This is a genomic window from Achromobacter sp. D7-1 (assembly GCF_059760445.1).
This window is the reverse complement of record NZ_JCBAMT010000044.1, coordinates 1-54,103: the sequence shown is the minus strand read 5'-3', so window position 1 is coordinate 54,103 and position 54,103 is coordinate 1. Positions and strand designations below refer to the sequence as shown.

At 67.1% G+C, this 54,103-nt stretch carries 54 protein-coding genes and 1 tRNA gene; 20 read left to right on the top strand and 35 right to left on the bottom strand.

All coding sequences use genetic code 11. From position 1 onward, the window contains the following. Nucleotides 1-129 precede the first annotated feature (129 nt). On the bottom strand, nucleotides 130-1,053 hold the full coding sequence (locus tag AC6LKD_RS19060) for a LysR family transcriptional regulator (protein ID WP_013391109.1): 924 nt from the start codon (nucleotides 1,051-1,053) through the stop codon (nucleotides 130-132). Between the two features lie 100 nt (nucleotides 1,054-1,153). Between AC6LKD_RS19060 and pcaD the strand changes: the two genes are divergently transcribed. Continuing rightward, on the top strand, nucleotides 1,154-1,951 hold the full coding sequence (gene pcaD, locus AC6LKD_RS19055; protein ID WP_013391108.1) for a 3-oxoadipate enol-lactonase: 798 nt from the start codon (nucleotides 1,154-1,156) through the stop codon (nucleotides 1,949-1,951). A 10-nt stretch (nucleotides 1,952-1,961) separates the two neighbouring features. On the opposite strand, the gene AC6LKD_RS19050 is transcribed toward pcaD, so the two are convergent. Continuing rightward, a complete protein-coding gene (locus AC6LKD_RS19050; RefSeq protein WP_492275860.1) occupies nucleotides 1,962-2,864 on the bottom strand; it encodes an NAD(P)/FAD-dependent oxidoreductase in 903 nt (300 codons plus the stop codon). Between the two features lie 124 nt (nucleotides 2,865-2,988). Here AC6LKD_RS19050 and folB point away from each other — a divergent pair, with 124 nt between their 5' ends. Together folB and ttcA are read left to right on the top strand one after the other, a co-directional pair. Then, a complete protein-coding gene (folB, locus tag AC6LKD_RS19045) occupies nucleotides 2,989-3,348 on the top strand; it encodes a dihydroneopterin aldolase (protein WP_013391106.1) in 360 nt (119 codons plus the stop codon). 2 nt (nucleotides 3,349-3,350) lie between these two features. Further along, nucleotides 3,351-4,319 (top strand): tRNA 2-thiocytidine(32) synthetase TtcA, encoded by a 969-nt coding sequence (gene ttcA, locus AC6LKD_RS19040; protein WP_498117099.1) that lies wholly within the window; start codon nucleotides 3,351-3,353, stop codon nucleotides 4,317-4,319. 63 nt (nucleotides 4,320-4,382) lie between these two features. On the opposite strand, the gene AC6LKD_RS19035 is transcribed toward ttcA, so the two are convergent. The 5 genes from AC6LKD_RS19035 to apaG all read right to left on the bottom strand — a co-directional run bounded on the left by AC6LKD_RS19035 (nucleotide 4,383) and on the right by apaG (nucleotide 9,225). Then, nucleotides 4,383-5,339 carry a D-2-hydroxyacid dehydrogenase family protein gene (locus AC6LKD_RS19035; protein WP_498117098.1) on the bottom strand — a complete coding sequence of 319 codons (957 nt, stop codon included), beginning with the start codon at nucleotides 5,337-5,339 and terminating at the stop codon, nucleotides 4,383-4,385. 61 nt (nucleotides 5,340-5,400) lie between these two features. Further along, nucleotides 5,401-6,198, bottom strand: a complete 798-nt coding sequence (locus AC6LKD_RS19030; protein WP_492275857.1) for a DsbC family protein — start codon at nucleotides 6,196-6,198, stop codon at nucleotides 5,401-5,403. 146 nt (nucleotides 6,199-6,344) lie between these two features. Continuing rightward, a complete protein-coding gene (locus tag AC6LKD_RS19025; protein ID WP_492275856.1) occupies nucleotides 6,345-7,514 on the bottom strand; it encodes a UbiH/UbiF family hydroxylase in 1,170 nt (389 codons plus the stop codon). Further along, the gene (mltA, locus tag AC6LKD_RS19020; protein ID WP_492275855.1) at nucleotides 7,511-8,812 is read right to left on the bottom strand and encodes a murein transglycosylase A; all 1,302 of its coding nucleotides are present in this window, start codon (nucleotides 8,810-8,812) and stop codon (nucleotides 7,511-7,513) included. Before mltA ends, AC6LKD_RS19025 begins: the two co-directional genes overlap by 4 nt. A 38-nt stretch (nucleotides 8,813-8,850) precedes the next feature. Continuing rightward, nucleotides 8,851-9,225, bottom strand: a complete 375-nt coding sequence (gene apaG, locus AC6LKD_RS19015) for a Co2+/Mg2+ efflux facilitator ApaG/CorD (RefSeq protein ID WP_207469053.1) — start codon at nucleotides 9,223-9,225, stop codon at nucleotides 8,851-8,853. Between the two features lie 129 nt (nucleotides 9,226-9,354). Here apaG and rpe point away from each other — a divergent pair, with 129 nt between their 5' ends. The 6 genes from rpe to trpC all read left to right on the top strand — a co-directional run bounded on the left by rpe (nucleotide 9,355) and on the right by trpC (nucleotide 15,040). Next, complete coding sequence (rpe, locus tag AC6LKD_RS19010) at nucleotides 9,355-10,083, top strand: ribulose-phosphate 3-epimerase (protein ID WP_013391099.1); 729 nt, start codon at nucleotides 9,355-9,357, stop codon at nucleotides 10,081-10,083. A 15-nt stretch (nucleotides 10,084-10,098) separates the two neighbouring features. Beyond that, on the top strand, nucleotides 10,099-10,806 hold the full coding sequence (locus AC6LKD_RS19005) for a phosphoglycolate phosphatase (RefSeq protein ID WP_492275853.1): 708 nt from the start codon (nucleotides 10,099-10,101) through the stop codon (nucleotides 10,804-10,806). A 260-nt stretch (nucleotides 10,807-11,066) separates the two neighbouring features. Next, nucleotides 11,067-12,587, top strand: a complete 1,521-nt coding sequence (trpE, locus tag AC6LKD_RS19000; RefSeq protein ID WP_498117096.1) for an anthranilate synthase component I — start codon at nucleotides 11,067-11,069, stop codon at nucleotides 12,585-12,587. A gap of 57 nt (nucleotides 12,588-12,644) precedes the next feature. Further along, complete coding sequence (locus AC6LKD_RS18995) at nucleotides 12,645-13,211, top strand: aminodeoxychorismate/anthranilate synthase component II (RefSeq protein WP_013391096.1); 567 nt, start codon at nucleotides 12,645-12,647, stop codon at nucleotides 13,209-13,211. Nucleotides 13,212-13,223: 12 nt separating this feature from the next. Then, complete coding sequence (trpD, locus tag AC6LKD_RS18990; RefSeq protein ID WP_013391095.1) at nucleotides 13,224-14,255, top strand: anthranilate phosphoribosyltransferase; 1,032 nt, start codon at nucleotides 13,224-13,226, stop codon at nucleotides 14,253-14,255. Further along, the gene (trpC, locus tag AC6LKD_RS18985) at nucleotides 14,252-15,040 is read left to right on the top strand and encodes an indole-3-glycerol phosphate synthase TrpC (RefSeq protein WP_498117095.1); all 789 of its coding nucleotides are present in this window, start codon (nucleotides 14,252-14,254) and stop codon (nucleotides 15,038-15,040) included. The genes trpD and trpC overlap by 4 nt, the downstream gene beginning before the upstream one ends. 9 nt (nucleotides 15,041-15,049) lie before the next feature. Here the strand turns inward: trpC and AC6LKD_RS18980 are convergent, their stop codons facing one another. Further along, complete coding sequence (locus tag AC6LKD_RS18980) at nucleotides 15,050-16,930, bottom strand: sigma-54-dependent Fis family transcriptional regulator (protein ID WP_498117094.1); 1,881 nt, start codon at nucleotides 16,928-16,930, stop codon at nucleotides 15,050-15,052. A 304-nt stretch (nucleotides 16,931-17,234) separates the two neighbouring features. On the opposite strand from AC6LKD_RS18980, the gene adh reads away from it, so the two are divergent. Then, nucleotides 17,235-18,764: an aldehyde dehydrogenase gene (adh, locus tag AC6LKD_RS18975; RefSeq protein WP_332014785.1), complete on the top strand. Its 1,530-nt coding sequence runs from the start codon at nucleotides 17,235-17,237 to the stop codon at nucleotides 18,762-18,764. Between the two features lie 57 nt (nucleotides 18,765-18,821). Beyond that, a complete protein-coding gene (locus AC6LKD_RS18970) occupies nucleotides 18,822-19,199 on the top strand; it encodes a DUF779 domain-containing protein (protein WP_042795603.1) in 378 nt (125 codons plus the stop codon). A gap of 32 nt (nucleotides 19,200-19,231) precedes the next feature. On the opposite strand, the gene AC6LKD_RS18965 is transcribed toward AC6LKD_RS18970, so the two are convergent. The 3 genes from AC6LKD_RS18965 to AC6LKD_RS18955 are packed head-to-tail and all read right to left on the bottom strand — an operon-like array spanning nucleotide 19,232 to nucleotide 20,459. Then, nucleotides 19,232-19,399: a hypothetical protein gene (locus AC6LKD_RS18965; protein ID WP_013391090.1), complete on the bottom strand. Its 168-nt coding sequence runs from the start codon at nucleotides 19,397-19,399 to the stop codon at nucleotides 19,232-19,234. A gap of 42 nt (nucleotides 19,400-19,441) precedes the next feature. Next, nucleotides 19,442-20,095 (bottom strand): 2-hydroxychromene-2-carboxylate isomerase, encoded by a 654-nt coding sequence (locus tag AC6LKD_RS18960; protein WP_498117093.1) that lies wholly within the window; start codon nucleotides 20,093-20,095, stop codon nucleotides 19,442-19,444. Between the two features lie 16 nt (nucleotides 20,096-20,111). Next, nucleotides 20,112-20,459: a DUF2917 domain-containing protein gene (locus AC6LKD_RS18955; RefSeq protein WP_498117092.1), complete on the bottom strand. Its 348-nt coding sequence runs from the start codon at nucleotides 20,457-20,459 to the stop codon at nucleotides 20,112-20,114. Nucleotides 20,460-20,494: 35 nt separating this feature from the next. Here AC6LKD_RS18955 and AC6LKD_RS18950 point away from each other — a divergent pair, with 35 nt between their 5' ends. Further along, on the top strand, nucleotides 20,495-21,412 hold the full coding sequence (locus AC6LKD_RS18950; RefSeq protein ID WP_498117091.1) for a LysR substrate-binding domain-containing protein: 918 nt from the start codon (nucleotides 20,495-20,497) through the stop codon (nucleotides 21,410-21,412). Nucleotides 21,413-21,525: 113 nt separating this feature from the next. After that, nucleotides 21,526-23,586, top strand: a complete 2,061-nt coding sequence (locus AC6LKD_RS18945; protein ID WP_498117089.1) for an LTA synthase family protein — start codon at nucleotides 21,526-21,528, stop codon at nucleotides 23,584-23,586. A gap of 19 nt (nucleotides 23,587-23,605) precedes the next feature. On the opposite strand, the gene selD is transcribed toward AC6LKD_RS18945, so the two are convergent. Further along, nucleotides 23,606-24,670, bottom strand: a complete 1,065-nt coding sequence (selD, locus tag AC6LKD_RS18940; protein ID WP_498117088.1) for a selenide, water dikinase SelD — start codon at nucleotides 24,668-24,670, stop codon at nucleotides 23,606-23,608. Between the two features lie 139 nt (nucleotides 24,671-24,809). On the opposite strand from selD, the gene AC6LKD_RS18935 reads away from it, so the two are divergent. Then, the gene (locus AC6LKD_RS18935; protein ID WP_498117087.1) at nucleotides 24,810-25,910 is read left to right on the top strand and encodes a transglutaminase-like domain-containing protein; all 1,101 of its coding nucleotides are present in this window, start codon (nucleotides 24,810-24,812) and stop codon (nucleotides 25,908-25,910) included. 19 nt (nucleotides 25,911-25,929) lie between these two features. Further along, complete coding sequence (locus AC6LKD_RS18930) at nucleotides 25,930-26,469, top strand: TlpA disulfide reductase family protein (RefSeq protein ID WP_498117086.1); 540 nt, start codon at nucleotides 25,930-25,932, stop codon at nucleotides 26,467-26,469. 22 nt (nucleotides 26,470-26,491) lie between these two features. Here AC6LKD_RS18930 and AC6LKD_RS18925 read toward each other — a convergent pair. The 7 genes from AC6LKD_RS18925 to fdnG all read right to left on the bottom strand — a co-directional run bounded on the left by AC6LKD_RS18925 (nucleotide 26,492) and on the right by fdnG (nucleotide 35,670). Continuing rightward, nucleotides 26,492-26,587, bottom strand: a tRNA-Sec gene (locus tag AC6LKD_RS18925). 23 nt (nucleotides 26,588-26,610) lie between these two features. Next, complete coding sequence (selB, locus tag AC6LKD_RS18920) at nucleotides 26,611-28,545, bottom strand: selenocysteine-specific translation elongation factor (RefSeq protein WP_498117085.1); 1,935 nt, start codon at nucleotides 28,543-28,545, stop codon at nucleotides 26,611-26,613. Then, a complete protein-coding gene (gene selA, locus AC6LKD_RS18915; protein WP_498117084.1) occupies nucleotides 28,542-29,978 on the bottom strand; it encodes an L-seryl-tRNA(Sec) selenium transferase in 1,437 nt (478 codons plus the stop codon). Before selA ends, selB begins: the two co-directional genes overlap by 4 nt. Nucleotide 29,979: 1 nt before the next feature. After that, nucleotides 29,980-30,912: a formate dehydrogenase accessory protein FdhE gene (gene fdhE / locus AC6LKD_RS18910; protein WP_498117083.1), complete on the bottom strand. Its 933-nt coding sequence runs from the start codon at nucleotides 30,910-30,912 to the stop codon at nucleotides 29,980-29,982. Between the two features lie 154 nt (nucleotides 30,913-31,066). Beyond that, nucleotides 31,067-31,699 carry a formate dehydrogenase subunit gamma gene (locus AC6LKD_RS18905; protein WP_498117082.1) on the bottom strand — a complete coding sequence of 211 codons (633 nt, stop codon included), beginning with the start codon at nucleotides 31,697-31,699 and terminating at the stop codon, nucleotides 31,067-31,069. Then, nucleotides 31,692-32,591, bottom strand: a complete 900-nt coding sequence (gene fdxH, locus AC6LKD_RS18900; RefSeq protein ID WP_013391078.1) for a formate dehydrogenase subunit beta — start codon at nucleotides 32,589-32,591, stop codon at nucleotides 31,692-31,694. Before fdxH ends, AC6LKD_RS18905 begins: the two co-directional genes overlap by 8 nt. Nucleotides 32,592-32,601: 10 nt before the next feature. Further along, a complete protein-coding gene (gene fdnG, locus AC6LKD_RS18895) occupies nucleotides 32,602-35,670 on the bottom strand; it encodes a formate dehydrogenase-N subunit alpha (RefSeq protein ID WP_498117081.1) in 3,069 nt (1,022 codons plus the stop codon). Between the two features lie 307 nt (nucleotides 35,671-35,977). On the opposite strand from fdnG, the gene AC6LKD_RS18890 reads away from it, so the two are divergent. Together AC6LKD_RS18890 and AC6LKD_RS18885 are read left to right on the top strand one after the other, a co-directional pair. Further along, a complete protein-coding gene (locus AC6LKD_RS18890; RefSeq protein ID WP_498117080.1) occupies nucleotides 35,978-37,450 on the top strand; it encodes a DUF1254 domain-containing protein in 1,473 nt (490 codons plus the stop codon). Between the two features lie 50 nt (nucleotides 37,451-37,500). Then, on the top strand, nucleotides 37,501-38,004 hold the full coding sequence (locus AC6LKD_RS18885) for an acyl-CoA thioesterase (RefSeq protein WP_013391074.1): 504 nt from the start codon (nucleotides 37,501-37,503) through the stop codon (nucleotides 38,002-38,004). A 97-nt stretch (nucleotides 38,005-38,101) separates the two neighbouring features. On the opposite strand, the gene AC6LKD_RS18880 is transcribed toward AC6LKD_RS18885, so the two are convergent. The 9 genes from AC6LKD_RS18880 to ssuE all read right to left on the bottom strand — a co-directional run bounded on the left by AC6LKD_RS18880 (nucleotide 38,102) and on the right by ssuE (nucleotide 45,824). After that, nucleotides 38,102-39,109 (bottom strand): sterol desaturase family protein, encoded by a 1,008-nt coding sequence (locus AC6LKD_RS18880; protein WP_498117079.1) that lies wholly within the window; start codon nucleotides 39,107-39,109, stop codon nucleotides 38,102-38,104. Nucleotides 39,110-39,111: 2 nt separating this feature from the next. Beyond that, on the bottom strand, nucleotides 39,112-39,870 hold the full coding sequence (locus tag AC6LKD_RS18875; RefSeq protein ID WP_498117101.1) for a polysaccharide deacetylase family protein: 759 nt from the start codon (nucleotides 39,868-39,870) through the stop codon (nucleotides 39,112-39,114). A gap of 88 nt (nucleotides 39,871-39,958) precedes the next feature. Beyond that, nucleotides 39,959-40,939, bottom strand: coding sequence for a YVTN family beta-propeller repeat protein (locus AC6LKD_RS18870; protein ID WP_498117078.1), 981 nt, complete (start codon nucleotides 40,937-40,939; stop codon nucleotides 39,959-39,961). 173 nt (nucleotides 40,940-41,112) lie between these two features. Continuing rightward, a complete protein-coding gene (locus AC6LKD_RS18865) occupies nucleotides 41,113-41,961 on the bottom strand; it encodes a DUF2950 family protein (RefSeq protein WP_498117077.1) in 849 nt (282 codons plus the stop codon). 23 nt (nucleotides 41,962-41,984) lie between these two features. Beyond that, nucleotides 41,985-43,412, bottom strand: coding sequence for a DUF3300 domain-containing protein (locus tag AC6LKD_RS18860; RefSeq protein ID WP_498117076.1), 1,428 nt, complete (start codon nucleotides 43,410-43,412; stop codon nucleotides 41,985-41,987). A gap of 123 nt (nucleotides 43,413-43,535) precedes the next feature. Then, the gene (locus AC6LKD_RS18855) at nucleotides 43,536-43,751 is read right to left on the bottom strand and encodes a TOBE domain-containing protein (RefSeq protein ID WP_006227327.1); all 216 of its coding nucleotides are present in this window, start codon (nucleotides 43,749-43,751) and stop codon (nucleotides 43,536-43,538) included. A 64-nt stretch (nucleotides 43,752-43,815) separates the two neighbouring features. After that, nucleotides 43,816-44,712, bottom strand: a complete 897-nt coding sequence (locus tag AC6LKD_RS18850) for an ATP-binding cassette domain-containing protein (protein ID WP_498117075.1) — start codon at nucleotides 44,710-44,712, stop codon at nucleotides 43,816-43,818. Beyond that, nucleotides 44,709-45,200 (bottom strand): ABC transporter permease, encoded by a 492-nt coding sequence (locus AC6LKD_RS18845; RefSeq protein ID WP_498117074.1) that lies wholly within the window; start codon nucleotides 45,198-45,200, stop codon nucleotides 44,709-44,711. Before AC6LKD_RS18845 ends, AC6LKD_RS18850 begins: the two co-directional genes overlap by 4 nt. Before the next feature lie 3 nt (nucleotides 45,201-45,203). Continuing rightward, entirely contained in the window at nucleotides 45,204-45,824 is a 621-nt protein-coding gene (gene ssuE / locus AC6LKD_RS18840) for an NADPH-dependent FMN reductase (protein WP_492275835.1), read from the bottom strand. 241 nt (nucleotides 45,825-46,065) lie between these two features. Between ssuE and AC6LKD_RS18835 the strand changes: the two genes are divergently transcribed. Continuing rightward, on the top strand, nucleotides 46,066-46,503 hold the full coding sequence (locus AC6LKD_RS18835) for a universal stress protein (RefSeq protein WP_013391065.1): 438 nt from the start codon (nucleotides 46,066-46,068) through the stop codon (nucleotides 46,501-46,503). A gap of 18 nt (nucleotides 46,504-46,521) precedes the next feature. On the opposite strand, the gene AC6LKD_RS18830 is transcribed toward AC6LKD_RS18835, so the two are convergent. From AC6LKD_RS18830 to AC6LKD_RS18815, 4 genes are all read right to left on the bottom strand, one after another. Then, nucleotides 46,522-47,529, bottom strand: a complete 1,008-nt coding sequence (locus AC6LKD_RS18830; protein ID WP_498117073.1) for a 2Fe-2S iron-sulfur cluster-binding protein — start codon at nucleotides 47,527-47,529, stop codon at nucleotides 46,522-46,524. A gap of 12 nt (nucleotides 47,530-47,541) precedes the next feature. Then, nucleotides 47,542-48,021: a GlcG/HbpS family heme-binding protein gene (locus AC6LKD_RS18825; RefSeq protein WP_013391063.1), complete on the bottom strand. Its 480-nt coding sequence runs from the start codon at nucleotides 48,019-48,021 to the stop codon at nucleotides 47,542-47,544. Nucleotides 48,022-48,060: 39 nt separating this feature from the next. Beyond that, nucleotides 48,061-49,470: an aldehyde dehydrogenase family protein gene (locus AC6LKD_RS18820; RefSeq protein ID WP_498117100.1), complete on the bottom strand. Its 1,410-nt coding sequence runs from the start codon at nucleotides 49,468-49,470 to the stop codon at nucleotides 48,061-48,063. 233 nt (nucleotides 49,471-49,703) lie between these two features. Beyond that, a complete protein-coding gene (locus AC6LKD_RS18815) occupies nucleotides 49,704-51,236 on the bottom strand; it encodes a hypothetical protein (protein ID WP_013391061.1) in 1,533 nt (510 codons plus the stop codon). A 229-nt stretch (nucleotides 51,237-51,465) separates the two neighbouring features. On the opposite strand from AC6LKD_RS18815, the gene AC6LKD_RS18810 reads away from it, so the two are divergent. Continuing rightward, nucleotides 51,466-52,209, top strand: coding sequence for a sulfite exporter TauE/SafE family protein (locus AC6LKD_RS18810; protein ID WP_173144501.1), 744 nt, complete (start codon nucleotides 51,466-51,468; stop codon nucleotides 52,207-52,209). Nucleotides 52,210-52,288: 79 nt separating this feature from the next. Continuing rightward, nucleotides 52,289-53,008, top strand: a complete 720-nt coding sequence (locus AC6LKD_RS18805) for a GntR family transcriptional regulator (RefSeq protein ID WP_013391059.1) — start codon at nucleotides 52,289-52,291, stop codon at nucleotides 53,006-53,008. Nucleotides 53,009-53,063: 55 nt separating this feature from the next. Here the strand turns inward: AC6LKD_RS18805 and AC6LKD_RS18800 are convergent, their stop codons facing one another. From AC6LKD_RS18800 to AC6LKD_RS18790, 3 genes are read right to left on the bottom strand one after another with little or no spacing between them, the layout of a single operon-like run. Then, nucleotides 53,064-53,414, bottom strand: coding sequence for a 2Fe-2S iron-sulfur cluster-binding protein (locus tag AC6LKD_RS18800; protein WP_332011821.1), 351 nt, complete (start codon nucleotides 53,412-53,414; stop codon nucleotides 53,064-53,066). After that, a complete protein-coding gene (locus AC6LKD_RS18795; RefSeq protein WP_013391057.1) occupies nucleotides 53,411-53,740 on the bottom strand; it encodes a hypothetical protein in 330 nt (109 codons plus the stop codon). The genes AC6LKD_RS18800 and AC6LKD_RS18795 overlap by 4 nt, the downstream gene beginning before the upstream one ends. Before the next feature lie 5 nt (nucleotides 53,741-53,745). Then, on the bottom strand, nucleotides 53,746-54,045 hold the full coding sequence (locus AC6LKD_RS18790) for a 2Fe-2S iron-sulfur cluster-binding protein (RefSeq protein WP_013391056.1): 300 nt from the start codon (nucleotides 54,043-54,045) through the stop codon (nucleotides 53,746-53,748). Nucleotides 54,046-54,103 lie beyond the last annotated feature (58 nt).

The following is a 54,103-nucleotide window of genomic DNA, read 5'->3' as shown; positions in this document are numbered from 1 at the left end:
ATTCCGGCTCGGGCCTTTTTGCCCTACGCCTGACTGGCAACACTGGCAGTCGGCGAAAATTTGAAGACGAACTTGCGTCTGGAAGGCATTCTGAAGAAGCGTGTGGCGCTATGCCATGCGTATTTTCCCTTAGCGGCCGCGACGCGATGCCAAGGCGCGGCGCAAGGCTGGCGCGGCAGCCTGCAGGTACTGCCACAAGCGGTTCGACACCGGGCCTTGCGCCCGGTCCGTGCGCCGCGCCGCCACCAGTTCTTCGACGCTGCCGGGCAGATGGCGGTTGGCAATGGAAAGCAGACTGCCGTCACGCAGTTCATCGTCGATGAGAAAGCGCGGCATATGGCCCCAGCCCATGCCTTGCAGGATGATTTCCTTCTTCATCAACTGGTCAGCCACCGTGCACTGGCGCGCGCCTTCGACGGTGAAATAGTCTTGCGATGGCGAGTGCGTGGCGGTATCGCGCATGACGCATTGCGTGTAGTCGCGCAGCAGCGCGGGCTTGATCGCGCGCGGCACGGGCTCACGCAGAAAGCCCGGCGCCACGACGGGCACGAAAGGCACTTTGACCAAATCGACCCATTCGATGCGGGCGTCGTTCTTGTCGACGCGATGCAGGATGAGGTCGGCCTCGCCATCGTAAAGGCGTTCCAGCGGCCCGGACACGGCTTCGAAGTGCAGGTCCAGGCGCGTGGCCGGACAGTCCGCGAAGAAACGGCTCAACAAGCCCAGCACGTAGGGCCGCGGGCAGAAATCGCCGATCACGATCCGCAGTTCGGTTTCCTCGCCCATCGCCAGTTGTTCGGCGTGCGCACGCAAGGCGGTCAGCTCGCGCAGCAGCGATTGCGCACGGGCGTGGAAGGACTGCCCCGCGGCTGTCAGGCTCACGCGGTAGCCGCTGCGGTCCAGCAGGGCCAGGCCCAGCTGCCGTTCCAGCTTGGCCACGGCGGCGAACACCGCCGGGTGCGAACGGTGCAGCGTTACCGCGGCCGCCTGGAAGCCGCCGGCGCGCGCCACCGCGTCGAAGCACTGGAGATCGTGCAGCGTGAATTCGCTCATGTCTGTTTTTCCGACAATGATTGTGAGAACTTTGTAATTTTTTCTTGAACGGTGCGCAACTACGATTTGCCTCACACCCATCACCGAGAGGCGAACCATCATGCAAGATATCTCCCACTACACCGCCGGCGACGGCGCCCGCATCGCCTACCGTTACGATGGCCACGCGGACCTGCCCACGCTGGTGCTGGCGAACTCCATCGGCACCACGCTGCACATGTGGGACGCGCAGATTCCCGCGCTGACCCGCCACTTCCGCGTGCTGCGCTATGACTACCGCGGCCATGGCGCGTCCAGCGTGCCGCAAGGCCCCTATTCGCTGGACCGCCTGGGCCGCGATGTGCTGGAACTGCTGGATGGGCTGGGCATCGAGCGCGCGCATTTCCTGGGACTGTCGCTGGGCGGCATCGTCGGCCAGTGGCTGGGGGTGCATGCTCCCGAGCGCGTCGGCCGCCTGATCCTGAGCAACACTTCGGCCTATCTGGGACCGGCGCCGCAATGGGACGAACGCATCGCCGCCACGCTGCGGGCGGAAGACATGTCGGAAACAGCCGAAACGTTCCTGAAGAACTGGTTTCCCGCGTCCTGGTTACGAGATGGCAACCCTGCCGTCGAACCGTTCCGCGCCATGCTGCTGAGCACCGACAAGCACGGCCTGGCGGGCGCATTTGCGGCCGTGCGGGACTTCGACCTGCGCCGGACCATCGCCCTGGTCCCCAATCCGACACTGGTCATCGCCGGCCAGCACGACACCGTCACTGCGGCCAGCCATGGCGAGCAGATCGCCGCGACCATTCCCGGCGCCAGGCTGCTGACGCTGCCGGCCGTGCACTTGGCCAACATCGAATTGCCCGAGGCGTTCGAAGCCGCGGTGATGGAATTCCTGCTCGCGGCCTGAGCCAGCCGCCTTATTCCGCGCCGCGCTCCCAGCGGCGCTGGATGGCCTTGGCTGCGACCACGCCGTCGGCCATGGAGGTGACCACGCAGGGATGCATCCGGTGCGCCACCTCGCCCACGGCATAGATGTCCGGCACGCTGGTTTCGGCGGTGGCGAAGTCCGTGCGGATGTAGCCGCGCTCGTCGCGGGCCAGATGCAGGCTGTCGGCAAAGCCGGCCTGGGGCTCCCAGCCGTAGAAGACCAGGATCAGGTCGTATTGCCTGCCGTCCACGCTGCGGCTGGCGGGGTCCACCTTGTACGGGCCGATGTGCACGCCTTCGCGGCCGGCGCGCGTCACCCATTGCTGCTGGGCGCGGACGCTGCGGGCATAGAGATGCACGCTGCGGGCGCCGCGGTTGCGCACGTAGACATAGTTTTCGAAAGCGTTGTCGCCCCCGCCCAGCACCGCCACCGACAAGCCCGAGTAGTCCTGCGCCACGATGGGCGAGCCAGGACCGATCAGCACGCCCGGCCAGGATGCATTCGGAGGATGGTCCGGCAGGCCCTTGGCGCGCACGCCGGAGGCGATCACCAGGGTGCGCCCGCGCACCAGGGATTCGGCGCCGTCCGGGCCGGACAGCGTGGCCTCGATGCCGCCCTTGCAGGGGCGCACCCCGGCGACGCGCGTTTCCAGCCGCAGCGGCACGCCGGCCGCGCGCACGCTGGCGTCGATATTGGCGGCCACCTGCTGCCCGGTGACGCCCGGCAGCACGGCGATCCAGTCGTCGGCGAAAGGGTTGTCATTGCCCAGCCCGCCCAGCCGGGCGCCGGCCTCGACCAATAGCGGGGACAGGCCCAGCCGCGCCAACCACAGGGCGCAGGAGGCGCCGGCCGGGCCGCCGCCTACAATGACCGAATCGTGCATCTGTTGCATTTCACCCCTTATTGACTGCGCCGGCGCCTCGCGGACGCCCGGACATGGCCGGATTGTAGCCAGCGCGCCGCCCTCGTTCCGCTGTCGCCTTACAATTCCGGGCTACCCCACCCAGGTTTTCATCATGCCTACACGCCGTATCATTCTTTCCGGGCTCGCGCTCGATGCCCGCATCGGCATCCTCGAGCACGAGCGCCGCGCCACCCAGCCCCTGCATGTCGACGCCGAATTCGACGTGGACATCCAGCGCTCGGTCGACGACCACGATATCCACAGCGTGCTGGACTACCGCCGGCTGCGCGAAGCCATCGTGGAAGAATGCACGCAGGCGCACGTGAACCTGATCGAAACCCTGTCGGAACAGGTCGCGGCGCGCCTGCTGGCCGACTTCCAGGAAATCCGCGCCCTGCGCCTGCGCATCAGCAAACCCATGGCCTTTTCCGACTGCGCGGCGGTAGGCGTGGAAATCCAGATCACGCGTTGACCATGAACGATATCGCTACCCCCGAGGTGCGCTTTCGCACCGAGGCCGAAGAAAAGGCCCGCCACGAAGGCAACAAGCTGACCAAGCGCCTGGCGCGCGAAACCACCCGCGCCCTGTCCGACTACAACATGATCGGGGAAGGCGACCGCGTGATGGTCTGTCTGTCCGGCGGCAAGGATTCCTATGCGATGCTGGACATCCTGCTGCAGTTGCAGAAGCGCGCGCCCTTCAAGTTCGAGCTGATCGCGGTCAACCTGGACCAGAAGCAGCCCGGCTTTCCCGACCATATCCTGCCCGAGTATCTGAAGACGCTGGGCGTGCCCTTCCACATCGAGACGCAGGACACCTATTCCATCGTCACGCGCGTGCTGGAAGAGGGCAAGACCATGTGCTCGCTCTGTTCGCGCTTGCGCCGCGGCATCCTGTACCGCGTCGCCTCCGAGCTGGGCGCCACCAAGATCGCGCTGGGCCATCACCGCGACGACATCCTGGGCACGTTCTTCCTGAACCTGTTCTACGGCGGCAAGGCCAAGGGCATGCCGCCCAAGCTGGTGTCGGACGACGGCCGCCACACGGTGATCCGCCCCCTGGCCTATGTGCCGGAGACCGACCTGATCGCCTATGCGGAACTCAAACAGTTCCCCATCATTCCCTGCAATCTCTGCGGCTCGCAAGAGAACCTGAAGCGCAAGGAAGTAGGCCGCATGATCAAGGAATGGGACAAGCAGCATCCGGGCCGCTCGTGGAACGTGTTCAACGCGCTGTCGCGCGTGGTGCCCTCGCACTTGATGGACCGTGACCTGTTCGACTTCGTGGGCCTGAAGCCCACCGGCGTGCCGGACGCCAACGGCGACACGGCGTTCGACGCCGAGGATCCGCAAGAGGATGCCGGCGAAGCCTGTGGCGATGCGCCGCAGACGCAGGAGCCGGGCGCCATCGTCGAGAAGAAGGTGACGTTCACGCGCGGCTGACAACTGCGCGGAAGTAAAAAAGGCTGCCCTGGGCAGCCTTTTTACTTTTTACAGTCGCAACGCCTACGCGTTCAGCACGCGGATGGGCTTGCCGGCCTTCCACGCCTTCACCGCTTCCAGGGCGTTCTGGTAGAAGGCTTCGAAGTTCTCGCGGCTGACGTAGCCCAGGTGCGGCGTCAGGATCACGTTGTCCAGGTCGCGCACGGTGTCCGTGGGCGACAACGGTTCCTCGGGATAGACATCCAGGCCGGCGCCCGCGATGCGGAACTTCACCAGCGCGTCCATCAGGGCTTCCTGGTCCACCAGGCCGGCGCGCGAGGTGTTGACCAGGTAGGCGGTCGGCTTCATCGCGGCCAGCGCGGCGGCGTCGACCACGTGGCGGCTGCGCTCGGACAGGATCAGGTGCAGGCTGATGACGTCCGACGTGGCGAAGAGCTCGTGTTTGTCCACCCGCTTCACGCCGGCGGCCTCGGCGCGCTCGTCGGTCAGGTTGGGGCTCCAGGCCACCACCTCCATGCCGAATGCCAGGCCCACCTTGGCCACCGCCGCGCCCAGCTTGCCCAGGCCCAGCACGCCCAGGCGCTTGCCCGCCAGCGGCTCAGGCATGGCCGTCTGCCACATGCCGCGGCGCATGGCCGCGTCTTCAGCGGGCAGGTGCTTGAACAGGCCCAGGATATGCGCCCAGGCGAGTTCGGCCGTGGCGGTGTTGGCGTCGGCGCTGCCGGGCGCGCCGCAGACGATGATGCCCTGCTCGGCGCAGGCCTGCATGTCGATGGCGTTGTTGCGCATGCCGGTGGTGACCAGTAGGCGCAGATTTGGGAGGGCGCGGATTCGTTCGGCAGGGAACGGCGTGCGCTCGCGCATGGCGACGATCACGTCGAAGGACTCGAGCGATGGCTCGACCTGCCCTTCCGGGATGAAATTGTTGAAGATCCGCACCTCGGCGTCACCGCCCAGCGAGGTCCAATCCGCATAGCGCTTCGCTACGTCGTGGTAATCGTCGAGTATTGCGATTTTCAAGAGCTGTCTCCGGGGGCTAGGCGCCTGTGGCGCCAGCCTCCCGGCCGGCGCCGCGCGCCGGTCAGTTCAAGCGGGCTTTGAATTGCTCCAGCGGCAAGGCGCCGCTGACGCGCGAGCCGTCTGCAAAGAAGGTGGTCGGCGTGCCGCGCACCATCAGCTTCTGGCCCAGCGCCAGCAGCTTGTCCTCGGGCACGTCGCAATTCGCGGTGGCGGGCTTTTTGCCGCGCAGCATCCAGTCGTCCCAGGTGGCGCCCGGGTCCTTGGAGCACCACACGTCGCGCACCTTGTCCTTGGAATCCGGCGACAGGATGGGATAGAGGAAGGTGTAGACGGTGATGTTGTCGACGTTTTCCAGCGTCTTGCGCAATTGCTTGCAGTAGCCGCAATTGGGGTCTTCGAAGATCGCGACCTTGCGCGAGCCGTCGCCCTTGACCTGCTTGATGGCCAGGTCCAGCGGCAACTGGTCGAACGATACGGCGCTCAGGCGCTCCTGCGTTTCGCGGGTGACGTCGCGGCGCGTCATGGCGTCGATCAACGGACCTTCCATGACCCAGGTCACCTTTTCATCCGTGTAGATCAGGTCCATGCCCAGCTGCACTTCGAACAGGCCGTAAGGCGTGCGGCGCACGGCCGTCACGTCCATGCCGTCGAAACGCTGGCGAAAGCGGTCCTTGACCGCGTCCGCCACGGGATCGGCCGGCGCCACCTGGGTGGTGGAATAGCTCTTGTCGCCCTTGCCAGGCTGCCCCACCGACTGGGTCGAGACAGACTTGTCGCCCTGGGCCGCCGCGCCGGCGGACAAGCCCAGGCCCGCGGCCAGGAAACAAGCCGCCAGAGTGGCGGATATGCGGAAATTCATCGGTACTCCTGTACTTGTCTATCGTGTTCTTGTGCGGAAAGGGTAACCGATCCGCGCCTGGGCGAATCCGGCCCGCACGGGCAGGCGCCCCCTATGGGTCAGACAGTTCGCCCGCAGGCTAGGTTCCGCCGGCGGGGCGGAACCGGTTAGTTGGCCGAAGCGCCGGTAATCAGGCGGCGCTTGATCAGCGGCGCCCTTTCCACCCAGTGCATGCCGGCGTTGCGCAGCCAGACCAGCGGCGTCGCCCGCGAGGCGAACAGCTTGTGCAGGCCGTCGGTGGCCAGGCGCATGGCCAGCACCGGCTCGGCGCGCGCGCGCTGGTAGCGGTGCAGCACGCGCAGGTCGCCCGCCGCGCGGTAGGCTTCGCGGCCGGCGACGACGCGGGCCAGGGCCTCGACATCGCCCAGGCCCAGGTTCAGCCCCTGGCCCGCCAGCGGGTGCAGGCGGTGCGCCGCGTCGCCCGCCAGCGCGATGCCGGGCGCGACCATCTGGGCGCGTTCCAGCGTCAAGGGGAAGCCATGCAGCTTGCTGCGGACCTTCAGCGCGCCCAAACGGCCCTCGGCGGCCTCGGCCAGCAGGGCCTCGAGCCGGGTGGCCTGCTCCTCGGGCGGCAAGGCCAGCAGCGCCTGGGCCAGCTCGGTGCGCATGGACCAGACCATGGAAACCTGCGGACCGGCCGAGGTGTCGGGCAGCGGCAGCAGGGCCAACACGCCGTCGTCGCGGAACCATTGGAAAGCGGCGCCCTGGTGCGGGCGCTCCGCGTCCAGGTGCACTACCAGGCCCGTGTCGTCGTAGGACACGGCCTCATGCTTCAGCCCGGCAGCCTCGCGCAGCGGCGATGCGGCGCCATCGGCGCCTACGAACAGCTCGGCCTCGATGCGCGCGCCGCTTTCGGTGTCGATCGCACCGTCGCGGTAACCCGTGCAGCGGTCCTCCAGCCAGGGAATGCCGAACATGCGGACCGCCTGGATCAGCACGCGCTCGATTTCGCCGGACTCGACGATCCAGGCCAATTGCGGCAGCGCCGCCTGCCAGGCGCTCAGGTTGACCTGACCGTCGGCGTCGCCGTGGATTTCCATGGCGTTGACCGGCGTCAGCCGGGACGCGGGCATGGCGTCCCACACGCCCAGTTCGGCCAGAAAGCGCTGGCTGGCGGGCGAAATGGCGTAGACGCGCGGGTGATAGCGGTCGGGATCGGCCGGCGGCACGCTGGCGCGCGGCGCCAGCACGGCCACGCGCTGGCCGCGGCGGGCCAGCGCCAGGGCGGTGGACAGGCCGACGATGCCGGCCCCGCAAACGACGATCTGATGGCTCATCTTGCGCTCGGCTCCCCGGCCTGTTTCGGCCACAGCACCCACATCTGGCCGCGCTGCTTCATGCGGCCGGCCTGCTGGCCGGCTTCGTCGCCGTAGCCCCAATAGAAGTCGGCGCGCGCGCCGCCTCGGATGGCCGTGCCCGTATCCTGCGCCAGCACCAGGCGCTGCAGCGGCCGGTCGGATGCAGGATAGGTCGTGGCCAGAAACACGGGCGTACCCAGCGGCACGAAGCCCGCGTCGACCGCGATCGAGCGCATCGGGGCCAGCGGCACGGCATAGGCGCCCTTGGGGCCTTGTTCCGGATCAACCACCATTTCTTCGCGGAAGAACACCACCGCCGGGTTGGCGTTGAGCATTTCCGGCACGCGCTTGGGGTTGCGCTGGGCCCAGGCGCGGATGTTCTGCATGGAGGCCTGGTCGGCGGACAGCTCGCCGCGGTCGATCAGCCAGCGGCCGATGGACGCATAGGGCTGGCCGTTGTGGTCGGCATAGGCCACGCGAATGGTCTTGCCCGAATCGGGGCCGTCGGTCAGCTGCACCCGGCCCGAGCCCTGCACCTGCAAGAAGAAGTTGTCGACGGGGTCGTCCACCCACACCAGCACGGGCGGGCGGCGGCCCGAGGACTCGATGGCGGCGCGCGAGTCATAGGGCACCACGCGCTTGCCGTCCAGCTTGCCGCGCACGCGCTTGCCCGCCAGTTCCGGATAGATCGAGCCCAGGTCGATGGTCAGCAGGTCCGCGGGCACGGTGTACAGCGGCCATTGGTGGCTGCCACCCTGGCGGCGCGAGCCGCGCACCAGAGGCTCGTAATAGCCCGTCACGGTATTGGTGGCCGGCTTGCCGTCGGCGGCGTTCAGGCGCCAGGGCTGCAGGTAGGTCTGGAGGAAGCGGCGCACGCCCTCGCCATCACCGGCAGCGGGCGCGCGGGCCGGATCCACCGCGGCGGCGCAGACCGGCTGCCAGGCCCGCGGCGTGGCGCGCGCGGGCGCGGCCAGGTTGCCGCTGGTCGGCCGCATCAGGCCGCGGCAGTTGCGCAGAAACAGGGGCCAGAAGCGCGACAGGTCATCGTTGCTCCAGCCGGGCATCTCGGACCAGTTGGCCGCCTTGTACTTGCCGGCCAGCGCGCGCGGTGGCGTGTCCGGCAAGGATGCCAGCGACGGCACCACCAGAGGGCCGTCGGCCGCAGGCGCGGACGGGCCGGGGATGCTGGACGAGCCCGAGTCGGGCGGGATATCGGAGGGGGTGGAACATGCCGCCAGCAATACGGACAGCACGGACAGACTGAGAATGCGCTTCATGAGCAAATGAAAAAACGTGCGACGGGTGGCCGGGCCATTCAATGCAGGGTACGCGGCATGGCCAGGACGAATTCGGCGATCGGCACTTCGAACGGAATGCCGTTCTCGCCGACGCAGTGATAGGTGCCCCGCATCGTGCCCACCGGGGTAGGCAGGGGACAGCCGCTGGTGTATTCGAAGGTTTCGCCGGGCGCCAGCAAGGGCTGCTGCCCGACGATGCCCAGGCCGCGCACTTCCTGCACGCGCTGGTTGCCGTCGGTGATGATCCAGTGGCGGCTGATCACCTGGGCGGGATGCTCGCCGGTATTGGTGATGCGGACGGTATAGGCGAACACGAACTGCTGTTCGGCAGGGTCGGACTGTTCGGGCACGAAGCGCGGAGAGACAGAGACGCTCAGGTCGTAAGGTTTCACAGTCCTTCCCTGTGTGATGCTGGCAGGCCACCGTGGTACGGCGCCGGACGCAGGAAAAGACGCGGTTCCCGGACCCGCCGGGCCGGGCCATTCCCGGTACCGCGCCTCAAACTGCAATAATGGCACATTATGCCCTCCCCGATCCCGAACATCATGTCTACCCAACAGGCTTCCACCCGCATCACCCCCAGCATCCTGTCGGCCGACTTCGCCCGCCTGGGCGAGGAAGTCCGCAACGTCGTCGCCGCCGGCGCCGACTGGATCCACGTGGACGTGATGGACAACCACTATGTCCCCAATCTGACCATCGGCCCGATGGTGTGCGCGGCGATCCGCCCCCACGTCCAGGTGCCGATCGACGTGCATCTGATGGTGGAACCGGTGGACGACCTGGTGCCGATGTTCGCCAAGGCCGGCGCCGACTACATCAGCTTCCACCCGGACGCCAGCCGCCACGTGGACCGCACCCTGTCGCTGATCCGCGAAAACGGCTGTAAGGCCGGCCTGGTGTTCAACCCCGCCACCCCGCTGTCCTACCTGGACTATGTGATGGACAAGATCGACCTGATCCTGATCATGTCGGTCAATCCGGGCTTTGGCGGCCAGAGCTTCATCCCCGGCGCGCTGACCAAGCTGCGCGAGGCGCGCGCCCGGATCGACGCCTGGATGCAGGCCGGCGGCCAGGAAATCGTGCTGCAAGTGGACGGCGGCGTGAAGATCGACAACATCGCCGAAATCCGCCGCGCCGGCGCCGACACCTTCGTGGCCGGCTCCGCCATTTTCGGCAAGCCGGACTACGCCGGCATCATCAAGTCCATGCGCGACCAGATCGCCATCGGCGAAACCACCGCCATCTAAGCCTCGGGAACCGACATGACCGTTTTTCGCGCCGCGCTGCTGGACCTGGACGGCACCCTGCTGGATTCGATTCCCGACCTGGCCTTCGCGGCCAACGCCATGCGCGTGGAGCTGGGCATGTCGCCGCTGCGCGAAGACGTGGTGGCCACCTTCGTCGGCAAGGGCGTGGACAACCTGGTGCGCCGCAGCCTGGCCGGCAGCCTGGACGCCGCCGACCCCACTGCCGCCGAGTTCGATGTCGCCCGCGCCGCCTTCTATCGCCACTACCACCTGTCCAACGGTGAGAAAGCGCAGATCTACCCCGGCGTCATCGAAGGCTTGAAGCTCATGCGCGAGCAGGGCCTGAAGCTGGCGGTGGTGACCAACAAGCCCACCGAATTCACCCTGCCGCTGCTGCAGCGCACGGGCCTGGCGGGCTTTTTCGACGCCGTGGTCTGCGGCGACACCTGCGAGCGCCGCAAGCCGGATCCCGACCAGGTGTTGCATGCCTGCGACTTGCTCGGCGTCGCCGCGGAGGAAGCCGTGACCATCGGCGATTCGGTCAATGACGCCCAGGCGGGCCGCAGCGCGGGCACCCAGGTCCTGGTGGTGCCTTATGGCTACAACGAAGGCCGCGACGTGCGCGAGCTGGATGTCGATGGTATAGTGGACACGCTAGTCGCTGCCGCCGAGTGGGTCGTGATCTGGAATCAAAACCGGAACGCGGCAAAAACAGGCTCCTGAATACTTGGCGGCTCACCGCGAATTCAATACTGAACAAAGCTCAATGAACGTTTCCATCCAGAACCAAATGCTCGGCGCCTCGTGGCGCTGGTGGCGTTTGTCTTCCGGGTGGCGATGATCCCTCCCGGCCCTGGACGCGTATGCCGCCTAGTGCCGTAGCTGTGTAAAACACAGAGCCAAGCCCGGAACCAGTAACCTGGACCGGGCTTTTTTGTTGTGCGCCTGGTCCGAAAGCAGATAAATCGCTCACGAGACCCGACATGACCGAAATCGAATTCAAGGCCCTCGCCGCACAAGGCTACAACCGCATCCCGCTGGTCGCCGAAACCTATGCCGACCTGGACACCCCGCTGGGCATCTACCTGAAGCTGGCGCATGCCGGCCCCCAGGGCGGGCGCATGACCTGCCTGATGGAATCGGTGGTGGGCGGCGAGCGCTTCGGCCGCTATTCCTTCATCGGCCTGCCGGCCCGCACGGTGATCCGCGCCAGCGGCACCCGCACCGAAGTGCTGCATGACGGCAAGGTCGCCGAGACCCACGACGGCGATCCGCTGGCCTTCATCGAGCAGTACCAGAGCCGCTTCAAGGTCGCCCTGCGCCCGGGCATGCCGCGCTTCTGCGGCGGCCTGGCGGGCTATTTCGGCTACGACACGGTGCGCCACATCGAGCCCTGCCTGGGCCCCGCGGTCAAGCCGTTTCCCGCCGGCATGGAAGGCGGTACGCCCGACCTGATGCTGATGCACGTGGACGAGCTGGTCATCGTCGACAACCTGGCCGGCCGCATCTACCTGATGGTCTACGCCGACCCGAGCCAGCCCGAGTCTTACAGCCGCGCCCAGCAGCGCCTGCACGACCTGCGCACCCGCCTGCGACGCCCCGTGGAAATTCCCTACAGCCACTCCAGCATGCAGACCGAAGAGCGACGCGACTTCAAGAAGGAAGACTATCTGGCGGCCGTGCACCGCGCCAAGGAACACATCGCCGCCGGCGACCTGATGCAAGTGCAGATCGGCCAGGTCATCGCCAAGCCCTTCCGCGATTCCCCCCTCTCCCTCTACCGCGCCCTGCGGTCGCTCAATCCCTCCCCCTACATGTACTTCTGGAACTTCGGCGACTTCCAGGTGGTCGGCGCGTCGCCGGAGATCCTGGTGCGCCAGGAGCGCGTGGTGGAAGACGGCGAACCCAAGTCGCAGATCACCATCCGTCCCCTGGCTGGCACCCGCAAGCGCGGTGGTACCCCCGAGGAAGACGCCGCCCTTGCCGCCGAACTGAAGGCCGACCCCAAGGAAGTGGCCGAACACGTGATGCTGATCGACCTGGCGCGCAACGACGTGGGCCGCGTGGCCCAGGTGGGCTCGGTCAAGGTCAGCGACACCATGGTGATCGAGCGCTATTCGCACGTAATGCATCTGGTATCCAACGTCACCGGCACGCTGAACCCGGGCATGAGCAGCATGGACGTGCTGCGCGCCTCCTTCCCCGCCGGCACCTTGACCGGCGCGCCCAAGGTCGAGGCCATGAAGATCATCGACGAACTCGAGCCCGTGCGCCGCGGCATCTACGGCGGCGCGGCCGGCTACCTGAGCTACGGCGGCGAAATGGACGTGGCCATCGCCATCCGCACCGGCGTCATCAAGGACGGCACGCTGTATGTGCAGGCCGCCGCCGGCATCGTGGCCGACTCCAACCCCGAAGCCGAATGGGCCGAAACCGAAGCCAAGGCCCGCGCCGTGCTGCGCGCGGCGGAGCAGGTGCAGCACGGCCTGGACGAGCCCATCTGAGGCCCCGCCCCCAACCGGACATATCCGGGCCGCCGGGCGGCCCTAGAGGAGAATTAAATGCTGTTGATGATCGACAACTACGACTCTTTCACCTACAACCTGGTTCAGTACTTCGGTGAACTGGGCGAGGACGTGCGCGTGGCGCGCAACGACCAGATCACGCTGGAAGAGATCGCCGCCATGAATCCGGACCGCATCTGCGTGTCGCCCGGCCCCTGCTCCCCCGCCGAGGCGGGCATCTCGGTGCCCGTTATCCAGGCCTTCGCCGGCAAGAAACCCATCCTGGGCGTGTGCCTGGGCCACCAGGCCATCGGCGCGGCCTACGGCGGCGACATCGTGCGCGCGCAGCAGATCATGCACGGCAAGACCGTGCGGATCTCGCATACGGGCACGGACATCTTCACCGATCTGCCCACCCCCTACACCGTGATCCGTTACAACTCGCTGACCATCGATCCCGCCACCCTGCCCGACTGCCTGGCCGTGACCGCGACCGCGCCGGACGGCGACATCATGGGCGTGCGCCACAAGACCCTGCCGCTATACGGAGTACAGTTCCATCCCGAGTCGGTGCTCAGCGAGCACGGCCATGCCCTGCTCCGCAATTTCCTGAACCTCGCCTAAGAAGGACGCATCGTGACGATTTCCCCCGCCGAAGCGCTGACGCGCTGCATTGAACACCGCGAAATTTTCCACGACGAAATGCTGCATCTCATGCGCATGCTGATGCGCGGCGAAATGTCGCCGCAGATCGCAAGCGCCCTGCTGATGGGCCTGCGCGTGAAGAAAGAGACCATAGGCGAGATCACCGCGGCCGCGCAGGTCATGCGCGAATTCGCCACGCCCGTGGTCACGCCCAACCCCGCCGACCTGCTCGACATGTGCGGTACCGGCGGCGACGGCAGCCATACCTTCAACATTTCCACCACAGCAATGTTTGTGGCAGCCGCCGCCGGCGTGCCGATCGCCAAGCACGGCAACCGCAGCGCCTCGTCCTCCAGCGGCAGCGCCGACGTGCTGGAAGCGCTGGGCGCCAACCTGGTGTTGACGCCCGAGCAGGTGGCCGAGTGCATCCAGGCCACCGGCATCGGTTTCATGTTCGCGCCCGCCCACCATGGCGCCATGAAGAACGTGGCCGCCGTGCGCAAGGAGCTGGGCGTGCGGACGATCTTCAACATCCTGGGCCCGCTGACCAATCCGGCCGGCGCCGCCAACCAGCTGATGGGCGTGTTCCATCCGGACCTGGTCGGCATCCAGGTGCGCGTGCTGGAACGCCTGGGTTCGCGCCACGTGCTGGTGGTGCACGGCAAGGACGGCATGGACGAGGCCTCGCTGGGCGGCGCCACCCTGGTCGGGGAACTCAAGGACGGAAAAATCCTCGAATATGAGATCCATCCCGAGGACTACGGGCTATCCATGATGTCCAACCGGAGCATCAAGGTGTCCAATCGCGAACAATCGCGCGAGCTTGTCATAGAGGCGCTCGAAAATGTCGAGGGCACCGCCCGCGACATCGTCGCGCTCAATGCGGGACTCGCCATCTATGCTGGCAATAAAGCCGATTCCATTCCCGAAGCCTTAGCACTAGCATTCGAATTGATCTCCACCGGCGCGGCGCGAGCCAAGCTGGAAGAATTCTGCGCATATACCCGGAAATTCCTGAAATGAACGATATTCTCGCGAAGATCCTCGCCGTCAAGGCCGAGGAAGTCGCCGCCGCTCGCCAGATGCGCAGCGAAGCCGAAGTCCTGCGCGAAGCGCAGGCGCGGCAGGACGTGCGTGGCTTTGCCCAAGCCATCGAAGACAAGATCTCGCAAGGCAAGGCCGGCGTCATCGCTGAAATCAAGAAAGCCTCGCCCTCCAAGGGCGTGCTGCGCGACCCCTTCAATCCCCCGGAAATCGCCTCCACCTATGCGGTGCATGGCGCAGCCTGCCTCTCGGTGCTGACCGACGTGCAGTTCTTCCAGGGTTCCCACGACCACCTGCGCCAGGCGCGCGCGGCTTGCTCGCTGCCGGTGCTGCGCAAGGACTTCGTGATCGACCCGTACCAGATCATCGCCGCGCGCGCCATGGGCGCGGACTGCGTGCTGTTGATCGTGGCCGCGCTCAGCCCCGCGCAATTGCGCGACTATGAAACGCTGGCGATGGAACTGGGCATGGACGTGCTGGTGGAAGTGCACGACGCCAAGGAACTCGACATCGCGCTGACCATGAAGACGCCACTGCTCGGCATCAACAACCGCAACCTGCGCACCTTCGAGACCAGCCTGTCGAACACGCTGGACCTGCTGCCCCGGATCCCCGCGGGCAAGCGCGTCGTGACCGAAAGCGGCATCCTCAAGCCCGAAGACGTGCAGCTGATGCGCCAGCACAAGGTCGATGCCTTCCTGGTGGGCGAAGCCTTCATGCGCGCCAAGGATCCGGGCGCGGAACTTGCGCGCCTGGTGGGCTAGGCAAAAAAACTATCTTGCGCGCGGCGAGGCCAGCGCCGCAGCGCGCCGGTACAGCGTGCTGCGGTGCACGCCCAATGCGCGCGCCGCGCGGCTGACGTTGCCGCCGTGAGCGGCCAGGGCCTCGCGAATCGCAGCGTCCGTCATGGCTTGCAGATTTGCCGGATCGCCGTCGCCGCCTGTGGCTTGCGGCGCTGCCGCCGCGCCGCGGATGTCGGCGGGTAGCATGTCGGCGTCGACCATGCCGGCAGGCCCTGCCAGCACGTGCAGCGTGCGCAATACCGCCACCAGTTGCCGATAGTTTCCTGGCCACGCGTACGCCACCAGGATCGCTTCGATATCGGGCGGCAGGACCGGCCCCGCACCCTGCGCCGCCCACAGGCCGCGCAGCAACTCCAGGCGGTCGGCGCGCGCACGCAGCGGCTCCAGCGTGACGGTGTATTCGGCGATGCGGAAATACAGGTCCGGGCGCACCGGCGCGTCGGGCCCTTCGTGGGCCAGCGGCCGGTGGGTCGCGCACACCAGCGCGAAGTCCACGGACACCGGCCGCGCCGCGCCCAGCGGCGAGACTTCGCGCGTCTGCAACACGCGCAACAGGCGCGATTGCAGCACCAGCGGCATATCGCCGATCTCGTCCAGGAACAGCACGCCGCCATGCGCCTGGCGCAGCAACCCCTTGCTGCCCTGGCGGCGCGCGCCGGTGAAGGCGCCGTCTTCGTAGCCGAATAGTTCGGACTCGATCAGGCTTTCAGGCAGCGCCGCGCAATTCACCGCCACGAACGGCCCGGAGGCCCGCTTGCTGCGCGCATGCAACTGGCGCGCGAACACTTCCTTGCCCACACCGGTTTCGCCCTGCAGCAGGATGGATACGCCCGCGTCCGACAGGTGCACGGCGCGCGCCAGCGCACCCAGGGTCGCGGCATCGAAATTCGGCGCGGCAGGGCGCGAGCCCGCGGTGGGCGGCAGCAGCGGCCGTGCCGGCGCCTGCGGCGCGCGCGAGCGCGGCCAACGCAGACGCGCGTGGTACACGGCGCCCGATCGCGTCAGCACCCTGCCGGCCGCGTCGGGGCAGCGCTCCATCTCGCCGTCGAACACGTCGGCGTAGCGGTACACGCCCAGGGCGGTGGGCGCCAGGCCCAGCGCCTGTAAGGCGCGGCGGTTGGCTCCGATCAACAGGTCGCCCTGGAAGGCGAGCAGGCCTTCGCCCGGCGCGCCCAGTCCGGAATGGTCCACGTGCAGCCGCAGCACGGCGTGCTGCTCATAGGCTTGTTCAAATAAACGGTGCTCGATCAGGTCCACGGCGGCGCGCACCAGTTCCAGCACGTCGGGGCGGAGATCGCGGGCCGGGCTGGACAGGTCCAGCACGCCCAGCGTGCGGCCTTCGCTGTCGGTAATGGGGACGGCGGCGCAGGTCAGGATGCGGTTGGGTTCGAAATAGTGTTCCGCGCCATGCACGGCGATGGGCCGGCCTTCCACCAGCGCGGTGCCGATGGCGTTGGTGCCTGCGGCCGCTTCGTCCCACGGCGCGCCGGGCATCAGCGCCACGCGCGACGCGCGCTGGGCGAAACCGGTGTCGCCGTCGGAGTCCAGCACCAGGCCTTGCGCGTCGGACAGGATCACCAGGCCATCGCTGCCGCCGGCCTCGCGGCGCAGCATGGACATGGCGGGTTCGGACAGCCGGCGCAGCGCCTCATTGCGCTGCTGGGCCTCGCGCAGTTCGCCCTGGGTCATGAGCTCGGCGCGGCGCACCCCGCGCATGTCGAATCCCAGGTCGGCGCAGCGCCGCCACGATCGCAGGATGGGCTCGGCGACCATGCCGCCGGGCACCGCGCCTTGCTGGTTGAACAGCAGGCGCGCTTGCGTCAGCGCGTGCTGACGGGAATGAGTGGCCATGCATGTCTCCTGGGACAGGCGTTCTGCGACACCTGTTCCGCGACGATGTCGCAAAAAGCGACAGGGAAGGCTCCCACGCCGCACCCGCTGCGCGGGCTTGCTGCCCCCCAGGGGGCTGGCCCGCCTTGGGACGGCCCGGCGGCGGGCCGGCCCTCGAGGGGCTCTGCTGCCTATTGCCCGTTCTGAAACCTACTTTCGCATGCAAGCCGCGGGCTGTCCAGCGGGGAAGCCCCGACTGGCACGCTCCTTGCTTGATACAGGACAGGCAGCCGACTGCCGCTATCCCACAATACCGGAGACAAGCATGGACATCGCGACCCGCATCACCCCCGACTCCTACGGCACGCGCCTGGACCTGAAGACCCAGTACGACAACTTCATCGACGGCAAGTGGCAGAAGCCCGCCGACGGCGAATACTTCGACAACGTCACGCCGGTCACGGGCCAGGTGCTGACGCGCAATGCGCGCTCGAAGGAACGCGACATCGAACTGGCGCTGGACGCCGCGCACCGCGCCGCGCCTAAATGGGGTGCAACCCCGGCCGCGCAGCGCGCCCACATGCTGATGCAGATCGCCGATGTGATGGAGGCGAACCTGGAGCGCCTGGCCACGGCCGAAACCTGGGACAACGGCAAACCCATCCGCGAAGCGCGCGCCGCCGACATTCCGCTGGCGATCGACCACTTCCGCTATTTCGCTTCTTGCATCCGCAGCCAGGAAGGCGGGCTGTCCGAGATCGACAGCGACACGGTGGCCTACCACTTCAATGAACCGCTGGGCGTGGTCGGCCAGATCATTCCGTGGAACTTCCCCATCCTGATGGCGGCATGGAAGCTGGCGCCGGCCCTGGCCGCGGGCAACTGCGTGGTGCTCAAGCCCGCCGAGCAGACGCCGCTGGGCATCCTGCTGCTGATGGAACTGATCGGCGACATCCTGCCCCCGGGCGTGATCAACGTGGTCACGGGCTTCGGCCTGGAAGCCGGCAAGCCGCTGGCCTCGAACAAGCGCATCGCCAAGATCGCCTTCACCGGCGAGACCACCACCGGCCGCCTCATCATGCAGTACGCCTCGCAGAACATCATTCCGGTGACGCTGGAGCTGGGCGGCAAGTCGCCCAACATCTTCTTCGCCGACGTCGCCGCACAGGACGATGATTTCCTCGACAAGGCGGTCGAAGGCTTCGTCATGTTCGCGCTGAACCAGGGCGAGGTCTGCACCTGCCCCAGCCGCGCGCTGATCCAGGAGTCCCTGTACGACAAGTTCATGGAGCGCGCCCTGAAGCGCGTGGCCGAGATCAAGCAGGGCAATCCGCTGGACGCGGACACCATGCTGGGCGCACAGGCTTCCACCGAACAGCTGGAGAAAATCCTGTCGTACCTGGACATCGGCAAGCAGGAAGGCGCCGACGTGCTGGCCGGCGGCTCGCGCGCGCAGATGCAGGGCGCGCTGGAGGGCGGCTATTACGTGCAGCCCACGGTGTTCAAGGGCCACAACAAGATGCGCGTTTTCCAGGAGGAAATCTTCGGGCCGGTGGTGGCCGTGACGACCTTCAAGGACGCCGACGACGCGCTGGCCCTGGCCAACGACACGCTCTACGGCCTGGGCGCGGGCGTGTGGTCGCGCGACGCCAACACCTGCTACCGCATGGGACGCGCGATCAAGGCGGGCCGCGTATGGACCAACTGCTATCACGCCTATCCGGCGCATGCGGCATTCGGCGGCTACAAGCAATCCGGCATCGGGCGCGAGAACCACAAGATGATGCTCAACCACTATCAGCAGACCAAGAACCTGCTGGTGAGCTACTCGCCGAAGAAGCTGGGTTTCTTCTGACCTGCTTGTGTTCCGGCGCCGGGCCGCGAGGCCCGGCGCGCCTCAAAGGAGCCTGACATGGCAGAGCAAACGCCGCGCGTGGTCGCCACCGACGAGGCGCGCAGCCTGATCGAGACCCTGCGCGCCAAGCATGGCCCGCTGATGTTCCACCAATCCGGCGGCTGCTGCGACGGCAGTTCGCCCATGTGCTACGCGCAGGGCGAATTCATGGTGGGCGGTTCGGACGTGCTGCTGGGCGAATTGGAGGGCTGCCCGTTCTACATGGGCGAGGACCAGTTCGCCTATTGGGAGCACACCCAGCTCATCATCGACGCCGTGCCCGGCCGGGGTGGCGCCTTCTCGCTGGACAGCGCGGAAGGCAAACGCTTCCTGCTGCGTTCGCGGCTGTACTCGGACGAGGAATGGGCGCGGGTGGCGCCCGTCAGCAGGGGCTAGCTGCACCCCCTGAGCAGATTGCGCGCGAGGCCCTAGCGGCCCCGCGAGCCTCTATGCGGACTGCCCTTGTCCGGCGTGCCGGCATCGACAGCCTGTTTCCACTGGAACGACACGCGCCGGATGCGCGCGGCGCGGAATTGCGTGAACGAACGGCCGCCCGGCATGGGCGCGCCGCGATAGGCACTGCTGGCGTTTTTCATTGCTGAAAGAGGTGTGAGGAAAAAACTTGCGCGGGCAGCGGCTCAGGGGCGCGCGGCGGACGAGGTCCAGGCGCTGGCGGGCGCCGCGCGGCGGGTCCATTCCAGCGCATCTTCTAGGCGGTCGTTGCCCCAGAACATCTCGCCATCCACGAAAAAAGTCGGCGCGCCGAACAGGCCCAGGTTGCGCGCCTGGTCGACCTGGCCGCGCAGCGCTTCCTTGGCGGCTTCGGACTTGCCGCGGGCGATCAGGGCATCGGCGTCCAGGCCCAGGTCCGTCAGCAGTCCGTGCACCACGTCCTCGGACTGGATGTCCAGGTCGCGCTGGAAGTTGGCCCGAAACACCGCCACGCAGAAATCGCGGCCCCAGGGCTCGTCCTGGCCCAGCAGCGCAATGCGCGCGGGCAGCACGCTCATGCGCGGAAACAGGCGCGGACGGTTGTAGACCAGGCCGTACTTTTCGGCCAGGCGGGCGATATCGCGCATCATGTAGGCACCCTTGCCCGGGAACAGCCGGAACGGCGTGTCGTTCCAGCCCTGCGCCTGGAAGATCGGGCCCAGCAGAAAGGGCCGCAGATCGACCCGGACCGCGGCCTCCTGCGCCAGGGCGTCGATGCGCTCTATCGCCAGATAGCTATACGGGCTGGCGAAATCGAACCACATCTCGATGCGGGGCGTATCGGGCAGAGGCGCGGTCATGACTAGGGCTCCGAGGCTACTGGGAAATTAGCGCGACCTGCGCATCCGGCAGGCCGCTGAGAACGACATCGCGATCGCTGCCGACGGTGATGGAATCACCGGCTTGAAGCACGCTGTCATCGAAGCGCTGGTATTCGGACAGCCACAAGGTGCCAGCGTGACACACGATGCGGACGCCCGAAGCGTGTTTGAGCAGCATAGTCGAGCCGCCGGCCAGACGGAATGACATTCCCGCAGTGCAACATACCTGGATCATGGCGTACCCCTGGGCCGCGGCGGCGGCGATCGCGGCGGATTGCGGGGCTCTGCGCCCCTTACCCGTCGTCTGAGTCTTATTGGACGCCCTGGAGGTACTATTGCTCAAGCGACATTTCCGTCCGATACGCATGAGTTTTATGAATGCCATATCCGCTGGCCAAACTCCCGCCGCTTGATCTGGTCCGAGGCTTCGTGGCCGTGGGCCGCCGCATGAGCATCACGCTGGCCGCGCAGGACCTGCATGTGACGCAGTCGGCCGTGAGCCGCCAGATCCGGGCGCTGGAGGCTCATCTGGGCGTGCCGCTGCTGGTGCGCGGATTCCGCAGCGTGTCGTTCACCTCCGAAGGCGCGCAGCTGTTCCGCATGGCCGACGTCTGGCTGAGCCAGCTGGGCGACCTGACCGAGCAGCTGCGCGCGCCCGAACGCCGCACGCCCGTCACCGTCACCACCACCATAGGCGTGGCCTCGCTGTGGCTGTTGCCGCGGCTGGGGGACTTCCAGGCGGCGTATCCGCACATCGACGTGCGCGTGGCGGCCGACAACCGGCTGATCGACATCGACCGCGAAAGCGTGGACATCGCCATCCGCTACAGCCTGCGCGATGGCGTGCCGGACAACGCGGCCTGGCTGTTCGGCGAGGCGGTGGTGCCGGTAGCCCACCCCTCGCTCAAGGCCCGCCTGCTGGATGCCGAGGAACTGCAGCGCCACGTGCTGCTGGAATTCGACGACCCGACGCGCCCCTGGCTGCAATGGTCGGAATGGCTGAACGCGCGCGGGCTGGGCCGGGCACCCGCCCGGGGCATGCTGCGCTTCAACCAGTACGACCAGATCGTGCACGCGGCACTGGCGGGCCACGGCATCGCGCTGGGACGGCTGGCGCTGATCGCGCCGATGCTGGCGGACCAGCGCCTGGAGGCCGTCGGCGGCCAGGCCGCCAGCGCCACCGAGCACGCCTACTGGCTGGTGCGCAATACGCGCCGCGCCACGCCCGACGCCGACGTCGTCACGCGCTGGCTGATGGAACAGGCGCAAGCCACCGCGCGCGACCTGACCGCGTAGGCGCCCCCGCCCCCCGGACGCCGCGCTACAAAATCCATACAGATCTTCATAACTTGGGACTGCTGTTCCAGTAGATTGCGGCGCGTGTCCGTAACCCTGCTCCCAAGATGTTGATGAGGCTTTTCCGTCCGGCGTCGGGGTGGCAAGACTGGCTCGCCAACTTTCAGCGTTCCTGCCTGGTCCTGCTGGCCCCCTGGCTGATCAGCGTGCTCGCGCAAAGCGCCGGGCGCGGCTACCTGCTGCTGCGCCATGCGGCGCCGGGGACCTATGACGCGCTGCCCCAGGACGTGCGGCGCAGCCTGACGACCGGGCTGCTGTTCGACATCAAGGTCGCCAGCATCGCCTGTGCGGCACTGCTGCTGCTGTCCATGGCGGCGGCCGCCAAACCCGGTTTGCAACAGCGCTGGCAACGCTGTCTGCCGGGGCTGGGCGCGATCATGGCGATGCTGTTCACGGCCATCACGATCGTCAGCGTCTTCTACTTCGCCACATTCTCGCGCTCGATCGACATTTTCGTGTTCGGTTTGGTCGACGACGACACCCACGCCATCCTGATGACCCTGTGGCACGGCTATCCGCTGACGCAGGCCGGCCTGCTGCTGGCGGCGGTGCTGGCCGGCACCTGGTGGCTCGGCCGCCGCTGGCGCCGCCGGGTGCAGCGCATGCGGTTCAAGCGTCGCCCATTCGCGCCCAGCCTGGTCCGGTTCGTACTGATCATCGCCGCCACCGTGCTGGCCTGTAGAGGCTCGCTGGGCAGGTTTCCGCTCAACAAGGACGACACCAGCATTTCGTCGCTGCGCCTGCTCAACGACATTGCGCCCAACGGCATATCGGCCTTTTCCTGGGCCCTGTCGGATCGCGGCAACGACAAGCGCTTCGAACCCGTCACCGCGCGCGAAGGACGCCTGCTCTACGAGCGCTTCCTGGGCTGGCCGGGCGACGGCCTGCGGCCCTTCATGGCCGCAACCGGCCCCAATCCGGCGGCGGCGGCGCGGCCGCCCCACGTGGTGCTGCAGGTCATGGAGAGCATGGGCGCGCATCTGAACGCTTATGACCGTCCCGGCCGCGACCTGCTCGGCGCGCTGCGGCCGCACTGGCGCCAGGACTGGATATTCGAGCGCTTCGTGGCCGAAGGCAACGGCACCATCGAATCGTTGAGCCTGCTGCTGGTGCGCAGCCCGATTGCCGCCGTCGGCCAATCGTCGGCGGCGGATACGCCCTTCGCCAGCAATGCCTTCACGCCTTTTCTGCAACGCGGCTACCGGGTCGTCTTCGTCACGTCCGGCGCGGCCACCTGGCGCAACCTTGGCACCTTTGCCACCAAGCTGGGCGCGCACGAATTCGTGGACCAGCAAACCCTCAGGGCACGCTATCCCCAAGCACGGGCCGGAACCTGGGGCGTGCCCGACGAGTACATGTTCCGCTACATCGAGGAGCGGCTGGCGCAAGGCACCGAGGATGGCCTGCCGCTATTCATCGTGGCCTTGTCCACCACCCACCATCCCCCGTTCATCGTGCCGGAAGGCGGCCAGCGGGGTGGTCTGCCCCTGGATGACGTGGCCAGCCTGCCGTATTTCAAAAGCTGGGATACGCTGGCCGCCGCTTTCGACACGCTGCGCTACGCCAACGACCAGTTGGGCGGCTTCCTGACGCGCCTGAAAGGCTCGGCCAACGCGTCACGCACCATCGTCGCGGTAACCGGCGACCACAACATCCTGGGCATCGACTATCAGGACCCGAAGGACGCGGCGCTGGCGCGCGCCGTGCCGTTCTATCTGTACGTGCCGCCGGCCTATCAAGCGCAGGCGCGTTACGACCCGGCGCGCGTGGGCAGCCACAAGGACATCCTGCCCACGCTGTACCACCTGAGCCTGCCGCAAACCCCCTACTTCCGCAGCGGTTGCAACCTGCTGGCCGCGCGGCCCGACCCGGCCTGGTGCTTCGGCTTCAACAACGGGCACGTGATGCTGACGGATGAAGGGGCGTTCCGGCCGGACAAGCCCGGCCGCATCTTGCCCTGGGCAGGTCCGTCGGGACTGGCGCTGGAGGCAGAACAGGACGCTACGGCCGAGCAATGGGCGGAGCAGGTACGGCTGAACGCCTATCCGCGGCTGCTGCACTGGCAGATCAACTACCAGGTGCAGGAGCTGGGCCGCACAGGCCAGGCGCGCTAGCCCATGGGAAGCCAAGGCTTCAATCGACGCGCACTTCCGGTTCGCCCGCGCGCATGTCGCCGATGACGGCCGCCTGTTCAAAACCGTGCTGGCGGAACAGGTCCAGCACCGCCTGCGCGGCATCCGGCGTACACGCCACCAGCAGGCCGCCCGCGGTTTGCGGGTCGGTCAGCAAGGCGCGCTCGGTGTCGCTCACGCCCTCGCCCAGACGCACGGACGCGCCATAGGAGGCCCAGTTGCGGCCGGACGCGCCGGTGATCACGCCGTCCGCGGCAAACGCCTGCACGCCGGGCAGCCAGGGCAGCGCATCGCGCCGCACATGCGCGGTCAGTTGCGCGCCGCGCGCCATCTCCAGCGTGTGTCCCAGCAGGCCGAAACCGGTCACATCGGTGATGGCGTGCACGCCTTCCATGGCGGCCAGCGCCGGACCCGGCCGGTTCAGGCGCGTGGTCTCGGTGATCATGGCGTGGTAGCCGGCGTCGTCCAGGCGGTTCTTCTTCAGCGCGGCCGACAGGATGCCCACGCCCAGCGCCTTGCCCAGGATCAGCACGTCGCCGGCGCGCGCATCGGCATTGCGCTTGATGCGGCCGGGATGCACCAGGCCCATCGCCGCCAGCCCGTAGATGGGTTCGACGGAATCGATGCTATGGCCGCCGGCCACGGGTATGCCAGCGTCCTTGCAGACCGCTTCGCCGCCGCGCAGGATGTCGGCGATGACGCTGTGCGGCAGCACGTTGATCGGCATGCCCACGATGGCCAACGCCATGATGGGCGTGCCGCCCATCGCATAGACGTCCGACAGCGCGTTGGTCGCGGCGATGCGGCCGAAATCGTAGGGATCATCGACGATGGGCATGAAGAAGTCGGTGGTGGCGATCAGCGCCTGCTCGTCGTTCAGCCGGTAGACCGCCGCGTCGTCGGCGGTCTCGGTGCCCACCAGCAGATCGGGATAGCTGACCGCCGGGCCGAAGCGCTTGAGCAGCTCGGACAGCACGCCGGGCGCGATCTTGCAGCCGCAGCCGCCCCCGTGCGAAAGCGAAGTCAATCGCGGCACTGCCGCGCTGGCAACATCCTGGGTGGTCATCTGAATCTCCATTGGTCAGTGGAAAAGGATAGCACCGCCCCCGGGATTGGCCCTATGATGATCCGGCAGCACGCAGCAACGGACGGCCGCCCGGCCCCGGGCGCACCGACAGCCAATCTTCACCGTGAGTGAGGGCTACATGGATCGCCGACATTTTCTCCGTTTCTCGGGCGCCCTGTGCGCCGCCAGCGCGGCACTGCCCAGGGCGGCGCGCGCGGATCTCGCCCCCGTCAGCGCCGACTGGCGCGCCTTCGAACTGACCACCGACATTACCGTGCAGGACCCGGGCGCGCATGCGCGCATCTGGATTCCGGTTCCCTACGCCACGGACACCGCCTACCAGCGCGGCGCGCAAAGCAGCTGGCAGGTCAGCGGCGGCGGCAGTGCGCAGCTGACGCAGGCGCCCGGCTATGGCGTGCAGATGCTGGCCGTGCAATGGCCGGATGCGCAAGCGCCACGCAGGGTCACCGTCACCAGCCGCTTCCAGACCCGCAACCGGCGGGTGGACCTGAGCCAGCCTCCCGCTGCCGGCATCCCGCAGGAAAGCGCGGCGGCGCTGCGCGAATTCCTGCAGCCCACCGCGTTGCTGCCCACCGACGGCATCGTCAAGAACACTGCCGACCAGATCACCCGCGGCCATCGCGGCGATCTGGCGCAGGCCCGCGCCATCTACGAATGGGTCGTCGAGAAGACCTGCAGGACCGCGTCCACCCGGGGCTGCGGCGTGGGCGACGTGCGCTACATGCTCACGGCCAACGATCTGAACGGCAAATGCGCCGACATCAACTCCCTGTTCGTCGCGCTGGCCCGCGCCGCCGGCATACCCGCCCGCGACGCCTACGGCCTGCGCGTGGCGGACTCCGAGTTCGGCTACAAAAGCCTGGGCAAGGCGGGCGACGTCACCAAGGCGCAGCACTGCCGCGCCGAGTTCTATGCCGCCGGCTACGGCTGGGTGCCCGTGGACCCGGCCGACGTGCGCAAGGTCATGCTGGAAGAGCCTCCCGGCGAGCTGCCGCTGACCAACGCCAAGGTGCGCGCCGCGCGCGTCATGCTGTTCGGCGCCTGGGAGATGAACTGGGTGGCCTACAACCATGGCCACGACGTGGTCCTGCCCGGCGCCGCCCATGGCCCCGTGCCTTTCCTGATGTATCCCAACGGGGAAACCGCGGCCGGCCGGTTGGACAGCCTGGATCCCGACAGCTTCAGCTACAAGCTCAGCGCCAAGCCGATTGCCATCTGAGTCCAGCCAGGGGACCGCCATGATCAGCCGCCGCCTACTCCTGCAGTCCGGCCTGTCGCTGGCGGCCCTGCCCTGGTTTGTCCGGGCCGCCAGCGACGATGCGCTCAAGAAGGCCACCGGTCCGGACTGGGCTCCCTGGACCACGGCCACGCCGCCCCTGGCCTTGCCCGACCTCTCCGGCCGCGAGAAAAAGCTCTCCTCCTGGCGCGGCAATGTGCTCATCGTCAGTTTCTGGGCCACCTCTTGCGAGCCCTGCCGCGACGAAATCCCCATCATGTCCGCCATGGCCAAGCGCCATCGCGAGGAAGGCTTGCGCCTGGTGGCGGTGAACGTCGGCGATTCGGCGGCCAAGATCAGCACTTTCCTGGCGAAGTGGCCGGTCGCCGGCACCGTGCTGCATGACAGGAACAGCACGGTGTCGAAACAATGGGACGCGGTCGGGCTGCCCGCGAACTATCTGGTGGATCGCGGCGGATCGGTCCGCTATTGGCACCTGGGGCAACTGGACTGGAAATCGGACCGCGTGGGCGGCGTGGTGACGGGGCTGCTGCGGGCCTAGCGCGCGGGCGCCGCGCGAAGGATGGCGGAAGGCAGCAGGAGTCGAACCTACCTGGGAACGTCTGACGTCCCCAACTGGGTTTGAAGCCCAGCCGTGCCACCGGGCACGAATGCCTTCCATGGTGGCCGCTCATGATACCGGTTACTGCGTCAGGCGCGTGCTGCCGTAGGCGCTTTCCTGGCGCAGCACGTGCGCATCGCGCACCCGCCGGGTGTAGCCCACGCGGTCGAAGAACTCCAGGATCTGGATCGCGCGTTTCCTGCCCAGGCCGGTGGCGTCACGGAACGCTGCGGCGTTCAAGCCTGCCGGCTGCGCCGTCAGGCCCTGCGCCAGCGCCGCCAGCCCGGCCACCTGATCGCGGTGATAGAACAAGTCCTTCACCACCTGGGCCACTTCGCCGCGCCGCAAGAGCTTGCGCAGCAGCTGCCGCACGCGGTCCTCGGGCTCGCCCAGCGTACGGGCCAGGTCGCGCACCCAGGGCGGGTCGAAGGCGCCGGCCGCCAGCAGGGGCAGCAGGCGCTCAGCCAGCGCCGACTCGTCGGGCGCCAGGGTCGCGGTATGGCCGGGCAGATGCAGCCAGGGGCCGTTGCGCACGATGCGGCCGTCGCGCTGCAGATCGTCCAGCACCGCCAGCCACAGCGCATCCGGGCCGACGGGCATGGCCATGCGGCGCAGGCGGGGGCCGTCCGGCCCTGGCTCGTCGGACGCGCCTTGGTGGAACGCCACCAGCGCCTGCTCCACGCGGACGCGCATTGCGTCCCAATGGGCCGCAAGAATCAGGGTACGCGGCGCCTGCGGCGTGCGCGCCTCCAGCCATAGCGCGCCATGCGGCGCGGGGATTTCAGCCACGGGCCGGCCGGTCAGTCGCTGCAAGGCGTCTTCGTCCAGGCCCAGCGCGGCATGCTCCAGCACCGGATGCAGGCCGGCGCCGTCCAGCATGGACGACAGAGCCTGCAACCACTGCATGCGCGCGGCGGAACGGCGCTTGCGGTCTGGCGCGTTCGGATCCAGTACCCGGCCGCCGCCCACCGTGCGCGTGGCCTGCGCGTTGCGCACGATATAACGGTCGCCCGGCATGACGCAGACCGGTTCGTCGAACACCAGCTGCACCCAGCCGGACTGCCCCGGCGCCAACGACTCCGCGCTCAGCGGCACCACATGCGCGACGTGGCGCGCCGCGCCGATGTGCACATGCAGCGGCGCCCAGGCGCGCACCGGCGCATCGGCAGATGCCAGCAGCGTCAGCGCCACATCGACATGGCGCGACGGCAGGAAGCAGCGCGCGTCTGCGATCCAGTCGCCGCGAGCTATGGCGTTCTTGTCCATGCCGGCAAGATTCAAGGCGCAGCGCTGGCCGGCCGCGCCGGTCTCGCTGGGCTGGTTCTGGGCGTGGATGCTGCGCACCCGCACGCGCGTGCCGGCAGGCATCAGCCGCAGATCGGCCGCTTCGTCGCCGGCGCGGGCCAGCCCGGCATGGGCTGTGCCCGTCACCACCGTGCCGTGGCCGGCCAGGGTGAAAACCCGGTCGACGGCCAGTCGGAACAGGCCGGCGTCATCACGGCGGCGCATGGTCTGCGCCTGGGCGTCCAGGTGCGCTTTCAGTCCAGCCACGCCCGCATCGCCAGATTGCGATGCGCACACGGCGTACAACGGCGCGTCCTGCAGAAAGGTGCCAGCGGCAAGCTCCGCGATCTCGGCGCGTACCGCCTGCAGCCGCGCGGCGTCGGCTCGGTCGGTCTTGGTCAGCGCCACCGCGCCGCGCGCCACGCCCAGCAAGGCCAGGATGGCCAGGTGCTCGCGCGTCTGCGGCATGACGCCGTCGTCCGCCGCCACCACCAGCAGGCCGAAATCGATGCCGCTGGCGCCGGCCGCCATGGTGTGCACCAGCTTCTCGTGGCCAGGCACATCGATGAAGCCCAGCACGTCGCCGTTGGGCAAGGGCGTGTAGGCGTAGCCCAGCTCGATCGAAATCCCGCGCGCTTTCTCTTCCTTGAGCCTGTCGGTGTCGACGCCGGTCAGCGCCCGCACCAGCGTGGTCTTGCCATGGTCGATATGGCCGGCGGTGCCGATGATCATGCCTGCTCCGCCAGATGCGCCAGCTGCGCGGCAAAGTCCGCTTCGTCGCGCACTTCCAGGCAGCGCAGGTCCAGCCACAAGGCGTCGTCGGCAATGCGGCCGATCACGGGCACGGGCAGGCGGCGCAGCCGCGTCTCCAGCTTGTCCAGATGGCGTCCCGCGCGGCCGCTGCCGGTGTAGCGCACGGCCAGGCCGTAGCTGGGCAGCTGGTCCACCGGCAAGGCGCCGCTGCCGATCTGGCTGAACATGGGTACGGCTTCGACCGCGTACGGCTCGCCCGCCGCGTGCGCCAGAGGGCCGCGCAGACGTTCGGCCTGCGGCTGGATGTCGCGCTGCGGGCGGGTCAGCAGGCGCAGCGTGGTCAGTCGCTGGGCCAGGAATTCTGGCGCGCGATACAGGCCCAGCACCGGCTCCAGCGCCGCCAGGGTCAGCTTGCTGACGCGCAAGGCGCGCTTCAGCGGGTTCTTCTTGATCTTGCGGATCAGATCCTTGCTGCCCACCAGCAAGCCAGCCTGCGGACCGCCCAGCAGTTTGTCGCCGCTGAAGGTGACCAGGTCGGCGCCGGCCGCGATGGTCTCGCGCACGGTGTCTTCCTTGGGCAGACCGAATTGCGTCAGGTCAACCAGCGTGCCGCTGCCCAGGTCCACGGTGGCCGGCAGGCCGCGCGCATGCGCCAGGGCCGCCACTTCGGCCACGCTCACGCTTTTGGTGAAACCGGTGACCGCATAGTTGCTGCAATGCACCTTCATCAGCATCGCCGTGCGCGGGCCGATGGCGTTTTCGTAGTCGGCGGCGTGCGTGCGGTTGGTGGTGCCGACTTCGACCAGCTTGGCGCCGGCGCGCTTCATGATGTCGGGGATGCGGAACGCGCCGCCGATCTCGACCAGTTCGCCGCGCGACACCACCACTTCGCGCCGGTCGGCCAGCGCGTTCAACATCAGCAGCACGGCCGCGGCGTTGTTGTTGACGACGGTGGCGGCCTCGGCCCCCGTCAGTTCGCATAGCAGGTCGTCGATCAGGTCGTCGCGGTCGCCGCGTCCGCCGGTGTCCAGATCGAATTCCAGATTGGCGGGAGTCGTGAGCGCGCGCAGCACCGAGGCCACCGCCTCGTCGGGCAGCAGCGCCCGGCCCAGATTGGTGTGCAGCACGGTGCCGGTCAGGTTGTACACCGCACGCAACTTCGGCTCGGCGGCGCGGGCCAAGGCTGCGGCCACGCGCGACGCCACGGCATCGGCATCGAGTTCCTGGCGCGGCAGCCCGCCGGCCAGCGCGCGTTCGCGCATCGCGTCCAGGTCGCGGCGCAGGGCCGCCACCACCTGGGTCCTGCCATGCTGGTCCAGCGCGGCTTGCATGCCCGGCGCGTTCAGCAGCCGGTCCAGGGAAGGAATGTCGGAGACCGCGGCCGCGCCGCCATCGGGCGTATGCGCAGCCATGCTATTCCTCCGATCCGTGCCACAGCAGCGGATTGCCGCTGGCCCGCGAATAGCCGGCCTCGCCGACCAGCACGTCCAGCATCAGGCTGGCCAGGTCGTCGGCCACGGGCTCCACCTGCAGGTCCTTGTCCTGGTAGAAGATCTTGCGGTAGGTATGGCAGTGGTCGCAGGTTTCGGCCTTGATGGCGGGCGTGCGGCCTTCGATGGCCTGGTAGGCCACCGACTCCACGTCTTCGCAGTGCGAGCACTTCACCCGCACCATGTGCCATTGGGTCGCGCACAGGCTGCAGCACAGGTAGCGGTAGCCTTCGAACTGCCCGCCCACGCGCACCACGCTGGCCACCGGCAAGCTGGCGCACACCGGACAGACGCCGAAGGGACTGGCCACCGGCAGTTGCTTTTCATCGAAACGGCTGGCCAGGTCGGTCCAATAGACCTGCAAGGCCGCCATCACGAAGGGTGCCACGGCGCCGTCGACGCCCTGGTCCTGTTCGGACAGCACGGCTTCGGCCAGGTCCTCCAGCGACTCCGGGTTCTCGGCCAGCGCGCGGCGCAAGGTGGCGCAGACCTCGACGGCCTCGGCCGGCACGTCCTTGACACCGGCCACGTGGTCTATCAGTTGGCCCAGTATGCCGCGCCACAGGGGATCGCGCGGCCAGCCCACCGCCTGCAGGGGCGGCATGCCATGCGCCTGCGCCAGCGAAATGCGTTCTTCGGACGCTTCGGGCGCCGCGCAATCCTGCAAGGCGCGGTGCTGGGCGTCGACCAGATGCGCCATCAGCAGCAGGTAGTCGGCTACCGGGCTGTCCGTCGCCAGCTGCCGCAGCCGGGCCGCGCGCGTGGCGAACACCGACCCGCGTTCCGGCAGGCTGACACGGGGGATGCGGTTGTGGTCTAGCGCTTCGATCTCGCCGCGCGGAAGAATTCGCTGCACTTGCGTCTCCAGATAAAAAAACACGGCTGCCAGCCTTCAAGGAGAAGGATAGCAGCCGTTGGGCGGGTATGTGAGGGCCGGGAGAAGGCCCCATTTGCCGCAGAGCAAGCGGCACGCACGCAGTGCGCGCGCCGTGGGGGCCCTTCTTCCCTTTCTATTTTCGGATTTGTTCGCGGAACCAGGCGCGGTGATGCTTCCAGGCCCAACCCGCCGTCACGTACCCGCGCAGCATCGCGGTCAAGGAGCCCTTGACCCAGATGGCTGCGTAGATGTGCACGATGATGGCGCAGATCAGCACCAGCGCGCTGACGGCATGCAGCACCGAGGCGGCGCGGATGACCCAGATCGGGAAATAGAACGCGAAGTACTCGCGCCAGATCACGATGCCGCTGACGAACAGGCCCAGCATGCACAGGATCAGCATATAGAACAGCAGCTTCTGGCCGGCGTTGTACTTGCCGACTTCGGGCAGCTTTTCCTCGCGGTTCTCGACCACATCGTTCAGTTGCCGCATCCACTGGCGGTCGGCCTTCGTCATGAGGTTGTGCCGCCACATGTGGCCGGCGAACACGACGAAGCAGGCGAACATCACCACCCCGATGAAGGGATGCAGGATGCGCGTCCAGGGGCCGCCTCCGAACAGGTTGCTCAGCCAGTACATGGACGGGTGGAACAGCGCCAGCCCGGACAGCGCCAACAGGATGAACGTGAAGGCGATGATCCAGTGGTTGGTGCGTTCGCCCGGCGTATAGCGCTTGATGCGGCGGTAGTGGCGGTCTTCACTCATGGCGCACCTCCTCTTCGGCACGGCGTTCGTCTTCCTCGGACACCTCGTTGCGGCCAACGCGGGCGTAATGGAAGAAGCCCGCCAACGCGGTCAGGGCCATCACGGCCACGCCCACGGGTTTGGACAGGCCCTTCCATAGCGAAACCATGGGACTGATCTGCGGGTCCTTGGGCAGCCCGTGATACAGCCCGGGCTGGTCGGCATGATGCAGCACATACATGACATGGGTGCCGCCCACGCCCTGCGGGTCGTACAGGCCTGCCTTGTCGAAGCCGCGCGACTTGAGGTCGACGATCCGTTCCTCGGCGTGCTGCGTCATGTCTTCCTTGGTGCCGAAGACGATGGCGCCGGTGGGACAGGCCTTGACGCAGGCCGGTTCCTGGCCGACGGCCACGCGGTCGGAACACAGGGTGCACTTGTACGCCTTGTGGTCCTTCTTGGAGATGCGCGGCACGTTGAACGGACAGCCGGTGATGCAGTAGCCGCAGCCGATGCAGTTCTCTTCGTGGAAATCCACGATGCCGTTGGTGTACTGGATGATGGCGCCCGGCGAGGGACAGGCCTTCAGGCAGCCTGGGTCCTCGCAGTGCATGCAGCCGTCCTTGCGGATCAGCCATTCCAGGTCGCCCTGCGGATTCTCGTATTCGGAGAAGCGCATGACCGTCCAGGAATGCTCGGTCAGGTCGGCCGGATTGTCGTAGACGCCGACGTTGGTGCCGATCTCGTCGCGCAGATCGTTCCATTCCATACAGGCGCTTTGGCAGGCTTTGCAGCCGATGCACTTGGAGACGTCGATCAGCTTGGCCACCGAGCCCGTGATGGGCTCGCGGATGCCGGGCGGCGGCGTGGTGGTGGCGGAGCGCCGCTTGATGTCTAGGGATTGCATGGACATGACGGTCTCCTTAAGCCTTCTCGACCTGCACCAGGAACGACTTGAATTCCGGCGTCTGGGAATTCCCGTCGCCCACGAACGGCGTCAGGGTGTTGGTGAGGAAGCCGGGTTTGGCCAGGCCCACGAAGCCCCAGTGGATGGGGATGCCCACGTGATGCACCGTCTTGCCCTCGACGGTCAGCGCGCGCAGGCGCTTGGTGACCAGCGCGACCGCCTTGATGTAGCCGCGGTTGGACGACACCTTCACGCGCGAACCGTTGGCGATGCCCAATTCCTTGGCCAGCGCCTCGCCGATCTCCACGAACTGCTCCGGCTGGAGGATCGCGTTGATGCGCACGTGCTTGGTCCAGTAGTGGAAGTGCTCCGTCAGGCGGTAGGTCGTGGCCACATAGGGGAACTTGTCCACCGTGCCCATCGCGGCCAGGTCGTCCTTGAAGACCCGCGCGGCCGGATTGCTGGTGACCCCCTTGGCCTTCGGATACAGCGGGTTGTAGCCCAGCGGCGTCTCGAAGGGTTCGTAGTGCTCGGGGAACGGCCCTTCGGCCATGCCCGCCCGCGCGAAGAAGCGCGCCACGCCCTCGGGATTCATGATGAACGGACCCATGCCGCCGTCGGGGTTCTCGTCGCCCTTGAAGTCGGGGATGTCGGCGCCGGTCCAGAACTTGCCGTTCCACGAAACAAGGCTGCGGCGCGGGTCGAACGGCTTGCCCGTCAGGTCACAGGACGCGCGGTTGTACAGGACGCGGCGATTGGCCGGCCAGGCCCAGGCCCAGTTCAGGGTCTGGCCTATGCCGGTCGGATCGCTGTTGTCGCGCCGCGCCATCAGGTTGCCGCCGGGGCCCCAGGCGCCGGCGAAGATCCAACAGCCGCTGATGGTGGAACCATCGTCGCGCAGTTCCGCGAAGCCGGCCAGTTGCTCGCCAGCCTTGCGCGTCACCTTGGACGGGTCCTTGGGATCCGTCAGTTCCACTAGCGCCTTGCCCGTGTATTCCTTGGCCAACTCTTCCGCAGTGGGATTCTGCGGATTGGAGTACGGCCAGGACAGGTTGACGATGGGGTCGGGGTACTTGCCGCCCTCGTCCTGGTACATCTTGCGCAGGCGCGTGAACAGCAGCGCCATGATCTCGATGTCGCTCTTGGCCTCGCCCGGAGGTTCGGCGCCCTTCCAGTGCCATTGCAGCCAGCGGCCGGAGTTCACCAGCGTGCCGTCTTCCTCGGCAAAACAGGTGGTCGGCAGGCGGAAGACCTCGGTCTGGATCTTGGACGGATCCACATCGTTGGCTTCGCCCGCGTTGCGCCAGAACTCGGAGGTCTCGGTGACCAGCGGGTCCATGATGACCAGGAACTTCAGCTTGGCGAAGCCGGCATTCAGCTTGGCCTTGTTGGGCGCGGCGGCCAGGGGATTGAAGCCCTGGGCAAGGTAGCCGTTCATCTTGCCCTGGAACATGAGCTCGTAGACCTGCAGCATGTCGTAGAGCTTGTCCAGCTTGGGCAGGTAATCGAACGCCCAGTTGTTTTCGGCCGTGGCGGACTTGCCCCACCAGGCCTTCATCAGGCTCACGTGGAACTTGCTGTAGTTCTGCCAGTAGCTCAGCTGGTTGGGCCGCAGGGGCTTCTGCGTGCGCGACTCGATGTACTTGCCGTAGTCCTGTTCGGGCTCGTTGGGCAAGGTCATGTAGCCGGGCAGCAGGTTCGACATCAGGCCCAGGTCGGTCAGACCCTGGATGTTCGAGTGCCCGCGCAGCGCATTCATGCCGCCGCCGGCGATGCCGATGTTGCCCAGCAGCAGCTGCACCATCGCGCCGGTACGGATGATCTGCGAACCGATGGAATGCTGCGTCCAGCCCAGCGCGTAGAGAATAGTTGCGGCGCGGTTGGTGGTGGCGGTGGAAGCCAGCATCTCGCACACCTTCAGGAACTTGTCCTTGGGCGTGCCGCAGACGCGCTCGACCATGTCCTCGGTGTAGCGCGAATAGTGCTTCTTCAGCAGCTGGTAGACGCTGCGCGGGTGCGCCAGCGTCGGATCGGTCTTGACGTAGCCGTCGTCGCCGCGCTCGTAGTCCCAGCTGGCCTTGTTGTAGGTGCGCTTTTCGGCGTCGTAGCCGGAATACAGGCCTGCGTCGAACGCGAAGTCTTCGCGCACGATGAAGGAAAAGTCCGTGTAGTTGCGCACGTACTCGTGCTGGATCTTGTCCTTATCCAGCAGATACTTGATGACGCCGCCCAGGAAAATGATGTCGGTGCCGGTGCGTATGGGCGCGTAGAAGTCCGCCACGGATGCCGAGCGCGTGAAGCGCGGATCCACGACGATCAGCTTCGCCTTGTTATGGGCTTTTGCTTCCGTGACCCATTTGAACCCGCAAGGGTGGGCCTCGGCGGCATTGCCGCCCATGATCAGTACTACGTCCGCGTTCTTGATGTCGACCCAATGGTTCGTCATCGCTCCACGGCCAAACGTCGGGGCAAGACCTGCCACCGTCGGGCCATGTCAGACACGGGCTTGGTTGTCGAATGCCAGTATCCCCATGCTGCGCACGGTCTTGTGCGTGATGTAGCCGACCTCGTTGCTGCTTGCCGAGGCCGCCAGCATGCCGGTGGTCAGCCACCGGTTGACGGTTTTGCCATCCGCGGTCTTCTCGACGAAGTTCGCGTCGCGGTCGGCCTTCATGAGCTTGGTGATGCGAGTCAGGGCGTCGTCCCACGACATCCGTACCCACTTGTCCGAACCTGGCGCCCGGTATTCCGGGTACTTCAGGCGGTTGGGGCTGTGGATGAAGTCGATCAGGGCAGCGCCCTTCGGACAGAGCGTGCCGCGGTTGACGGGGTGGTCCGGGTCGCCTTCGATGTGCATGATGCTGGCACGGGCGTTCTTGGAGCCGTCGCCCAAGCCGTACATCAGCAGTCCACAGGCGACCGAACAGTAGGGACAGGTGTTGCGCGTTTCAGTCATGCGCGCAAGCTTGTACTGGCGGACTTCGGCCATGGCCGTGCCGGGGGCAGCCCCCAGCAAAGCCAGGCTGGAGCCTGCCAGCGTCGCACCGGTCACCTTGAAGAACTGGCGGCGATTCATGTTGACCATGAAACACTCCTCTCCTGGTGAATGAAGAAAGCCTTAAGGCCGCCGAAGCGAAAAGGCCCTACGACTTCCAAGGACATTTTCCCGAGTATAGGCCTTGCGCGACGGCCGCGCCATGAGATCAGTCCTAAGACTGGCCCGTCCTTATGTCTGAGATTTGGATGCCAAATCCGGTTTTTTCGCAGATTTTGGATGATCCCGCGGCTGCTACCATTCCCGGCTGCCTGGACTGGCCGGCAAGCTTCCCGCTGCGGGGACGCCGCGCCGGCCCGCTCTCCCTCTTTTCCCCCGCATGTCCGTAGGAGCGCCGATGCGCCGCCTTGTTGCCCTGGCCCTGTCTTTCGCCGCCGTCGCCGCGCTGGCGCCAGCCGCGCCCGTCCTGGCGGCGCCAGCCGCCCCAACCCCGGCAGCCGCCGCCACCGAAGCAGCCCACCAGGCGGCGATGGAAGGCTATCTCTACTTCTATCCGCTGGTCACGATGGACCTGACCCGCCGCCAGTTCACCCATCCGTCGCGCGGCGCCGAAGGCGCCCCGGCCAATACCTTCCTGCACGGGCGCGCGCTGCCGCAGCCCGGCGCCGCAACGCCCTGGGCCAATCCCGACATGCTGCGCAGCGCCGCCTGGCTGGACCTGACTTCCGGGCCGGTGGTGCTGTCAGTGCCGGATACCCAGGGCCGGCTCTACACGCTGACGCTGCTGGACATGTGGACCGACGTGTTCGCCATGCTGGGCAAGCGCAGCACCGGCACGGCCAAGGGCAATACCGTGATCGTGCCGCCGGGCTGGAACGGCGTGCTGCCCTCTGGCATGGCGCGCATCGACGCGCCTACCGCCCATATCTGGGCCAAGAACCTGATCCAGACGGGCGGGCCATCGGACTACCCCGCAGTCCACGGCTTGCAGGACGGCTTCGTGCTGACGCCGCTGGCGCAATGGAATTTGCCCGCGCAGGCGCAGCGGGTGAAATCCGATCCTTCCCTGAATCTGCGGATCCCCGTGCGCGAGCAGGTTGAATCCATGCCGACCGACGCCTACTTCGAGTACGCGGCCGAGCTGCTGCGCAAGAATCCGCCGCATCCCACCGACCAGCCAATGCTGGCCAAGCTGCGCGGTGCGGGTCTCATCGCCGGCCGGCCGTTCGACTTCGCTCAACTCGGCCACCCCGCCAAACAAGGCATGCGCCGCGGCCTGCGAACGGCGCGCGAGCGGATGACGGCCGCTGCCGGCGGCACGGTGCGCAGCGTGAACGGCTGGCACCAGGAAACCGCCAACCTCGGCGTCTACGGCAATTCCTATCTGCGGCGCGCCCTGACGGCGCAAGCGCAGCCGGGCGCGGGCCTGCCCGAAGACCTGAGCGTGCTGCTGCTGGCCGCCGACAGCCAGGGCGCGCCGCTGGATGGCGCGCACGGCTACACGCTGCATTTCGAGAGCGGCCAGTTGCCGCCCGCCGCGGCGCTCTGGTCACTGGCGGCCTACGATGCGCAAGGCATGCCGTTTGCCAATCCGCTGAGCCGCTACGCGCTGGGCGACCGCGATCCCCTGCGCTACAACGCCGACGGTTCGCTGGACCTGCGCATCAGCCACGCGCCCCCCGCGCCCGAGGAGCAATCCAACTGGCTGCCCCTGCCCGCCGCCGGGCCGGCAAGCCTGCTGCTGCGCGTCTATGCGCCCGAGCCGGCGCTGCTGGATGGATTGTGGACGCCGCCCGCCCTGCTGCGCGACGCCCCGCCCGAAGAATCGGTGGAAGCGCCTGCGGAAAACACTGAAAAGACCCAGCCATGACCGTCGCCTGCCGCTACCATAGGTGTTTTATTCAAGATTGAACGACCGCCATGGACGAAGCCTTTAGCCACCAACTGTCGATGACCATCCTGATGACGCCGGACATGGCGAATTTCTCGGGAAATGTGCACGGCGGAACCATCCTCAAGTACCTGGACCAGGTGGCCTACGCCTGTGCCAGCCGGTACGCAGGCCAATATGTGGTGACCCTGTCCGTGGACCAGGTAGTGTTCCGCGAACCCATCCACGTGGGCGAACTGGTGACCTTCCTGGCAGCCGTGAACTACACCGGCCGCACCTCGATGGAAATCGGCATCAAGGTCGTCACCGAGGACATCCGCAAGAAGCTGGTGCGCCACACCAACAGCTGTTACTTCACGATGGTGGCTGTGGATGAGCAGGGCGCGCCGACCGCGGTGCCGCCCCTGGAACCGCGCAACCTGGAAGAAAAGCAACGCATGGAAGCCGCGCGCCTGCGCCGCGAACTGCGCCAGGAAATGGAACGCCGGCACGGCGAGATCAAGCGGGAGACCACGCACGACGGTCAGCCCTGAAACGGGCTTCCAGACCGATCCTCCCAAATAAAAACGAGCCCTACCGGGCTCGTTTTTATTTGCGCGTTTCCAACCGGGAAAGCGCGTGGGGCAGTTCTCAGGCGCGTTCCGCGGAAGCCGGCGGCGCCGGTGGCGCGGCGGCAGGCTCGCGGTCGCGGCCGACCATGCGCTTCAAGCCCAGCCACTGCTGCGACCAGAAGCTGCGGCCGTAATCGCGCCCGCCCAGTTCCGCCTGCTGGTCATGGATGCCGGTAGGGCCGTAGCCCACGCCGAAGCGGGCGGTGCGGAACAGCACGTCCCAGATGGGGAACAGCGCGCCGAAGTTGTAGCCGCCCACCGGCCCTGGCGAAGACGCGTCGTAGGCGATGGAGTGGTGATGGCGGTGAAAGCGCGGGCTGACCAGCAGGCGCTCGCCGATGGCGCCGAAATGCATGCGCAGGTTGGCGTGCGAGAAGCTCTGCGCCAGCTGGGTGATGGCCACCACCATGACGAACTGCGCGGGCGGCACGCCCACCAGCTGCGACACGAATACCACCAGCACGTCGCGCAGCATGTCGTCCAGCAGATGGTTGCGGTCGTCGCTCCAGATCGTCATCTGGCGCTGGCTATGGTGCACCGCATGCAATGCCCAGAGCCAACCGAAACGATGCTGGGCGCGATGGTAGAAGTAGTCCACCGCGTCGAACAGCAGCAGGTAGATGATCAGGCTGATCCAGGCCTTGTCCGTGACGCCGGGCCAGTACTGGTCCAGCTGGAAGGCCGCGAAGCCCCAGACGTGCAGTTGCCCGAACACGCTGTCCCACAGCGGGTCCACGGTAAAGAACAGCAACAGGCGGAACGCGCCCAGGCGGTGGATCAGCGTGTACAGCACGTCGATGCCGATCTGGCGGCGGTCGGTCACGGCCTCCACGGGGCGCAGGCGCTGCAAGGGGCCGAATATCAGCACCAGCACCGCGATCTGCAGCAGGCCGACCAGCAGCCACATGGTGGCGTCGTAGCCGTCTTCGATGAAGTTGCTCATGCCCAGGTGGAACAGCGCGGGCTGAATCGCCGTTTCGAAGAGCCATTGCTGGCACTCTCCGAACAATTGACTAAGCGTATCCATGATCAATGATGAGTAGCGATCCAGTCGCGGTAGGACGGGTGCGTGTCCAAAGTAGCAAAACAATAGCCCTTGCGCTGCAAACCGACAATCAGCGGCTCCAGCACGGCCGGCGCCCAGGGGTCCTGGCGCGACCAGATGCCCAGGTGGGCCAGCAGGATGTCGCCGGGCTTGATGGTGCGCAGCGCCTGGTCCAGCAGGCGGACGTTGGGGTATTTGTCGCTGGGCAGTTCATCGCCCAGGAAGCCGGCGGGCGCCCAGCCCACGTGCTCGAAGCCGCAGGCCTTGGCCGCCTTCAGCAGCGCGGGCGAGGTCTTGCCGCCGGGCGCGCGGTAGATCGGCAGCATGTTCTTGCCCGTCATCTGGTGGAAACGGGTGACGGACCGCTTGATCTCGGCGCAATACTGCTCGGGCGTCCATTCGGCGCGCTTGCCCGCGTCCGGACCGGCGCTGGGCTTGACGCGGAACTTGCCGCCGGGCAGGTCGGCCTGCCAATAGACGTGATCGTAGGTGTGCGAACCGAAGACATGGCCTTCGGCCGCGCGCGCCTTCCACCACGGCGCCCACACGTCATCCAGGCTGGAGCCGTCGGTCAGCGTGCGCTCGTTGGCCAGGAAGAAGGTGACCTTGACGTTGTGGCGGGCCAGCACGTCGGCGATCAGCGGGGCCACGCCCATGTGGCCGGTATCGAAAGTCAGGTAGACCGGCTTGTCGCAGGTGGCAGGCGCGGCCGTTCCCAGGGCGGGAAAGGCCAGCGCGAGCATCACGGCCACAGCCACATGCCGTTTTGCCGGCAAGCGCTGCCCCTTGGGGGGCAGCAAGCCCGCGCAAGCGGGCGCGGCGTGGGGGCTCTTACCTCGTCGGAGCATGGTTCAAGGTCCAGACGCCGTGAGGCGACTTGCCCACCGGCACCTGATTGACGACCGTCTTCTGCTCAAGGTCCACCACCGTGAGCTTGCGTGCCCAGCGCGAGGTGACCAGCAGGGTCTTGCCGTCGGCCAGCACGTCCATGCAGTCCGGGCCGCCCGGCACCGGGAAGGTGTCGGTGACGGCCAACGTCTGCAGGTCGATGCGGCTGATGGAATTGGCGGTACGGTTGCTGACGAACAGATGGCGGTGGTCGCCCTGCGCGCGGAAGGCGTGGGCGCCCGCGGCGGTCTTGATGCGCGTCACCAGCTTGGCCGGGCCGTTGCTGACGTCGTAGGCCTCGACGTAGGAGTCGCCGGTCAGCGCCACCAGCAGGGTCTTCTGATCAGGCGTCAGGAACACGTCGGCCGGCGTCTTGCCCACCGACACCGTCCACTTCGGCGTCTGCGTGGCCAGATCGATGGCGATGAGCTGATCGCTGTCCTGCAGCGTCACGTAGGCCGTGGTGCTGTTCTTGTCGATCATGATGTGGCTGGGCGTCTTGCCGGCCTGGATACGCTTGACCAGCTTGAGGTCGAAGCCCTTTTCCAGCGGATGCCAGGAATAGATGTCGATGTGGTCCAGGCGGTTGGCGGCGGTCACGAACCACTTCATGTCCGGCGAAAACTGCAGCTGGTAGGGATCGACGATGCCGGTCAGCGTGCGCTGCACTTCACCGGTCTTGGGATCCATCAGCGTGATCGAATCGCTGGTGGCGTTGGCCACCATGAGCGACTTTTCGTCGGGGGTCAGGTACAGGTGATGCGGCTCTTTGCCCGTGGGCACGCGCCGCAATTCCTTGTAGGTGGCCGGATCAACGATGCTGACGTTGGCGTCCAGGGAGTTCAGGACGAAAATCGGGGCCGAGGCCGCCGCGGCGCTCAGCGCCATCCCTACGCCGAACAGGGCGTAGCGGACAAAATGCATGGGATTCAATTTCTAGGTCCGGCAAAGGGGTATCGGGCAGGGTCCCGGTGCTCGCCATTTTAGGCACAGCGCGCTGACAAAAGGGCGTCGCGCCACGCGATGCGGACAAACGGACACGCCTGTTGCGACCCAGCAACAGGCGTGCGCGGATTACTCCCCGAAAGCCGGAAAAATCATTTGGTGCCAACGGGTTGCGCGTCGGCGTCGGTCCAGGTTCCGGCACTGATATCGCGTTCCCGCAAGGCGGCGGCGCGCGCCGCGGACGCGGGTCCCAGGTCGGACTCCAGTACGCGCCCGTCGGGACCGATGACAAAGGTGTCGATGCCGGTCTGCCCGTAGCGGGCCGGCCAGGCGACGATGCGGTACGAACTGCCGTCGGCGCCCGGCATCACCTTGTACCGATAGCCGTAATAGGCGTCGTCCAGCGGCACCTCCGGCCCCATGCTGAGCGCGTCCAAGCCGTAGGCCTGCTGAGGCGCGCCAGGCACTTCGGGCCAGTACAGGCCGTCGCGTTGTCCCGGACGGCTGACCAGGCGGCTCGCATAGCGCCCTTGGCCCACGCTGTCCTTGTAACGGCCCTGGGCCGCCTGCAACTCCCGCAGCGTCGCGATGGCGGTCAGTTCGTTGCGACCGATGGCGCGGCGGCGGATTTCCGCCGTGCCGGCTGCCGGGTCGAAACGCCAGCCCTGCCCGGCACGCACAATGGGTACGGGCAGAGTCCAGCCCGAATCCCCGACCGCCAGCCAGGAACGGCCGCCGGCGGCCACGATTTCGTGCTTGCGCGACCAGGCCGCCAGGAAACGGTAGATATCGTCCTGCGCCACGCCACCCGGCACGATCTTCCGGTGATTCGGCCCCAGTACCTTGGCCAGTCCGTCCAGGTCGCCAGTGGCCATGGCGTCGACGAAGGCGTCGGCGGCGGCCTGCGGGCTCGGATACAGGCTTTGCGCGGCGACGGGGGCCGCGAGGCCCAGCGCCAGCAGCGACGCGGCGCCCAGCGCGCGCAAACGAGCAATGGTCATGAGAGTTCCCTTGTCCATGGTGCTTATCTCCGGCCGCCGAAATGTCCGCCGCCGCCACCGCCGCGTCCGCCGCCGGCGTGGCCGCCCCCGCGCGCGCCGCCTCCGCCGCCGCGGTTCATCTCGCTGCGGCTGTGCTGCTGCCGCATCTGATCGCCGTTGCCGGCGCCGCTCAGCGCATTGGCGCTATTGGAAGCACGGCCCCTGTCGCGCGCGGCCGCTTCGTCCGCGCGCTGGCGCTGGGACGCGGCCTGGCGGTCCTGCGTCGACACGCTGGAGGAAGGCCGGTTGTGCTGCGCTTGTCCGCCGCCCTGGGTCCGGTCGCGGGCGCCCTGCCCGCCCTGTCCGCCTTGCTCGGCTCGCTGGCCTTGCCCTTGTCCTTGCCCGCGGCCGGCTGCGGCATCGCCCCTGCCGGCGGCGCCTTGGCCACGTCCCGCGGACGGTCCGGAATGGCCGGCAATGGATTGCCCGGTGCGACCCTCGAACGACTGCGCCGCGCGGTCACGGGCGGCATCGCGGGAACTGGCGGCCGGCGCCGCGCCCGGCGTACGGCCGCCCTGGCCCTGCGCCCGGCTCTGCACACCGGCCTGGCGCTGGCTGTCGAAACGCTGCCGGCTGGCCTGGTCCGCATACGGGGTATTGCCGCGGTTGGCGGGATTGTGCTGCCAGTTGGTCCTGTTGTTGTTGATGTTGGTCCGGTCGATGCGCTGGTTGACGTTGATGTTGTTGTAGCGGTTGACGTCGATATCGACGTCGTTGTGCCCCCAGTCGAACCCGCCCCACATGGAGTTGACCGCGGCCACGCCCAGGCCGAAGCCTATGCCGGCCACCAGCGAGGTGGCGAACACCGAGCCCGGAGGCGGCGGATAGTAGTAAGGCGGATAGGAAGGATAGGCCCAGGCGCCGTAGACCACCGTCGGGTTGTAGCTGGGCACATACACCACCTGCGGATCGGCCGGCTCGATCACCACCACCGTCTTGTCGTTGGTGGTGTTGGAGGTGACCTTCTGCTGCGGCGTGCTCTTCAGGTTGCCGGCTTTCTGCGCCTGGACTCGCAGCCGCTGGACCGAGTCCATGACAGCGTCGGGTTGCGCCAGGAAGGCGTCGCCCACGGACTTCACCCAGTCCGGCTGGCGGCCCATCATGTCCATGACCGAAGGAAATGCCACCAGGGATTTGACGCTGGGATCCCAGGCCTCGCCTTCGACAGCCTTGACGGCCTTGTCGCCGGATTCCGAGGTGTGCGCGGCCGACCACTTGGCGGCCGCCGCGACATCGTCGGGGTAGGTCGCCCCCATGAGGATTTGCGAGAGCAGCGAATCCGGATACAGCGCCACGGGCGCCATCAGCTGATCCAGTTGCGCGTTGTCCAGCTTGGTCTGCGCCGTGGCGGGGAAGCAGGCAACCAACCCCAGGCATAACCAGCCGATGAACCATTGTTGCAGTCGACGCATTTTCCGTTCTCCGTGAATCGCAAAACATGCTGCCACAAGCCAGGAGGAAATTGCCGGATATCGCGCAGACAATATATGCCTAACGCCGGCGCAGGGGAAGCGCCGGCGCGGATCTGTTTCGGTTCACAGTTTGGCGACGGAAACCTCGGTCGCCTTGACGAAGGCCAGCACCTCGGTGCCGACCTGCAAGTCCAGTTCCTTGACCGACCGGGTAGTGATCACCGAGGTCACGATGCCGGCCGGCGTATCCACGTCCACCTCGGACACCACCGGGCCCAGGATGATTTCCTTGATCTTGCCGCGGAACTGGTTGCGGGCGTTGATGGATTGAATGCTCATGGGTCTTGCTCCTGGTGTGTGGGGCGGCGCCATGCCGCCCCTGCGTGAATCACGGGGTGCGGCCTCAGACCGCGAGCCGCAGATGCCGGATCTGGATGACGGGCGCCAGCGGCCGATCGGCGTCTGGCGTGTCTTGCTGGCGCAGCGCGGCGCGCAGCACGCGAGCCTCCAGCGCGGCGAACGCGGCCGAGCCGCGCACGCGTGGATGCGCGAGGCCGACACGCTCGTCCAGCACCACGCCGCCTTCGTCCAGCACCAGGATGCGATCCGCCAGCGCCACGGCCTCGGCCACGTCGTGGGTCGCCAGCACGGCGGTAAAGCCCTGCTGGCGCCAGAGGTCTGCCAGCAGCCGCTGCGCCTCGATGCGGCTCAGCGCGTCCAGCCCCTCGAAAGGCTCGTCCAGCAACAGCAGGCCGGGGCGGCGCGCCAAGGCCCGGGCCAGCGCCACGCGCTGACGCTGCGCCTCGGACAGCTGCGCGGGCCAGTCGCCGCCGTGGCCGTCCAGGCCCACCTGCCGCAACGCATCTGCCGCCTGCGCCGTGCCGGGCAGGCCCAGGGCCACGTTGTGCAGCACGGTCTTCCAGGGCAGCAGGCGCGCGTCCGGCAGCAAGAGGCGCACACGGCTGTCGGGCGCCCAGTTGGGAAAGTTGTCGAACAGCAGCGGCGAGCGGCTCGGCTCTCCGCCCTGCTCGCCGCTGGGCGCAAGCTGGCCGGCCAGCAACTGCAGCAAGGTGCTTTTACCGCTGCCGGCGCGCCCGACCACCGCCACGAACTCGCCGGCCGCGATCTCCAGGTCCAGCGCCTGCAATGCAATGCGGTCGCCATAACGCTTGGCAAGCTTGCGCAAGGTCACGCGCAGCGCAGCTTGCGGTGCAGGCTCGGACGCTTCGTCCGGCTCCGTCCGCGCGCGCGCGTCCAGGTGCTGCAACAGTTCAAACTCATTGGGATTGATAAACATCATCGCGGCCTCCAGCGCAGCAGCCAGCGCTCGAGCACGCCTACCAGCGCCCCCGATCCCAGGCTGAGGCCCGCGTACAGCGCGATCCCCAGCAACAACGTCGCCACGCCCGGGGGCACGCTGTCCAACAACGGCAGCCTGCCCGGGCCCGCCGGCGTCGCGTAGAGTTCCAGCGCTATCAAGGTCAGCCATAAGAGTCCCAGCCCCTGCCGCAGGCCCGTCAGGATGAACGGCAACGCGCCCGGCAGCAGCACATGCCGATAAAGAGACCAGCCGTCCAAATCGTGCGAACGGCCGGCTGCGACCAGCGCCGGGTCCACCGCGCGTATGCCGCGCACCGTCTGGTATAGAAGCGGCGCAAGCAGGCTCAGCGGCGGCAGGACCTGCCTGGCCGTCTCGCCGCTGCCCAGCCACAGCGCCGCCAGCAGCGCGGGCGCGAGCCAGCGCAGGATCGGCGTATCGGGAGGGGTGTAGGCGTGGGCGCGGCGCATGGGTCACACGCTGAAACTGCCCGCAAGCGCGAGCCGACCCAGGTCGTAGGATTGATTGACAGATGCGCCGCGCGGCAGCACCTGTTCGGACAGGCGCTCCACCGAGTCCTCCAGCCGCCGCCGCGCCTCGGCGTCGATCTCACCCACGCCGAATTCATCCACGCGGACCTGCGCATCGGTGGCATAGACGCCCGCCAGAATGTGGCGCGCACCCAGCGCGGACAGCACGGGCTTCAGGCCATATTCCAGCGCCAGCAGATGCGCGGGGCTGCCGCCCGTGGCGATGGGCAGCACCACCTTGCCCGCCAGGGCCTTGGGATCCAGCAAATCCAGCACCGCCTTCAAGCCGCCGGAAAACGAAGCCTGGTAGACCGGCGTGGAAATCAGCACCGCATCCGCCGCCGCTACCCGCGCGCGCAGCGTATTGGCCGCGGCGCTGGCGTAGTTGCCTTCTATCAGTTCTTCGGCCGGGATGTCGCGCAAGCCCAGCTCGCCGACGCCCAGGCCCCGCGACTGCAGGATCCCGGCAGCGTGCCGCAGCAGCACCGAGGAACGGGAGCGTTGCGACGGACTGCCCGCTATGGCAAGTACGCGGGCATAAGCCTGGCGGCGTGGCGATGACATGGAAGTTCGTTTCCGGATGTGGGTTCAAGGCGTCGAACCGATTCTGTCATCGCCGCGCGGCGCGGAAAAATACTTAGTCGATATGAGGTTATGTTGCAGCCCGGGTTCGGCTTCTTTTGGAAATATGCGCGGCGGGCCGCCCGGGAACCTCGTCCGTATGCAGGACTGGATTGCGCCTGACGGCGAGCCTATACTGGATTGGCGAGTTGCTCCCTATTCCTTTCCCTAAAGGAGAGGCAACATGTATAAGCACCTGCTCGTCGCCGTGGACGGCTCCCTGCTGTCCGAATCGGCTTTCAAGCGCGCTCTTGTTTTCGCCAAGGAAATGGGAGCCACCATCACGCTCATCCGCGCCATCCCGGAGGACCATCTGCTGGTCTACCAGGCCGAAATGCTGGGCACCACGCAGGCGCAGCATACCGACCAGGCGCGCAAGAACGCGCAAACCTACCTGGACAACCTGGAAATGGAAGCGCGCCACGCGCTGGTGCCATGCAACGCCGTGGTCACGGTCAACGACCACCCCCACGAGGCCATCGTCGAAGCGGCGCAGAACCAGGGCTGCGACCTGATCATCATGGGTTCGCACGGCCGCCATGGCATGACGGGCTTCTTGCTGGGCAGCGAAACCCAGCGCGTGCTGGCGCGCACGCGCCTGCCGGTGCTGGTGTACCGCTAAATAGGCATGCGTGGCCGCTCAGGCGGCGGCCAGCGCGTGCTGGAAGGTGAAGCTGTCGGAATACATGTGGTCCAGGCTGGCGCCGCGCGCGGCCAGGAGGCTCTTGGCTTCGCGGATCATTTCCGGCGCGCCGCACAGGTAGAAAGCGTGCTCGGACAGATCCTGGTGGTCCTCCAGGACCGCCTGCTGCACGTGGCCGCGGCGACCCAGCCAGTCCGCACCCGCGCGCGACAGTACCGGCACGAAGTTGAACTCGTACAGTCTTCCCGCCCAGCTTTCGATCACCTCGCGCAGATAAAGGTCGGCCTCGGTGCGCATGCCCCAGTAAAGCGTGACGGGCGGGCAGTCTTCGTTGTCCAGCAGCGACTCCAGAATGGCCTTGATGGGCGCGATGCCCGTGCCGGTGGCCATCATGATGAGCGGCCGCCAGTCTTCCTCGTGATAGCTGAACACGCCCAGCGGCGCTTCGATCTCCACGCCGGCGCCGGCCTGCGCCTGGCCCAGCCACTGGTCGGTGTAGCGCCCGCCGGGGATGCGGCGCACGTGGAAATCCACCAGGCCGCCGGCGGGCGCCGAGGCCATGGAAAAGCTGCGCGTCTCGCCGTCGGGCAGCACCACGTTCATGTACTGGCCCGGCACATAGTCCATGCCCTCTTGCGGCAGCGCCAAGGTCAGGTGGATGACGTCGTCGCAGAACTTTTCGATGCAGTGGATGGTGGCCGGCAGGCGGCGCGGTTCCGGAAACGACTGCCGGCTGCTGGCCACGCTGATGCAAAGATCGCCCAGGGGCCGGGCCTGGCAGGCCAGCGCATAGCCTTCGGCTGCCTCTTCCGGCGTCAGGGCCATGGGGAACTCTTCGTAGTCCACGGCGCCGGACTCCAGTTTGATGCGGCAGGTGCCGCAGCCGCCGAAGGTGCACTCGTGCGGCAGCTTCACCGCCGAGCGTTCGGCGGCCTGCAGCACGGATTCGCCTTCTTCGACCTGGAACGACTCGTCGGTTTGCAGGATATGCACGCGGTATGCCATGGCCGGCCTCGCTTATTTCTTGATGTCCGCCTCGACCAGCACCTTCATGCCGCGCGGCTCCAGCAGCGTCGCCAGGGCCGCCAAGGCGGCCAGGCCGGCCTTGGTGTCCTGTTCGCCGTTGCCGCCGCTCAGGCCCACGCCGCCGATCACCTCGTTGTTCACCACGATGGGAAAGCCGCCGACGAATACGGCGAATTTGCCGTCGAAGCTCCACTGGATGCCGAAGGCTTCGTTGCCGGGCAGCGCCGGACCATTGGGCGGGGTGTTGAACAAGTGCGTGGAACGCTTGTGCCCGGCCGCCGTGAAGGCCTTGTTCCAGGCGATTTGCGGGCCGGTGATGCGGGCGCCGTCCATGCGCTCCAGCGCAATGGGATAGCCGCCGTCGTCGACGATGCAGATCGTCTCCAACACGCCGATCTCTTCCGATTTGGCGATGGCCGCGCGCACCATCACGCGCGCTTCTTCAAGTTCCAGACGATAGACCTGCTTCATGGGGATGACCTCCTCTGCTTGCGTTTAGGAACCGCGGCCTCAGCCGGCGCGGTAGACAGTCTTGATCTGCGTGTAAAACTCCAGCCCCACGCGTCCCGATTCGCGGAACGTGGAGGTGCTGGAATGCTTCAGCCCGCCGAACGGCGCGTTGATCAGGTTGCCGGTGGTGGTCCGGTTGATCTTGACCGTGCCGGCCTGGATGTCGCGGGCGAACCGGTGCGCGTAGCGCGCATCGGTGGTGGCGATGGCGGCCGACAGGCCATATTCGGTGTCGTTGGCTTTGGCAATGGCGTCCTCGTAGCCGTCCACCTCGATCAGCGCGATCACGGGCCCGAAGATCTCTTCCCGGGCGATGCGCATCTGCTGCGTAACGTCGGTGAACAACGCCGGCGACACGTAATACCCGCGCTCGAACCCGGCGCCCGTCAGGCGCTCGCCGCCGCACAGATGGGTGGCTTCCTGCTTGCCGACGGCCACATAGCCCAGCACGTTGTCCAGCTGCTTGGCGGTGGCCAGCGGCCCCAGGTCGAAGTTGCCGTCCAGGCCGTTGCCTATGGTCAGCGCCTTGATGCGGGCCAGCAGCTTGTCGGTGTAGGCCTGGCGCACGCGCTTGTCGACCAGCACCCGGCTGGTGCCGGTGCAGGCCTGGCCGCTCAGCGAGAATCCGCCCTTCACCGCCAGGTCCACGGCACGGTCCAGGTCGGCGTCCGCCAGCACGATCAGCGGATTCTTGCCGCCCAGCTCCATCTGCGTGCGGGTGGTCAGCCCAGCGGTCCGGTGGATCTGTTCGCCCGCGGCGGTGGAGCCGGTAAAGGAAATCGCCCGCACCGCGCGCGCGCCCGTAATGGCCTCGCCCACCGCGCCGGCCGGGCCGGTCAGGAAATTCAGCACCCCGGCCGGCAAGCCAGCCTGCACGAAAGCCTCGGCCAGCCGGTAGCCCGACATGGGCGCGTCGGACGAGGGCTTGAACACCACGGTGTTGCCCGTGATGAGCGCCGGGGCGATCTTGCGGGCGGGAATGGAAATGGGAAAGTTCCAGGGGGAAATCACCGTCACCACGCCCAGCGGTTCGCGCTGGCTGTAGACCACCATATCCGGATCGTCGTTGGGATAGGTTTCGCCCGTAAACGACTGCCCTTCCACCGCATAGAAGCGGATCGTCTGCGCCGAGCGCAGTACCTCGTCCTTGGCCAGGTTCAGGCTCTTGCCCTCTTCCCGGGTCAATTCGCGCGCGATGTCGTTGGCGTGGTCTTCCAGGTGCTGGGCCGCGCGGAACAGGATGGCGGCGCGCTTGGAAATCGGCGTATCGCGCCAACCGGCAAAGGCGGCTTCGGCGGCGGCCACCGCCTGGCGCGCATCCTCGGCGTCCGAGACCTGGAAACGGCCGACGATGTCGGCGGTATCTGCCGGGTTGATATTGGGCGCCGTCTTGCCGGTGCCGCTGGGCATCCAGCTGCCGCCGATGTGATTCAGGAATGTTTGCTGCGAGAGATCGTCCACGGGAGCGCTTCCTTGGTCTGCGCCCGGCTGGCCGCGAGTGCCTGAGCGGGCTGGCTTACTTATGAACATTGTATACTTTAATCAATATGGATCGATACGTGTAAACCCCTGCCCGGTATCGACCTCGCCCTTGGGAAAAAAGGGTCCCCGCAGGGACCCCAAAGCAGCGCCACAAACAGGGTTCAACTCCAGATCAGCACCGCGCAGATCGTCGAAACGAACAGCGCCAGCAGCACCGGCAACAGCAGGGCGCGCACCAGCGACAACACGTTCACCCGCGCGAAGCCTGCCACCGCGATCAGCGAGGACCAGGCGATCAGCGTGCCGCCCCCGGTCCAGACCGCGCCCATCTGGCCCACCGCCGCCAGCGTCGCCGGGTCCACGCCCACCACCGGGCCCAGGGCGCCCGACAGCGTGCCGGTCAGGGGCAGGCCGGCAAAGCCGGAACCGTCGATGCCGGTGATCATGCCGACCAGCAGCACGCCAAAGGCCACCAGGAAGTGGTTTTCGGGGATCAGGTGCTGGCCGGCGGAAATCACCTCGAACAGCAGGCCCGGCGCCTGCGCCTGCGGCACGCCCAGGATCTGCGCGGCGGTTTCGTTGGCGCCCACGAAAAAGAAGCCGGCGATCGGCAGCACCGAACCCATGGCCTTGAAGGCGAACACAAAGCCGTCGGTGACGTGTTCCGGACAGACGTCCAGCATCTTGCGCGGGCCTTCCGCGGCCAGGGTCACCAGCATCATCACCACGAACGCCACGCCGCCCACCAGCGCCGCCGCGTCGCCGCCACGCAGCGCGGGCAGGGACGGGAACAGGCGCGGCAGCACCATGACGGCGATCACCGCCAGGAAGGCCAGCGGGGTCACGACCGCGAAGGTCTTGGACCAGCGCACTCGACGGCGCTCCTCGTCGCTCAGGGCCGGGCCGCTAGGCAGGGAGGGATCGGCGCCCATGGTGCCGCGGGCCAGTTCGGCCTTATCGAAAGAGCCAGACTGCTCGATGCGCGCCAGGCTGCCGTCCTGCGCGCGGGCCTGCCAGGCGGACAGCAGCGCCGCGTCGGCCGGCACGATGTGCTTGCGGATCAGCAGATAGGCGGCCACCAGCGCCACCCCGCCTGTGATCAGCGACAACACCAGCGCGCGGTCCGCGACCACGGCGGCGCTGACCGCCGCCCCCGCTGCTTTGGCGCTGATGCTGGGCGCCACGCCGATCACGTAGTCCGAGGACAAGGCCATGCCCTGGCCGGCGATGGCAATGGCCATGGCGCCCGCCAGCGGCGGCAGGCCTGCCGCGATGGCCGCGGGCAGCAGGATGGCGGACACCAGCGGCACCGCCGGCGTGGGCCAGAAGAACAGCGAGATCACGTAAGTACAGAGGGCGATGATCAGGAAGGACGAATGCCCGCCCCGCATGACGCGGCGAAACGGCTGCACCATGCGCACGTCCGCCTGCAAGGTCTTCAGCGCATTGAGCAGCGCCGTCATGAAGGTGATCACCAGAAAGATGTTGAACAGCTCCTTGGCCGCCACGAAGCTGGCCGAGAAGATGCCTATCAGGGCGCTGATCGGATTGCCCGTGATGGCCAGCACCACCAGAAAGGTGCCGATCACCGACGGCACCACCACATTGGCCCGCAGGATCATCGTGAGGATGATGGCGGCCACGCTGATCAGGTACATCCAGTGAGCAGCGTTGAGCACTACGTCCGCTTGCATGTGCTATTCCCCTTGTATGCGTGGCTGTCGTATCACCACATTCGGTATACTATATTTCGTTTGTAGCCATACCAATCGAAATATGCAGCGCCTAGGGAAAGCGATAATTCTGAAAAATCCATGAATAGCGTCGGAAAATCAGGGGATTACCCTAGTTTTTGAAGCACTTCATGAAATTCGGAAAAATCCTGGATAGACTATCGTATACATAGTAAGAACACATCCAGGCATGACATCTTCCCTGCCGTACCCCGATCTTCTCCAGTACGCCACCATGGCCGCCGTGGTGTTCGGCGCCGCGATCGCGCAGGGCGTGGGCGGCGTGGGCTTCGCCATGTTCGCGGCGCCGGTGGCGGCCATGTTCTTTCCCCAATTGGCGCCGGGGCCACTGCTGACACTGGGCGGCTTCATTTCGCTCTTGACCGCGCTGCGCGAGCGCGCCGCCATCGACTGGCCCTCGGTGTCCTACGCGCTGGCGGGCCGCGCCGTCGGCACGCTGATCGCCATCTACGCCATGACGCGCTTCGCGCCACAGGCGCTGGGCGTACTGTTCGCCGCCTTGATCCTGGTGGCGGTGGCGCTGAGCGCGGCGGGCCTGCACTTTTCCGCCACGCCTGGACGCGTGTCCGGCGCGGGCGTGGCCTCCGGCATCATGGGCACCATGACCTCGGTGGGCGCGCCGCCCATCGCCATCGTGATGCAGCACGCGGCGCCGCCGCGCCTGCGCGCCACGCTGGGCATGGTGCTGTTCCTGGGCTCGATCTTCTCGCTGGCGATGCTGGCCTGGGCCAAGCGCTACACGGGCTATCACGCCGGGCTGGCGCTCAGCCTGGCGCCTTTCCTGCTGGCCGGTTTTGCGGTCTCCAACCGGTTGCGCCACCGCCTGCCCCCGCGCGCCGTGCGCGGCGTGCTGCTGGCGGTATGCGCCTTGGGCGCGCTGGGCGTGCTGGCCAAGGCTTTTTGGGGACACTGATGCGGTTCGCCCCCAAAGCCACGCGGCTACACCCGGTAATACAATGGAGACTGTATCCATTAAGCCGAACCTGCTCGCCATGACAACCTCACCCGTCAGCCCGCAAGCCGCAGAAACGCAGCACTCCGCCCCGCTGAAGATCGGCGAGCAGCATCCGCAGTTGTTCGCCGTCATCCGCGACAAGCTGCGCGAGCGCATCCTGAGCGGCGAATTCACGCCTGGCGATCGCCTGGTGGAAGGCCGCCTGTCCGAAGAAATGGGCGTGTCGCGCATCCCGGTGCGCGAGGCGCTGCGCGCCCTGGCCGCCGAGGGCCTGGTGACCATCGAGCCGCGCCGCGGCGCGTCCGTGTCGGTGCTGTCCGACGCGGTCGCTTACGACATGGTGGAAGTGCGCGCCACGCTGGAAGGCCTGAACGCCAAGCTCGCGGCGCAGCGCCGCGACGAAAAGACCGTCGAGCGCCTGCAGGCTTTCCTGCGCGAAGGCACCGAGGCCGCCCGCAGCGAGCAGCTGGACAAGTTCCTGGCGTTGAATTCCCAGTTCCACGAAATGCTGGCCACCATCGGCGGCAACGTGGTGCTGACCGATCTGATGCGTTCGCTGCGCGACCGCACAGCGCTGCTGTTCGCGCCCAGCAACATGCTGCGCGCCAAACAGAACTGGGACGAGCATTCGCAGATTCTCAATGCGGTCATCGCCGGCAACGGCGATTTGGCGGCGCTGCTGGCCAGCCAGCACGTGCACAACGCCGCCAAGGCCTATACGGAAGCGCAGCAGCAGCCGCACGCATCGGTGGCCTGAGCCGGCCCGCGCATAAGCCGGTCCAGGCCCGCCGCGTCCTGGCGGGCAGCCGCCCTCAGGTCGCCGCTTCGACAGGATCGGACGCCGCGCCGACCACCACGCCCTTGCCGTTCTGGATCACCCACGAAACCTTCACGTCGCCATTGACGAAGGTCTGGCAAGCCATGCGGTAGCCGGCCTCGAAGTCCTCCGGGCGCAGGTGCTTGCGCTCTTTCGGCTTGATGGCATCGGTGTTCTCCAGCCCTTCCTCGATGCGGCACTTGCAGGTGCCGCACAGGCCCCCCCCGCACTTGAAGGGGATGCCGCCCTTTTCCTTGAGCGACACGCGCAGCAGGTTGCTGTTCTCGGGCGCCGTGGCGACCATGCCGCCATTGGAAATGAATGTGATCTGGACCATATTGTTCAATGCTCCGCTGCGACCGCGCCCGGGCGCAGCGTCAGGGTCGATTCCATGCTGCCAAAGCGCGTCAGGTGGGCGAGTTCCTTGCGGGCCGCTTCTACTGACGCGAACTTTTCCAGGAATTTGGAAGGCACGCGGTTCACCACGTAGGGCGGGGTTTCTTCGGTGACGACCAGCTTGGTGTCGCCATGCAGGCGGGCGATGCAGTAGACCGCCAGCGCACGGCCGTAGAAGGCGTAGTCGTAGGTTTCCAGGATGTCCACCGCACCCTGGTCCGCTTCCGTGCGGAACACCCCAGGCTTGCTGGTCAATATGACGTACACCGGGTCCATGGCCGCTATGCCTCCAGGTCCTGGACCAGCTCGATGTCGCTGGTAAGCCAGAGCTGGCACGCCAGCCGGTAGCCCTGGTCGATCCGCTCGCCCAGCTGCTTCTTTTCCTTCCAGTTGACCGGCGGCAAATGCTCGGCCCCCGCCAGCACACGGCAGGCGCACTTGGCGCACTTGCCCATGCCGCACTCGTAGCGCAGATGCGGATACGGAAACTGCTTGATGCCGGCCCGCACCACCAGGTTGGTGTTGTCCTTCACCACGTCGGTGTAGGTCTGGCCGCCCTTATGAAACACGATGGTAGGCATGGGTTTTCTGCTCTGGGATCTGCGGGCCGCGGCCGTCCGGCACAACGCACCGGACGGC

What these genes read in the sequence shown, in the direction of transcription:
- AC6LKD_RS18810 (WP_173144501.1), top strand. Translation starts at nt 51,466, where the DNA reads ATGACATCTTCCCTGCCGTACCCCGATCTTCTCCAGTACGCCACCATG.
- AC6LKD_RS18970 (WP_042795603.1), top strand. Translation starts at nt 18,822, where the DNA reads ATGGCAGAGCAAACGCCGCGCGTGGTCGCCACCGACGAGGCGCGCAGC.
- AC6LKD_RS18835 (WP_013391065.1), top strand. Translation starts at nt 46,066, where the DNA reads ATGTATAAGCACCTGCTCGTCGCCGTGGACGGCTCCCTGCTGTCCGAA.
- AC6LKD_RS19030 (WP_492275857.1), bottom strand. Translation starts at nt 6,198, where the DNA reads ATGAATTTCCGCATATCCGCCACTCTGGCGGCTTGTTTCCTGGCCGCG.
- AC6LKD_RS18855 (WP_006227327.1), bottom strand. Translation starts at nt 43,751, where the DNA reads ATGAGCATTCAATCCATCAACGCCCGCAACCAGTTCCGCGGCAAGATC.
- ssuE (WP_492275835.1), bottom strand. Translation starts at nt 45,824, where the DNA reads ATGTCATCGCCACGCCGCCAGGCTTATGCCCGCGTACTTGCCATAGCG.
- AC6LKD_RS18905 (WP_498117082.1), bottom strand. Translation starts at nt 31,699, where the DNA reads ATGAGTGAAGACCGCCACTACCGCCGCATCAAGCGCTATACGCCGGGC.
- trpE (WP_498117096.1), top strand. Translation starts at nt 11,067, where the DNA reads ATGACCGAAATCGAATTCAAGGCCCTCGCCGCACAAGGCTACAACCGC.
- AC6LKD_RS18960 (WP_498117093.1), bottom strand. Translation starts at nt 20,095, where the DNA reads ATGACCGCGCCTCTGCCCGATACGCCCCGCATCGAGATGTGGTTCGAT.
- AC6LKD_RS18860 (WP_498117076.1), bottom strand. Translation starts at nt 43,412, where the DNA reads ATGCGTCGACTGCAACAATGGTTCATCGGCTGGTTATGCCTGGGGTTG.
- rpe (WP_013391099.1), top strand. Translation starts at nt 9,355, where the DNA reads ATGCCCTCCCCGATCCCGAACATCATGTCTACCCAACAGGCTTCCACC.
- AC6LKD_RS18945 (WP_498117089.1), top strand. Translation starts at nt 21,526, where the DNA reads ATGAGGCTTTTCCGTCCGGCGTCGGGGTGGCAAGACTGGCTCGCCAAC.
- AC6LKD_RS18890 (WP_498117080.1), top strand. Translation starts at nt 35,978, where the DNA reads ATGCGCCGCCTTGTTGCCCTGGCCCTGTCTTTCGCCGCCGTCGCCGCG.
- AC6LKD_RS18820 (WP_498117100.1), bottom strand. Translation starts at nt 49,470, where the DNA reads ATGCCCAGCGGCACCGGCAAGACGGCGCCCAATATCAACCCGGCAGAT.
- ttcA (WP_498117099.1), top strand. Translation starts at nt 3,351, where the DNA reads ATGAACGATATCGCTACCCCCGAGGTGCGCTTTCGCACCGAGGCCGAA.
- pcaD (WP_013391108.1), top strand. Translation starts at nt 1,154, where the DNA reads ATGCAAGATATCTCCCACTACACCGCCGGCGACGGCGCCCGCATCGCC.
- AC6LKD_RS18830 (WP_498117073.1), bottom strand. Translation starts at nt 47,529, where the DNA reads ATGGCATACCGCGTGCATATCCTGCAAACCGACGAGTCGTTCCAGGTC.
- folB (WP_013391106.1), top strand. Translation starts at nt 2,989, where the DNA reads ATGCCTACACGCCGTATCATTCTTTCCGGGCTCGCGCTCGATGCCCGC.
- AC6LKD_RS18790 (WP_013391056.1), bottom strand. Translation starts at nt 54,045, where the DNA reads ATGCCTACCATCGTGTTTCATAAGGGCGGCCAGACCTACACCGACGTG.
- AC6LKD_RS18795 (WP_013391057.1), bottom strand. Translation starts at nt 53,740, where the DNA reads ATGGACCCGGTGTACGTCATATTGACCAGCAAGCCTGGGGTGTTCCGC.
- AC6LKD_RS18930 (WP_498117086.1), top strand. Translation starts at nt 25,930, where the DNA reads ATGATCAGCCGCCGCCTACTCCTGCAGTCCGGCCTGTCGCTGGCGGCC.
- AC6LKD_RS19050 (WP_492275860.1), bottom strand. Translation starts at nt 2,864, where the DNA reads ATGCAACAGATGCACGATTCGGTCATTGTAGGCGGCGGCCCGGCCGGC.
- AC6LKD_RS18875 (WP_498117101.1), bottom strand. Translation starts at nt 39,870, where the DNA reads ATGCTCGCGCTGGCCTTTCCCGCCCTGGGAACGGCCGCGCCTGCCACC.
- selB (WP_498117085.1), bottom strand. Translation starts at nt 28,545, where the DNA reads ATGATCATCGGCACCGCCGGCCATATCGACCATGGCAAGACCACGCTG.
- AC6LKD_RS18935 (WP_498117087.1), top strand. Translation starts at nt 24,810, where the DNA reads ATGGATCGCCGACATTTTCTCCGTTTCTCGGGCGCCCTGTGCGCCGCC.
- AC6LKD_RS18995 (WP_013391096.1), top strand. Translation starts at nt 12,645, where the DNA reads ATGCTGTTGATGATCGACAACTACGACTCTTTCACCTACAACCTGGTT.
- AC6LKD_RS18815 (WP_013391061.1), bottom strand. Translation starts at nt 51,236, where the DNA reads ATGCAAGCGGACGTAGTGCTCAACGCTGCTCACTGGATGTACCTGATC.
- trpC (WP_498117095.1), top strand. Translation starts at nt 14,252, where the DNA reads ATGAACGATATTCTCGCGAAGATCCTCGCCGTCAAGGCCGAGGAAGTC.
- AC6LKD_RS18850 (WP_498117075.1), bottom strand. Translation starts at nt 44,712, where the DNA reads ATGATGTTTATCAATCCCAATGAGTTTGAACTGTTGCAGCACCTGGAC.
- AC6LKD_RS19005 (WP_492275853.1), top strand. Translation starts at nt 10,099, where the DNA reads ATGACCGTTTTTCGCGCCGCGCTGCTGGACCTGGACGGCACCCTGCTG.
- AC6LKD_RS18885 (WP_013391074.1), top strand. Translation starts at nt 37,501, where the DNA reads ATGGACGAAGCCTTTAGCCACCAACTGTCGATGACCATCCTGATGACG.
- AC6LKD_RS18805 (WP_013391059.1), top strand. Translation starts at nt 52,289, where the DNA reads ATGACAACCTCACCCGTCAGCCCGCAAGCCGCAGAAACGCAGCACTCC.
- AC6LKD_RS19025 (WP_492275856.1), bottom strand. Translation starts at nt 7,514, where the DNA reads ATGAGCCATCAGATCGTCGTTTGCGGGGCCGGCATCGTCGGCCTGTCC.
- AC6LKD_RS18845 (WP_498117074.1), bottom strand. Translation starts at nt 45,200, where the DNA reads ATGCGCCGCGCCCACGCCTACACCCCTCCCGATACGCCGATCCTGCGC.
- AC6LKD_RS18865 (WP_498117077.1), bottom strand. Translation starts at nt 41,961, where the DNA reads ATGACCATTGCTCGTTTGCGCGCGCTGGGCGCCGCGTCGCTGCTGGCG.
- AC6LKD_RS18870 (WP_498117078.1), bottom strand. Translation starts at nt 40,939, where the DNA reads ATGCATTTTGTCCGCTACGCCCTGTTCGGCGTAGGGATGGCGCTGAGC.
- AC6LKD_RS18965 (WP_013391090.1), bottom strand. Translation starts at nt 19,399, where the DNA reads ATGAAAAACGCCAGCAGTGCCTATCGCGGCGCGCCCATGCCGGGCGGC.
- selD (WP_498117088.1), bottom strand. Translation starts at nt 24,670, where the DNA reads ATGACCACCCAGGATGTTGCCAGCGCGGCAGTGCCGCGATTGACTTCG.
- AC6LKD_RS19060 (WP_013391109.1), bottom strand. Translation starts at nt 1,053, where the DNA reads ATGAGCGAATTCACGCTGCACGATCTCCAGTGCTTCGACGCGGTGGCG.
- AC6LKD_RS18825 (WP_013391063.1), bottom strand. Translation starts at nt 48,021, where the DNA reads ATGAAGCAGGTCTATCGTCTGGAACTTGAAGAAGCGCGCGTGATGGTG.
- selA (WP_498117084.1), bottom strand. Translation starts at nt 29,978, where the DNA reads ATGGCTGCGCATACGCCCGATGGCGGCGCGGCCGCGGTCTCCGACATT.
- AC6LKD_RS18880 (WP_498117079.1), bottom strand. Translation starts at nt 39,109, where the DNA reads ATGGATACGCTTAGTCAATTGTTCGGAGAGTGCCAGCAATGGCTCTTC.
- AC6LKD_RS18980 (WP_498117094.1), bottom strand. Translation starts at nt 16,930, where the DNA reads ATGGCCACTCATTCCCGTCAGCACGCGCTGACGCAAGCGCGCCTGCTG.
- mltA (WP_492275855.1), bottom strand. Translation starts at nt 8,812, where the DNA reads ATGAAGCGCATTCTCAGTCTGTCCGTGCTGTCCGTATTGCTGGCGGCA.
- fdxH (WP_013391078.1), bottom strand. Translation starts at nt 32,591, where the DNA reads ATGTCCATGCAATCCCTAGACATCAAGCGGCGCTCCGCCACCACCACG.
- AC6LKD_RS18950 (WP_498117091.1), top strand. Translation starts at nt 20,495, where the DNA reads ATGCCATATCCGCTGGCCAAACTCCCGCCGCTTGATCTGGTCCGAGGC.
- adh (WP_332014785.1), top strand. Translation starts at nt 17,235, where the DNA reads ATGGACATCGCGACCCGCATCACCCCCGACTCCTACGGCACGCGCCTG.